Below are 50,339 nucleotides of genomic sequence, written 5' to 3'. Positions count from 1 at the left end.
TACCAAAAGAAAGGCTCACAAAGTGGGGACTAAAAGATTTGTCCACACTCTATGAGTTTGGATACTCAAGAGATTGAACCGCCGTATACGGAACCGTACGTACGGTGGTGTGAGAGGTCGACTAACCAAGTAATGGTTAGTCACCTACTCGATTTTTTTTGTTGAATGTTGTTGAAAAATATCGGTTCGCAGTCGTGAAATTTTGCCATATTTTGAGATGGATATGAATTGTTGTGGCTTTTAAAAAATTCATTGTATAATAGAGATAGTCGATTTTAATTGAAAAAGTAAATAAGCACAAGAAAAGGTGTTATGCATGCAAAGGGTCACAAACTGCATATTAATAAATAACGAACAGATATTACTGATAAAAAAGCCACGCCGAGGTTGGTACGCTATACCTGGAGGCAAAATGGAACAAAATGAAACAATTAAAGAAGCAGCAATTAGAGAATTTCGAGAAGAAACAGCCTTACACGTTAAGGAGCCAAAATTAGCTGGAGCATTTACATTTTCGATTTTTTCAGAGAAGAAAATAAAAGAGGAATGGATGATGTTCACCTTTATAAGTGAAAATTACCATGGTCAATTAACGGATTATTGTAAAGAAGGAGATTTAGAGTGGGTGCCGTTGAATCAAATTCATACATTGCCTATGGCGGAAGGTGACTTAAAAATATTTCAGCATATACTGACTTCAAAAGAAGTGTTATATGGGTCTTTTTCTTATACAGCGGACGATGAACTGCTTGATTACAGACTTGATTGGGATAAAGACATATAATGGAAAAGGAGGATGTGCATTGAGAAAAACTGCCGAACAGGAAACAAAGCTAGTTATTATTACTGGAATGTCTGGTGCGGGAAAAACGGTTGCAGTTCAAAGCTTCGAAGATTTAGGGTACTATTGTGTGGACAACTTACCTCCAGCATTACTTCCGAAATTTCTTGAATTGATGAAAGATGCTACGAATAATATTCGGAAAGTAGCGCTTGTAATGGATTTGCGAGGAAGGGAATTTTTTGATTCTTTGTTTGAAGCATTAGATGTTCTAGGGGATGAAGAGTGGCTGGATGAACATATTCTTTTTCTTGATGCGAAAGAGGAAACACTAGTAAGCCGGTATAAAGAAACGAGACGTTCGCATCCTTTATCTGTTGGAGGACTACCTCTTAATGGGATTCAGCAAGAAAGAGAGATATTAGATGAACTAAGAGGAAGAGCGCAGCGAATCATCGATACAACGGATTTAAAACCAAGAGATTTGCGTAAAAAAATTGTAAAGGCATATACAGAAGAAAAACAGGAAATATTTTCAGTCCATATGGTTTCCTTTGGTTTTAAATACGGAATTCCTATTGATGCGGATTTAGTATTTGATGTACGCTTTTTACCTAATCCCCATTATGTTCCGCAAATGAAACCATTAACCGGATTAAATCCAGAAGTAGCTGCATATGTTTTTAAATGGACAGATACTCAAAAATTTACTGAGAAAGTACTTGAATTATTGCAATTCATGTTGCCGCAATATAAAAAAGAAGGAAAATCACAGCTTGTAGTTGCCATTGGCTGTACTGGAGGACAGCATCGTTCTGTAGCCATTGCGGAGCACTTTGCTAAAAATTTATCAGCGAATTATATTACACATATTAGTCATCGAGATATCGATAAAAGAAAGGGACAATGAAGATGGGAGCAAAAAAGGAACCACGTGTTGTTGTTATAGGTGGGGGAACTGGTATGCCTGTACTGCTTCGTGGATTAAAGAATTACCCCATTGATTTGACAGCACTTGTTACCGTAGCCGATGACGGTGGGAGTACAGGAAGACTACGAAATGAAATGGCTATCCCTGCACCTGGAGATATACGCAATGTCATTGCAGCATTGTCTGAAGCAGAACCGATGCTATTAGATCTATTTCAGCACCGCTTTCGTTTTAATGTAGAAAATGGACTTTCCGGTCATTCCCTGGGAAACTTATTACTGGCAGCACTGACTTCGGTTACAGGAGATTTTTACACAGGAATTAAAGAAGTTTCTCGTGTATTAAATGTGAAAGGTAATATTTACCCCATTTCAAACGAGAGTATGTTATTACATGCGGAGATGGAAGATGGTACAATTGTTTCCGGAGAATCATATATTCCACTTGCACAAAAGCCAATCAAACGGGTCTTTTTAAGTCCCAAGTCAATCAAGCCATTACCAAACGCAGTTAAAGCAATTGAGGAGGCAGATATGATCGTTATTTCCCCGGGCAGTCTGTATACAAGTATTATGCCGAATTTGATCATACCACAGATTGATGATGCAGTACGAAATACAAAGGCAAAAGTCGTTTATGTTTGTAATGTAATGACACAATCAGGGGAAACGACGAACTATACCGCTTCAGATCATATACAGGCAATCAGAGATCATATAGGCGAAGATTGTATTGATTCGATTGTCGTACAAAATGAACCAATTAACAAAGCAATATGTGCTGTGTATGCCGAGGAAAACGCAGTACCTGTCGTGTATGATACAGAGCGCCTCCTTGAAATGCATCTGCAAATAATTGAAGGGGATATTATTGACAATAACCGCTCTACATTACGACATGATACAAATAAAATAGCAAAATTACTTTATTCCATCATCGATCAAAAAAGTGATGGTTAATCTGACAACTAAGTAAAGGGGAGGAATAAATTGTCCTTTGCTTCTGAAATAAAAAAAGAACTGACCGGGATTGAAACGGATGCTTGCTGCATGTCCGCTGAGCTTGCGGCTTTAGTACGGATGAACGGTGTGATCTCTGTCTCTAAACAAGAATTTACGCTGGACGTACAAACAGAAAATGCGGCAATTGCCCGGCGTATTTATACATTAATTAAATCTTTATATGCATTACCAGTAGAACTGCTCGTTCGCAAAAAAATGAAGTTAAAGAAAAATAATATATACATCGTTCGTATGAAAAAAAATGCAAATAAATTATTATCCGATTTAGATATCTTACATGATAATTACACTTTTATAAGAACTATATCAAAAAAATATAGCAATAAAACTTGTTGCAGAAGAGCTTATCTGCGCGGAGCATTTCTTGCAGGGGGGTCGATCAACAATCCAGAAACGTCTTCTTATCATTTAGAAATATTTAATACCCACCAAGAACATAATGCTGGACTTCATGAATTACTTAATGATTTTGATTTACGTGCAAGAGAGTTAGAACGTAAAAACGGGTATATCGTTTATATGAAAGAAGCAGAGAAAATTACTGAGTTCCTAAGTATTATCGGGGCACACAATGCCTTGTTCAAATTTGAGGATGTCCGCATTGTTCGGGATATGAGGAACTCTGTAAATCGGCTGGTTAATTGTGAAACAGCTAACTTAAACAAAACGATCGGTGCAGCATTTAGACAAATTGAAAGTATTCAATTAATAGATAAGGAAATTGGTCTTCATGCACTGCCGGACAAACTTCGAGAAATAGCTATTTTACGCGTTCGCCATCAAGATGTTTCTTTAAAGGAATTGGGAGAATTGGTCCCAAGCGGAAAGATTTCTAAATCAGGTGTAAATCATCGTTTGAAAAAAATTGATCAATTTGCTGATAAGATTAGGCAAGGTGAATCAATATAAGATGGTTCCAAAATGATGGTTTAATAGGAACTGAATTAATTTTCTACTAAAAATTACGTTTCCATGATATAATAACAATTATTTACAGTGAAAAATGATTTGAATAAAATAAAAAAACGATACCTTTTGCTACCAAAGCAAAAGAATCGTTACCGTTTATTTGACAGCGCTTACTACAGGGAGAGGATGATACATTTGGTTGAGAGGTCTGTTAAAGTAGAACTAGAAACAGGATTACAAGCAAGACCTGCTGCATTATTTGTGCAGGAGGCAAATAAATATGGTGCTCATATTTTCTTAGAGAAAGACGGGAAAAGAATAAATGCAAAAAGTATTATGGGGCTAATGAGTTTAGCGATAACGTCTGGAGAGACAATTAAGCTTGTTGCAGACGGCACGGATGCAGATACGGCGATCGATCAGCTAGCTTCCTTTGTGACTCAAGCGTAACAAAGAGGACAGCTGAAAAAAAGACAAGGAACACAAATAATGTACTCCTTGTCTTTTTTATGTATTTTTTATAACGCGCCCGAGAGGATTCGAACCCCCGACACATGGTACCGGAAACCAATCATACCGATTTCAAGTGACTTTAAAGTATATTAAACAGTATTTGTAGTGCATTTTTAATCCTGTGCCGAATTAACTTATTATTGATTATGATAGATGTTCCGTTAGAAGAATTGAAAGAAATTCTATCCCATATTAAATAGATTATCTTCTTTAATTTCTCTTTTAGGATGCATTGATTTTCCGATACTTGTTGCAGCCACTTCCTGAATACCAGGGATGATATGCGAATAAGTATCTAGTGTTGTTTGAATAGATCGGTGTCCTAATCTTTCTTGCACAATCTTAGGATGAACACCATCCATTAGTAACAAAGTTGCATGTGTATGCCTTAATCCATGAAAACTAATCTTTTTGACACCACTCTTTTTACAAGTACGTTTAAAGACAGTTTGTAAATAGGATGGTTTTATAAATCCTCCTATTGAAGTGGCGCAAACTAAATCTCTTTTTTTGTAATCGGGACCAACTTTCATTTGGTCTTTTTCTTGTTGTTTTTTATGTTGTTTAAGCAATTCCATTGTATCGCTATCAACCTTGACCGTTCTATAACTTGTTTTTGTTTTTAATTGAGGAGAGAGGATCCACTCTTTTTCCTCTTGTTTTAATTGATTTGTAACAGATATTGTATTATTTTCAAAATCAACTGTAGACCAGCGGAGCCCTAATACTTCTCCTTTTCTCATTCCGGTTGCTAATGCAATAACAAAAGGTATTGCATGATTTTTGCTGTTTAAGTGTTGTAAGAAAGCCTGCATCTCTTCAAGTGTCCAGTATTCGATTTCTTTCCTTTCCACCCTAGGAGCTTCAATGTCTTCCATAATATGTTCTTTAAAACCGTAACGTTTACCTTTCAATAACGCACTTGATAATATTCTGAATATGTGTTTCTTAGTCCGTTGTGAAATATCCTTAGCATTAATTTCATCAACAAAGGATTCTACATGATGGCCTTCCAATTTACTTATTTTCCATTGTCCTAGTCCTGGAATAATGTGGTTCCTCATATATGATTCATAATGCAGATATGTGCCATGTGCAACACTATTCTTTTTTCTTTCTAGCCAATCATTAAGATATTCTTCAACAGTTGTGTCTGCCGGATCCGTATAACCTTTTTCCAGTTTTGTTATTATTTTAGGTAAATCCTTTTCAGCATCTTTCTTCCTTTTGTATCCACTAAACCACTTTTGAATACGTTTATTTCTGTGATCTCTACCTATATCAACAACAACATAATAACGATCACCCTTCTTAGCTATGTGTCCACGCATAAGAATACTCCTTTTCATAAAGTTTATTTTTGTACATTTCCATCCTACGTGAAGCAAATTCGTATTCTACCTTAAATAAATTCATAATATCATAGACTGTCATTTGCTCATGCAGCATAAATGTAGGAACACAGAAATGATAACTAAAATAGTTAGCTTGATTTTCTTGAAGCTCACGAAACAAGTAATACATTTTTAATTGACACCCGCAATGCCTTAAATAATGGCCTACTTCATGGCCGAACATTTGCCATTCTTTTTCTTTTGTGGATTTCATTAAAATAATGTTTCTCCCAAACCGAAATGGGATGCTTGCATAGTAAACATTTAAATCAAGACCATCCGCAATTTTTTTAATACTTAATTGATCTGTTTTATTAATGGATAATGATTTATATAGGTTGAAAATATATTCTTCTATATATGTATACATTAAAAACCTCCTTAATGGGAATGTATGTTCTGTTTAATGTTGTAAAAGAGGGTGTACAGATGTACACCTATAATTTAAGCAACATTTTCTGTTTTATTTTTATCCTTTCTAATAACCCCCATTAATCCTGCTATAGCAATGAGTACGGCTGGAACTAAGTAAAACATTGAAATACTTATAATTCCACCGACCGCAGAAATAAGTAGTAAAATACCTCCTACTTTCGCTTTTGATCTTACTACTACCGATCCAACTATTGCTAAAATAGAGAAAATGAATGCAGCCCATCCTAAGCCAGTAACTTCACTTGTTCCATCACTAAACGCAGCGTCTACTCCCCCAACAAATAAAGCCATAATTGCACCTATAAATCCGAAAATTCCCCCAATTAGTCCTAGAACAAATTCAGTAGTTCTTTTCATTGTTTCATTCCCCTTTATGTAAGTTTTGATACTTTAATCTACTCTATTGTAGTTCTTGGCTAGAAATATTCCAGATAGCTTTTCCTGATTTAAATGGATCGGAAAAATGCAATTCATAATTCTCTGATTCGGAAACATCAAAAGGTATTTCTCCTCTCATATCTCCTCCAGGCTCAATCGACCCATCTAGTTGTCCTTTTATTCCCTCTGTTAAAATTGTTGTAGTGTATCCGTAACCATCATCATCTTTTAATTCGATATTCATAATTGAAGATACAGTTTGTTCTTCTTCAGTTTTGTTTTTAATTGTTAAGTTTGCTACGACGAATTGATCTTCTTCTGGTTCGTCAAACTCTCCGCCTTCTTCAATTCTTGCTTCGTTTAGAGTTATTTCCATGTCATCAAAGCTCACCGTATCACCAACAGCAAGTTTTTCTTCTTTCTCTTTTTCTGCTGCTTCTGCGTCATCACTTTGTTCTTTGTCTACTTCTTCTACACTAGCTTCGTCACAAGCTACTAGGAGTCCTGATGTGAAAATAATCGTAAACACCAATAATAAAAACTTCCTCATTTTTTTAATTCCTCCTTAAAAAGTATTAAAATGTTTGTGTATCTTTGGTGCAATTGTATATTAAAACACCACGAAAAACATTTCGTGATGTAGTGCATGCTGTTGTATCTCTGTGTTACTTCTTCCTTCTCGCCTTAAAAGCAATGAACTCATAAACTTCTTCTAATTGCTCCGCATCCATACTCGCTAAATCACCAAACATGAGATCAGCGTCTGGGAATTCTTTTGCGATTTTGTCGATAATGGCATTTTTGTCAGATTCGCTTGACCCATTAGGTTTGTTTGTTCTGCCTAATAAGTAATCTGTATTCACATTATGATAATCCGCTAACTTTCGTATCAAATCTATATCTGGTTCAACATGATTATTTTCGTAGTGAGAGTATCTCGCTCGTGAAATCCCTAAATCCTTAGCGACATCTTCTTGGTTTTTTTTCTTTTTATTTCGCAGTATTTTCAACCTTTTCCCAAACACTTCGTTTTTTTCATCCAACGCGATCACCTCTGTCCACCCCCTATTATAATCTATATGCGATAATTTTTTTATCTTTGATAAGATTTTTTTCAAAAAACTATTGACGATAAGAAATTTATCATGTATTCTATAGACAGTGATAAAAAACTTATCAAAAGGTGGTGAAAAAATGGAAAGAGAAATTCTTTTACACCTAAGAAAAAAACATAATTTAACACAACAAGAATTAGCACGATCTCTAGGAATTTCTACTGTTTATGTAAGGAAATTGGAAAAAGGCGTTGTTAATCCTGGGAGAGTGACATTAATTAAATATGAAAAATTCTTCGATAAAGATATGAAGAAAATGTTTCCTGATCTTTTTTTTAGTGCTAATGATAAAAAACTTATCAAAAATGCGTAGGAGGTGAACGAAATGCAATGTACTTTTGATCTTTTGACATCATTCGACCAAATCACGTTTGTAGGAGAACGAGAAGAGGCTGAAATGATGAAGTCCAGTGGTTGGATGCCTGTGTGGGAACCAAGCGCAAAAGCAGGAGAAGTAAAATTACCGAATTACTCCGACTATTTTATTTTGGTTCGGAATAGTCAGCAGGATAAATAATTTCTCCTTTTTCCTTAGGCCAACCAACGCTGATAAACGGAGCGGAGATGATGGGAGTCTCACCGATATATTCCCAACCCGCATCTATGAAAGATTTGATTTTCTTTTCACGATTATCTTTATCGCCATAAGCGTTAAAAGCATAAATTCGAGAAAATCAATCCATAATTTCTCACCCCCTTCCATAGTCCTATTTCGACAGGAAGCGAGATAAAACCTTTAAAGGAGGTAATCAAATGAATCATTTAAAAGAAAATGCCAAACGATTGCAAGAACTAATCGAATTTGCAGAGTCAAAAGAATGGAGTGAAGAAGAACTCGCCAAAGTTATTATGATTCTTCACTCCCATTTCGAACAAGAATTATCAATCTAATTTTTTAAGTTCAGCATGAAAGTCTTTAATAAGTTCCAATACATTATCAGCTTTGATTATTGGTTTTGACGCACCATTTGCTTGTTGTAAGTTAGCTGACGCTTCTATATAAGATTTTGCGATCTCTACAGCTAATTCTTTATCGCTTTTAGACATGAATGCACCCCCTTCCTGAATCAACATTCGACAGGAAGCGAGATAAAACCTTTAAGGAGGTAATCAAATGGATACTATTAAACAATTAGAAAATGAGATTGAAACACTCCAAAAAAGCATTTCATGCGGAGCAGATGGCTGGGAAACCATCGTACTGCTACACGATCAATTAATTCAATGCTTGGAGTTACACGCAAAACTTAAGGAACTACTTTAAAGTTACCTATTTGTTTGTCTCGATCAATCTTTACTTCTGTAACTTCGAATAAAGTGAACGAGCTTTCGAGTTCTTGTATGCCTTTGATTGTTTGCTCTATTTCATTTTTATCTTGAATTGATTCTCGGAAGTAAACAGATCCGAAATCAGTTTGTAAAAGGACATTAAACGTTTTTTGGGGATTAAAACCTGATGTGCGACCACCAGATACAAAACCACCAGTTTTAGTGTCTTGCACGGAGTAAACAACCATGCCTTTCGATCCTGCGATTTTTGCTTTACTAGCATAAGTTGCTAGATCGTCCAATTGATGTGTTTTTAACAGCATTTAATTACACCTCCTTCCATAGTCTTAATTCGACAGGAAGCGAGATAAAACCTTTAAGGAGGAAAAACAATGAATAAATTACAAATATTTGAAAATGAATTATTCAAAGTGTCTGCAAAAACAGAAGGTGAACAAATTTTATTCGACGTTGAGCAGGTTGCCAAAAGTCTTGGTTTCACTCAAACGAAAAACAATAAAGAATACATCAGATGGGAAACGGTCAATAAATACCTTGAAAAATTTGTTTCCCAACAAGTTGGGAAAGGTGATCTAATCCCCGAGCCACTTGTTTACAAGTTAGCTTTCAAGGCACAAAACGATGTTGCTGAAAAGTTCCAAGATTGGTTAGCGGTAGAAGTTATTCCTTCTATTAGAAAAACAGGTTCTTACAAACAAGAAATCGATACTACCCAATTAAGTCCTGAACTACAAATGATGAATCAAATGTTCCAAGCGGTTGCTAAAAATGAACTAGCAACAAAAGAAGCGAAAGAATTAGCGATACAAGCAACTAATACAGCTAATAACATTTCCAACATTGTAACCATGACCAGTGATGAATGGCGTGAAAAAGTAAAAGTAATATTAAGAAAAATAGCTCAGAAATGGTCTGGAATTGAACCTTATCGAAGCGTAATTAATTTAAGTTATGAACGACTTGAAAAAAGAGCTAATTGCAAGTTAGACATCCGTTTGAACAATCGTAAAGAAAGGGCTCTTGCTCAAGGTATGACGAAATCTTACATCAAAAAAATTAACAAACTCGATTGCATTGCGGAAGAAAAACGTCTTATTGAAATTTATATCCAGGTTGTAAAAGAAATGGCAATCCAACACAAGATAAACATTAACGATTTTAAGTTCCAGGAGGTAATTTAAATGTCCATGGAAGAATCCATTCGTCAAATTATCCGCGAAGAAAATAAAAAGCACCTGGAGGATATCAAGGAACTATTAAGCCAGCACGGATATCATGAAACGCCACGATTTTTGAAAGTTCCTGAAGCTGCAGAAATCCTAAGAATCGGATTAAACGCAACTTATGAATTATGTAAGCAATCTGAACATAATGGTTTCCCATGCATCAGGGAAGGTCAAAAAATACGCATTCCCTACACCGCCCTAATGCAATGGATAGAACAACAAACAAATCAAGCAATCTAGCAAAACAACCAACCTGAGGGAGTTGGTACTACAAGTATATGCCAACCACCCCTTTGAAATAAATTCCAATCTGGAATGAAGGGAGGTGAAAACGTGAAATACGGTGCGATTTTAAAGGCGTGCCGGACTCGATCAGGATTAAGTCAAGAAGAATTAGCACATAAGTTATTTATCAATCAATCTGACGTATCAAAGTACGAGAACGGCACAAAAGAGCCAAGCATATCAATGGTTCAAGCTTGGACAAGTAATACAAATACACAAGAGGTGCTAGTGGCTTTCATGTGTGGTGTAGATGGGATCTCTATCATGCAGAATATTTTAGATGCAGGAGTATCAATTATTAACACTATTTTACTAGGAGGGATTATATGACATTTCTAAACAAGGATTTAAAACGAGCAACAGACGAGGCTAATTGTTATACGTATTGCTTGAATGGCGCTCTGGTTCACATAAGCAATGAAGAGTATGGAAAGGCAGCATTATATCTCGACAATGCTTCACGATCTTTAAGGGAGTTGGAGCGCATGAGGAAAGAAAAGAAAGCTGATGAACAAGCGAGGGAACTTTTAGAACGCATCAGAGAACGACAAATGGAGGAAGAGGTTATTTGTAGATTGAGGTCATGGACATGAGTGAAGGATTTATAAATTGGTTTTATCGTACATTGTTTGTTCTAACATTACTGTTTATTTATTACGCACTAATCAATGCATAGGAGGTAAAAAAAGTGATACAACATCCTGAAATAACAAGAACATTAAGAACTGGCTATCCATATAGTCCAAAACGTGAAGAATACGGAATTGACGCTCTTGGCAATGAAGTTTTTACGGATGAAGAAATACTCGAATATGAAGATGAATTTTATTTAGTTGAAGAACTTAGTGCGGATGCAAGGGAGATACTTGAAAACCATGGAGCAATTTATAAAGTTGCAAAATAAAAAACGCCCTTAGGCAGAGGACGTTAAATCAAACACAAATCAAATATATTGTCCCTCTATTATACAACGATTGTGTGTAGAGGGCAAGGAGGTATTCTTTTGAAAATATTAAAGTTAATTAAACATAAATACGATCGTTATAGTGCCGTTTTTGATGAAATCCCCGCCTTAACTTATGAAAAGATCGGAAGCGATTATGTGGGGTCCGCCGTGAATTCAAATGGGGATATAGTTGCCAGCCATTGGTTAAAAAAAGAGAGGTACGGAGATGCGTTTGGTGGCAGGGAACTTGAACTGGAAATGAAAGACGGTAGCGTTGAAAAAATTAAAGATTATTGGTTTGACTATGGATCTTATCCAGAACACGGTGAATTTATGAGTATCGGGGCTGAGACATTAGAGGGGTTGCAAAGGTGCTATGTGTACTTTGGTTATTACATCAATGCAGTTACCTTTCAAAAAATGGTAGATGAATATCTAAAATTCGAAAAAGTTTACGGTTATTGGGAAGTGGAGGACTGGTGCAAGCTCCAGTATAAATGGCACGACGTTATTGTAAATGGTAAAAAGATACCGTACATGATGAACTACCGTGGTGAAATGGTTGAAAAGGAAAGCAAGAAGCCTGTATACGCAAGGGAAAATGTAATTAAAACAATGCACGGAAGTTTTAGGGAATACCACTTTTTTAAATTTGAATATAAACAAAATGGAAAAATGATAAAAATACACGCTAATTATCTGGAAACATTAAAATCTACGCTCCCTTATACAGAAGAAGAAATAAGAAAAAACTGCAACTTGCCGTCAATCAAAGACGATGAAGAGACGAAGCGTAAATTTAGGTTACTCAGAATGATTGGGGAGCTTAACAAAACAGAAAGAAGAATGATATTTCAACGATTAAAGAAAGAATTTGGTCAACTTGAAAGCGAGGTAATTTAATTGGCTAAAAACACAGCAGAAATGACACGTCAGGAATGGTTGTGGAACAGAAAACAGGGGATCGGCGGCTCTGACGCCAGCGCGATTCTAGGTTTCAATCCATGGAAGTCAGCGTTTGAATTATATATCGATAAAACAAGTGATCAGATTGAAGAAATTGATAATGAAGCAATCCATTTTGGGAACGTGCTAGAAGACGTTGTTGCGGAAGAATTTATGCGACGAACCGGAAAAAGAGTGCGTCGTCGGAATCAAACTTTTAAGCACCCTAAACACGAATTCATGCATGCGAATATAGATAGGGATGTCGTTGGAGAAAAGGCATTGCTTGAATGCAAAACAACGAACGCTTTCAATGCAGACGCTTGGGAAGGGGAACATATCCCACCTGCTTATATGTGTCAGTTGCAACATTATATATCTGTTTTAGATTACGAAAAAGCATATATTGCTGTGTTGATCGGCGGGCAGAAGTTCGTATGGAAAGAAGTAGACCGTGATGATGAGTTTATTGAATTAATGATTGAACAAGAAAAACATTTCTGGAATGAACATGTACTCAAAGAAACACCACCAGAAATAGATGGTTCCAAGTCAGCTAGTGAATTGCTTAATAAGATGTACCCGGAAGATAATGGCGAAACAGTAATGCTTGAGTCTGATACAGCAGAATCACTTATTGAAGCGATTGAAAGTATTAAAGCTGAAACGAAAGAAAAGAAATATTTGCAAAAAGAGTATGAAAACAAACTTAAATTAATGATCGGTGAAGCGACATTAGGAGTTACTCCACGGTATGAAGTAAGCAACAAAGCTATTACATCTAATCGGTTTGATAGTAAAACGTTTAGAAAAGAGCATCCAACGCTTGCAGAAGAGTTTACAAATCAATCCACGTATAGGCGTATGACGATTAAAGAAGTTGAGGTGGAGTAGATGCGTTACGAATTAGGTGATTACGTAAAAATAAACAAAAGATGGAAACGGGAAGAGTACCCTAGGGTCTTTGAAGGGAAGGATGATTTCTTCAATTATTGTGATAAAAACGGTTATGATGACGGATTGCCAATTATGATCATGAAGAAAGTCGTTCAAATCGAACAAGGTTTTATATGTGGAATAAGAAAAGAAATAAAGACGTTTCACAGGCTCGACTGGTCAGAAGGCGTTGATGTTGGAATGGGAATTGCTGGCGAAGGATTCTATATCCATGATCAACAATATGAAGATATGTACCTTGTGGCAACCAGGATGAATTGCATATACAGAGTGAGTAAAGAAGATATCGAACTATTAAAAGATGCGGAGGAAAATTAAATGACACAAACAGAGCAAATGAAAAACCAAATGGCGGCAAAGAAAAATAATGGTGGTGCTCCTGCAAAGGACAAGCCAAAAACAATTGAAGATTATCTAAAACAAATGGCACCTGCTATGCAAGAGGCACTTCCTAAACACATGGACAAGGATAGATTGCTAAGACTAGCAATGACAACGATACGAACAACACCAGGACTTAGAGAAGCGAATCCTGCTAGTTTACTGGGGGCTGTAATGGAAGCAGCACAATTAGGTTTGGAACCTGGTCCAATGGGTCATTGCTACATGCTCCCATTTAAAAATAATAAAGCACAAACAACTGATGTACAGTTCATTATCGGGTATAAAGGCATGATTGACCTAGCAAGACGTTCAGGACATATTCAATCAATCTATGCTCATGCAGTATATGAGAATGATGAATTTGAGTATGAATTAGGTCTAGATCCTAAATTGAAACACGTACCAACAATGGACACTAATAAAGGTGAATTTATCGGTTCTTATGCAGTAGCGAAATTTAAAGATGGTGGCTATCAAATGGAGTTTATGCCTAAAGCAGAAATAGAAAAGCGACGTACTTCTAGTCCAAGTGGACGTTCCAAATATAGCCCGTGGAACAATCATTATGAAGAGATGGCAAACAAGACAGTCATCCGTCACATGTGGAAGTACTTGCCAATAAGCGTAGAGATACAACAGCACGTTGCTCATGATGAAGGTGTAGCAAGAGAAATCAAGGATATAACGCCGAATGATGACATCTTTTTAGATGCACCAGAGCCAGATTTTATCAATATGGAAAATCCGGAAGAGGATGGACAAAACGATTTTCCGGTAGAAGACAATGCATAATCAATCAAATGTTAGGCTCCCAGACAAGTTCTGGGAGCAATCAAAAACGGAACAAGAACTAAAACAGCGCATCCTACATTATATGCGTAATTATCCAGGATATACGATTTTGAAGGTAAAAGGTCGGTTTGCAATCTGTGAGATAACTAGAAATTAAGGAGTAGTGATTCAAAAAATGAACGATGTGAAGTGGATAAAGCTAAGCACAAATATGTTTGAAGACGAAAAAATTAGATTGATTGAGCAGATGCCGGACGCTGACACCATCCTCATTATTTGGGTCAAGCTCCTGGCACAAGCAGGAAGAACGAATGCTAGTGGTTATATCTATTTAAGTGAAAATATCCCATATACAGATGAAATGCTTGCGACGATATTCAATAGACCAATCAGCACAGTTAGATTGGCCTTAGAAACGTTTAAGCAATTTGGAATGATTGATATAGATGAAAGTTCCTTTATTCGAATTTCCAACTGGGAAAAACATCAAAATATTGAAGGAATGGAGCGCATTCGCCTTCAAAATCGTGAGAGAAAAAGACGGCAAAGAGAGAGGGAAAATAAGCATTTAGAAAATAAAAATGTGACGTCACGTGACAGTCACGCAACAGAAGAAGAAAGAGAAGAAGAAAGAGAAGTAGATAAAGATAAAGACTATACGTCAAAAATCAAAGATTTATTGCCGGTATTTTCGCCTATAAAAAATTTTAACGAATTGAATAAAAAATATTGGGATGTCATTAGAGAAACCAGAAAGACTGGAAAAATATCTAAAAGTGTTATTTACAACACTATGAAAAAGTGGGAGAAATATGATCTTGCCGTTATTGAATATGCACTTAAATCACATATAGAAATGCATGCCGGCAAAAAAGAAGAATACACGATTGGAATTATGCGGAACACAAGTGCAGAGGAAGCAGCGGAACGGTTAAATGAAAAAGTTACAGTACCGCTAAAAGCGATTAATGGAGGTAAACAACATGGAACACGTCAGTCAAGCTATGAAGCAGACTATTCCAAATATGACTTTTCTAAGATGGGAAACGTGTCATGGTTGCAAGAAGGAAACTAAGGTTTACAACATGGAAATTCCTATCGGACCACGAAAAGGAGAGATTATTGAGACAAAAGTAGGTTGTAAGTGTGAAGATATCAGGCTTGTTAAAGAGTCATTAGAAACACGAAATAAATTAAAAGTAAAAAAGATGCAAAAGATTTTTGATAACCACTCATTGATAAATAAAGACTTACAACAAGCAACCTTTAAAAACTATCAGCCTAGCAATCAATCTCAAATAAAAGCACAACGCATTGCTGAAAGGTTCGTTGAGGTTTTCAACAAAGATAAATCTATCAATCTAGTGTTTTCTGGAACATACGGGGTAGGAAAATCTCACTTAGCTAAGGCCATTACTGACGGCGTGATTAATAAAGGTCATAGTGCAATATTTATCTCAGTCCCTAAGCTATTAACTAAGTTCAGGACAAGTTACAACAAGGACAGTGACATATCTGAGGGTGATCTAATCGATATATTAAACAGTGCGGATGTTTTAGTGCTGGATGATCTAGGGGCAGAGAAATCAAGTGAATGGTCATGGGAAAAACTCTTTGAAATTATTGACAGCAGACAGGGGTTGCACACGGTATATACTTCAAACTTTGCACCTGATGACTTACGAGAAAAGCTAGGAGAGCGAAATTTCAGCAGGGTTGTAAATCGAGAAACAACCGTTGTGGAGATAGACGGAAATAATTATAGATTAAGTAATTTTTAGTAAACGAGGAGCTTTGAGTTATGCAATGTACAAGATGCAATCGAAAACTAAAAGACAAGAAAAGTATTGAACTTGGTTTTGGCCCTGTTTGTTACAAAAAACATTTAAAAGCATTGGCAGACGAAGAATTTGAACGGAATCAGGTGACGATTGATGAAGTTATAGAGGGGGTTTCGGTGTGAAAGCAAATATAGCATTGGAAATTAATAAGGATGATCTAAATTATGAACTAGAAAAATTAGTATCAAGAGTCGCTTCAGAAGAAATTGAATTAATGGTGAGAGAACAAGCGCATCAGATGGTTAAGGAAGAAGTTAAGAAAATCATTTCGCCAGTCGTGGATAGTTACCTAAAAAATGCGGTTGTAGGAGAAGAGTATCAGTCATATCACAGCAACAAACCTCCAAGAAGCGAGGTCGACAAGTATATCAAAAGAGTTTTACAGGATTATTTAGACGAACCTTGTTATGAGTTTAGCAAAAGCTCTAGTAAATTATCCGAGAAGTATAGTCCATCGTCATCTGGTGGCACGAGAACAACTAGAGCAGAACATTGGATTACTGATAAAACGAGAAAATATGTCGATCAGGAACTATTCAAAAAAATGGAAATGAAGATTGAAGAAACAATTAAAGAAGTTACTCCAAACGAAGAAGAAATACAAGAAATAATAAAACGTGAAATACAAGAAAAATTTAACTAAAAAGGTGATGAAACCAATGTGTAAAACTTGCAATGGAACTGGTGGATTAAATATTGAACGTGAATGGGGAATTATGTTTGTTCCATGCCCCGATAGCCACTGTGATTTTGATCGTGAGGAAGCTTGGAAGAAAACACAGCAATCGATTAAAGACAAACTAAATAAGTTAGATGCACTGGAGAAGGTGAGCGCATGAATACAGCAACAAGTAGACGAATCCCAATTCTACCAAAAACAGGCGATTACGTTTATTGCCTAGAGGACTTAGAACTAGCCTTCCCGGTAGATCAATTAAAAGAGATCACAAACATGTGGAACGAAGGATCAGAAATAGAGTTTATCGCTAAAAAGTATCGTAGAGATATGGATGAGGTATTCCTTGCTTTGTTTCACCAGGCTAGAAGAAGAAAGACAAAAAGGCCGTTTGCTTTTCGGAAATAAAAAAGGAGGAAGCTAAAATGGAACAAATTATTGAAAAGTTAAAAGGAAAAGCTCGTAATTCATGGAGTGGAGAAATAGGGGAGCAAAGAGCAATTGAACTTGAAAAGTATCTAAGAGGTAAATTAGAGGAATACTCAAATGCTTTAGAAATATCACAAGAAGAAATTTTGAAGTCGTGGGAAGAAGATAGAACATATAGTGCCATTAATTATTATCAAGAAGCTAATCAACCTCCAATAAAGGGTGATAAAGTTAAGGTTTTTGAAACTGTTGAGGAAATGTTGCAAGTAGTGGGTGAAAGGAAATTCCGTTGTCCTTCTTGTAATCACATTTCAACTAACCCGTATGAGTGCAACAGTGGTGAAGAAATGTCAGAAGGTAAAATTTGTGATTGGAAAGTATATGGCCTTTTCGGTGATTTAGGTAAAGGGACTTTTATTTATGTCAAAGATAAATTAAAGGGAGAAACAATATTTACTCCAATTTCTTGGGAATAAGTTACTGCATAGTCCGATTAAAAACCAACATTTGGGAGGAGAAGTAAATGGCCAATAAAGAAAAGCGAAAGAGGCGGTTAGCAAAGACATTGAAACGGCGTAAAAAACGTGTAGAAAAAATGCGTATGGAAGAAGCTTGGCACAATGTTTGGATTAAAATTGGCGCGCTGAAACCAAATCAAAAATACAAGGATGTGAATCCATGAAGGCAGTTGACACACAGGAGCATCTCATGACTAATCACATCATAGAACAATTAAACGAATTGAATTATTACGATATAGCAGGAAAATCACAACGTGAATTAATAAGCATTTTAGCTAGATTGAGAGCATTAGAAGTTGATGTTCAGTCTGATGAAAATAAATGGTTTTAGAAGCATTGGAGGGCGAGGCAGATGTTTAGAAAAGGCGTAAATTACAGATCAAGAAAACAGTCAGATTTCGTAAAGCGAATGAACCAAAAAGATAGAGAGGATCACTTAAAGAGTTTCATAGCTTCCTGTGAATCGGATATGTTGATGCCGTATATTCAAATTAAAAAGCACGATAAGCATTTCAGGAAAATTGAATACGAAGTGGACATTCCGGATCAAGAAGAACTTATGGAATTAAAACGAACAGTGCAACGCTACAAACGGACTTTGGAGGAATTTGCGAATAGAGGAACTAAACACGACTTGAACCCAACTTTGGTTATGGACGGAAACGAGTGTTTCAAATTGCTAGATTATATTCAAAGTATGGATGATTATGTCAGACAAAAAGCACACCAAACATTGGAGGTAAATTGAATGTCTAAAAATCCGATCCTTCAAAAGAAGTACAAAGAGGGATATGAAAAAGGATTTAAAAAAGGTTTTGAATACGGGCGAAATAGATCATTGCGCTTTCTGGAGAAAAATATTTTAGGGGGATTGAATAATGGACTTACAAAAGTTATTAGAAATGCAAAAAGCATTAGATACTAGAATTAAAGAAGAAAAAAGCTTGCAAGGTAAGGATTTAGTTCCAAATACTTTCGTAGCTTTGCAAGTCGAACTAGCGGAATTCGCTAATGAAGCAAAGTGGTTTAAACATTGGAGTACTAGACAAACTCCGACTGTAGAACAAGAAAAATGTGATTATTGTGAGGAATTTGTTGATTACACTAGACCAAGCCCATTCATGGGGGATAATGCTTCAATGTGTAAACCTTGTTGGGATATGACAAAGGATGATTATGCAGGATCAACAGGGGAACATATTCTGAACTTTGAGGATTATCCTCACTTTAAGAGAAAAGAGCCTAAGAAACTACTAGAAGAATTCGTTGACTCGCTACACTTCTTCTTATCCATTGCAATTCAAAAGGGCTGGGAAGATGAACTTTATATATACGAAGAACAATTGGATCCAGACGAATTTGATGGGGATCTGACAGGTTGGTATTTGGAAATGACATATTTCCTCAACAAATCATATTTTGAGAATCCAAACGAAGAATTTAGCCAAAAATGGAAATCAGAATTCGGGTTCCCCGCTAAACAATATTGGTTCAGAACAGCATGGATTATGTTCTTGAATATCGGCATAAACGGTTTCGGATTTACTCTTGATCAGATTTATGAAGCTTACCTTGATAAAAACAAGGTGAATCATGAAAGGCAGGCGAATAACTATTGAAAATCCTGCGCGAAAATCTAAGGCAAACCGAAATCACGCAACGTAGGAACTTTTTAATCAGACAACTTCACAATCTCGAAATCTATAAAACTATCGATGGTAGAGAATTGGAGGATTGCTCTTTATATACGTTAGAGTGGGTTCACATTACGGAGAAAAATAAATTTGCGGAGGGGTTTAATGATTAGACCAACAAGCAGACTACGTCATAAGAATCTTAGAAAGTTGCTGACACTTTGCCAAGAAAAAGAAGCTCAAGGATGGGAATGCATTAGACCTATTAGAAGAACAGACAGTTATTTCAAGCATTTTAGCTTAGACAAAGATCGAAGGTATGAATATCAAGATACAGATACAAGCAGCTTTTATGAAGCGATTTATAGGAAGGTGAATTGATTGCGAAAAAAGCGCAATAAATACAACGCAAGAAAAATTATGTTCCAAGGCATCGAGTTCGATTCCAAAAGTGAGTATGAGTATTATCTTATTCTCAAAAATGACAAGTTAGTCAAAGACATAGAATTACAGCCAGAATACACAATTATAGCCCCGTACAAGGTCGAATGTGGCAGATGTGATGGAAAGGGTCAAGTATTCAACAAACGCACTGGAAACTTCAATAAATGCACTTTATGCAGGGGTGCAGGAAAGCGAACTAAACAAGGAGCGAAGTATACAGCAGATTTTAAAGTGACTTACATTGATGGGCATGAGGAAATCGTGGACGTTAAAGGCCATGCATCTAGGGATTTTACATTACGAAGGAAATTATTTGAGATCCAGTCCGGTAAAGAGCTGGTTATCGCTAAAAAGACAGGAAAGGGGTGGGAGGTTAAGTGAGCAATAACAAAACAATATATATCCTGTTTGGCGGTATAGGTAATGGAAAATAGAATTTTTGTATTTGCATTTAACAAAAACGACACAATAAACAATTGTAAAAGTCCATCAGTCTTATACAGAGGATATTTCGACGGAGAAAACTTTAATCCAAAACCGGGATTTTGTTCGTCTATTGACGATCTGTATGAATATGATTTTGTCCAGTTATTTGGGGATGACGGGGACAAGTGCCACATACCTAAAAGATACTACGGTGACTTATTAAAGAAAATGCACCAATCCTTTGTTGAAGTGTTCGGAGAGGAACAACAGCAAAAATTGTTTTAGGAGGGATTCCTTGAAAAAGACACGGTATATCACAAGCGGTTTAGTTGCTGCAGGAATTATTACTTTGCTGATTGTTATATCGATTCAGTATCAGAGTGCTACTCGAACAATTGAAGAACAGGAAAATAAAATCGATGCGTTACAGGAAGAAAATGCAATGTTGGTTGATGATGTGTTTATTATGAGCCAAAAGCTAGAGAAGGAGCATAAGGAGCATGCGGAATGAATAAAAGGCAGAGGAAAAAGCGCGCGAAAAAATTGATATTTAACATCGAATTAATCCAAAAAAGATTAAAAGAGTGGAAACAGGAGTTAGATAACGCACTCGACTCCGATCCTTATACCCTTAAAGCAAATATAGAAAATAAAGTTCCAACAAATAATCCATACGCTCTTTATTATTTGGCCAAATGCAGCAAGAAGATAGCAGAACTAGAATCTAAGGAGTGAATCTAGCAATGAAGCAAAACATAAAGGATTTAAGTATAAATGAGGGAGCAAATAAGCTAGAACTTGATATAATGGATATACCTTCCAGTTGTGTGGTAGTTATCTGCGACGGCAAAGCTAAATTGAGGGAGCTGCCACCGTTTGGGGAATATAAAATTGTTACACATCAAGGGAAGGTGAAACGGATGCGGAGGGAAGAAGGGGAAGAGTTTTGAATTGGTTTTTAAACTTTAAAAAAAGTATATACAAATCATATATTCTTTAATAGAATGGACTTATTGATATATTATTAGGGATGATATGGAGGGGTATTATACTTATGGGGGATTTTAAATTATCTACAGAATTAAATCAAAATATAGTCGATGGCTTAATGGAGGGATACCGGGAGTACCTTGAAATTCGAAGAGAAAAGTCAAGGAAAATGAAGGTAAGTGGTGCTTATGCTTGGGTTAAAGGCAATCATATTGATGATCACGTGGCTAGAGCTTGCGAACCTTCAGGGGTTGAAAGTAAGCTAGCTAAGGCTGGATTAACATGGCAATATTTACAATTTCAACATCATGATGAAAAAATACTATTTATTATTAAAAATGCGCGGTATTTTCATGAGGAACAAGTGGATCGTGGAAGAGACGTTAATGGCCGTATAAGGAATGGCAAAATATCTTATATGGAAGATTTGATAAGGATTAATTCAGATATAGATTTTTCCAATATAAAAACTCACACGTCGAATAACTCCGTCCAATTGGATCTTTTTGAAGATAATCTTCTCAGCGAAGAAGATAATTTGGAGATAGCCAAGATTGAATCAAATTATGATCTTTTTTATATAGTCACATATGAAATTGATGAGGGTCAGTTGATCTCCAAAATTTCTCTGTTCATGCCAAGTCCTTCTGATAATAAAGCCTATTTAATCGATGAACTAACACCATATATTAAACCTGAAAGCATTCACATTGATGATGAGTTAAAAGAAGTACTATCAAACGAGGCGGATGCTAATACTAATTATGATGCGTATAGATTTGATATTGGTATAAATAAGGAAACCAAGGAGCAAAATAAGGGAAGTTAAGAAATAAGGAGGTTATAGCCTGTGTTTAAAGGTAAAAGCTTGACCAATATTAGAATACTCAATAATTTGAGTAGAAAACAGTTGGCAGAGAAAATCAATGTTACTGAACAGGCTATATGGCAATACGAAAATGAGTTTGTTTCTCCAAAGTTAGAAGTAGTCAATAAACTAAAAGCAGTTTTTCATGTTAAATCATCATATTTTTTAAATAATGATATATTAGATGAAATTGGAATGCAAAATATACAAGTGGATAAAATAGCGTATCGGTCTGAGACGATTAATTCACTAAATAAATCTCAAAGTGAGTCAATGCATGTAAGGTTTCTTGATGCTTTCTTAAATAAAATAGAGGGTAAGATTAATTATCCTAGGAATATTCTTTTGGAACTGAGAAATGATGCAATAAAGTTTATGCAAAATAATTCAGACATGGATAGAAACACTCAAATTAAAAATATTGCTAAATTAGTTCGTCAAAATATAGGGTTAGATAATCATTCCAATAAGAATTTGCTCTTCTTATTAGAAAAATCAGGAGCATTTGTTTTCGAAAAAGAGATTGGTGAAACCATTGATGCGTATAGTTTGTGGAGCGAAGATGATAGGGCATTTATTATTTTAGGATCAATAAAAAAGTCAGCAGTTAGAAGGAATTTTGACTTAGCTCATGAACTAGGTCATCTTATGTTGCATTATAAAGTAGAGTTTACAATGCAGGATAAAAGAAATTATAGAACACTTGAAGATGAAGCTAATTTTTTTGCGTCGGAATTCCTTTTGCCGGAAAAGCAATTTTTGGAAGACTGTAGGAATATATCGAAAAAATCTAACCCTGACTCCTATATTGATATTAAACAAAAATGGCTAGTTTCACTACAGGCTATTGCTATTAGAGCCTTTAAATTGGGGATTATAGATTATCAAAAGTACAGGTATTTCTATATTGTAATCAATAAAAAGGGGTATAAAGTTAGCGAGCCATTAGATAATCAAATCCCCATTGAACGGCCTACAAAGATAAAAAGTATCTTGCAATTACTCTTTGACGAAGGTTTGTATTCAGTCTCGGAGCTGATAAATGAATTAAAAGTAGATCAGAGCTTTCTAACCATTTTGACGGGCATAGAAGAAGAATTTTTTATTACTAACCGTCAAAAAGAAAATAAGGTATTTACAGTTAATGAACTGCAATTGAATAAAGTAAATTAACATTGATCTTAGTTCTACCAGCCAACTGGAGGACACTGAATGACGCAATAAGCGTTGTTTGGTGTCCTTTTTATTTTGAGGGAGGGAAACACATGGTAATAGCATTTCAAATAATATTATTAATCATTATGATAGTTAGCTTCATGGCGTTATTTTCGGATGAGGATATAGATTTAAAAATAAATTTTTCATCTGTATGTATGGCAAGTATTTTAGCGTTTTTGGTGACTGTTTTATGGCTCTAAAGATTATATGGAAAATAAGCAGGTATAGAAAAGATAAGCGCACAGGGGCGATCAGTCCTATTAAACCAAGCAAATATTTTGAGTATCTAGCAAATGAGGGGGCTGGATGGAATGAACGAAAAGCAGATAGAAAACGCACTGAGAGACTATAACTGGATGTTGAATGAGATTAAAAGGCAGCGCAGTCTGATGGGTTATGATGGCGGGAACCTTGTTGCTCAGGGTGGTATAGAATCTGTTATGCCAAAAGCACAGGGAGAGCCTGGGGATCCGGTGGCCCAAGAAGTTATTCGTAGGGATAAGGCCAGCAAATGGGTTATCAAGCTAGAAAATAAGGTGCTGTATATCCAAGAACGCATGAATATCATTCAGGATGAACGGGAAAAAGCAGTCTTGGAATGTATGCTTGATGGGATGAGTATGATCGCTATTAGTAAGCATATGGGATTGTCGAGAAGGCACATATACAACATTAAGGAAGCGGTAGTGTACAAGATTGCACACTTTGCACACTTTTCCCAAGAAATGACAGGGTGAAAATGCATAGTGTAGAATGGAAGGCAGGTCGGCTAGGCAAAGTTCCCTGGCTGATGCACCCTTTCTGGTTTATATGATATTATTGAAATATCAATATCTGGAGGGGGTTCTATGAAAAGGGATATGGAGTTAGTCCGAAAGATGCTCTTTGATTTTTCTGAAGGTAAAGGAGATGTAAAAGCATCACTTCATGATGAAAGAGACAAAGAATATATTTACCACTTAAGAATTATGAGACAAGCTGGTCTTATTGAGTATAAGGAAAGTAAATATAAGGGTGGTATGCTTTTATATAGAAGCCCCACACTTACGTGGCAAGGGAATGATTACTTGGATGCCATTTCAAATGAGAGTGTGTGGAATAAAACCAAAGAAGGGGTAAAGGCTAAAGGTCTTGAATTAGGTAATGTTCCGTTCAGTGTAGTGAAAGAGTGTGCCATTATGCAATTAAAGCAACTGATAGGTTTACAATGAATTAATGTTTCGATGGGCATCTCTAAAGAGGTGCTTTTTTACTTTCCAACATGCTGTTAGCACAGGGAGTGAGATCATGATCACTTGGCAGGCAATTGCTGATATAGATGATTGCATGGTAGTAGCTTTCTTTAAGGACAACGAATTGTTCAACGTGGTTAGTAGTAGTGCATTTCATATGACGGAACAGTTAAAGTTTGCGAACGCAAAATGAAGGAAGTTACAGGAAAATGGCCCGCCTTTGTTGTATGATGTAGACAAAGGAGGTGAATGATTTTGAACGATGCAAAAGCGGCTGTTGAGACCGTATTGAATTTCTTAAATGACCCAACCAAACGAACGTTGTTGGTAAAAGGCTATGACAATGATGCTAAGGTGAAAGTAGTTCTATCTTGCTTAAATAAAGTGTTTGGTAAGGGTATTATAAGAACAAGTTCCATGTCGGACATTGCAGATCATATTAATCGTTCTTTTAAAAATCAGCAGTTGCCCCGTAATATTAAATCAACAACTAACTATGCACTGGGGAAAATGACGATTAATATTAATAGTTATGCAACACATACGGCTAACAACCCTGGAGGTAATGAGAATACTTTCACGTTATTCCACCCTGTTCAAATGGCGCTCGATGATCCTAAAAGGTATAAGGCGCTCTTACATGATCTAAACAAAAGTGGATCAAGCAAAATAATATTAATAACTACAAATGAATGGGGAATAAAGAATTGGGATATCGAAAATCATGTAGATGAAGTTTATTTTTACAGCGTTGAGAACGATAATCCTCAAATCATGACAAACTTAAGAAATAACGGAGCTATATAGTTTTTAAAAACGTTTATCCGACAGGGGTAGGCGTTTTTAATACCTAAAATACATAGAGAGGTGGTGGTATACCATGAGTAAGAAAAGGAAAACAAAACGTGGGAAATTTCATGAATGGTTAACAGATGAAGGATTAATAAAAATTGAAGGTTGGGCAAGAGATGGGTTAACAGATGAGCAAATAGCAAAAAACATGGGTATCGCTGCCTCCACCTTATATGATTGGAAAAACAAGTACCCGGAGATAACAGAGGCCTTAAAAAGGGGGAAAGAGGTAGTTGATCGTGAGGTTGAAAATGCGCTGCTTAAACGTGCGCTGGGTTATAAATACAAAGAAGCGACAGAAGAATTCGGAGAAGTCACTAAGGTCGTCACAAAAGAGGTTCAGCCGGACACTACAGCGCAGATATTCTGGCTGAAGAATAGAAAGCCTTGTATTTGGAGAGATAAGCAAGATATTGAACATAGTGGCAACATGGAAGTAAACAACCCATTCGCTGACCTAACAACAGAAGAACTAAGAAAGTTGGCCAATAAAGATGGTTAGTATCTCTGTAGGTGCAAAAATGGAATTAGCAAGGCGTGAATTCTTTGATTACTGTAACCTAACAGCAGGAGACTTCTATAAAAGAGATAGGCAATTCCTTATTGATCTAGCGAATGATATGCAGGATTTTTCCTATTCAGATGATGATGTGCTGGTGATCAATATTCCACCAAGATTTGGTAAGTCACGTACAGCAGGAAAGTTTGTTGAATGGTTATTAGGAAGCAATCCAAAATTAAAGATTATGACAGGTTCTTACAACGAAACATTATCAACTATGTTTTCTAAAAACGTTCGTAACACAATCCAGGAACTTAAAGCACAAGAAGATAAAGTTGTTTATTCAGATATATTTCCGCATACCCGTATTAAACATGGTGATGGCGCTATGAATTTATGGTCACTTGAAGGTGGATATAATAATTATCTAGCGACAAGTCCAACAGGTACAGCCACAGGTTTTGGAGCAGACTATATTATTATTGATGACTTAATAAAGAACGCCGAGGAAGCATACAACGAAAGAATACTTGAATCCCATTGGGAATGGTTTGTTAACACAATGCTATCCCGATTGGAAACAGGCGGTAAGATTATCATCATAATGACTAGATGGAATAGCAATGACTTGGCAGGCAGGGCATTAAGCGAATTGCCCGATCTTGGATATAAAATGAAACACATAAACATGAAGGCTATGGAAAATGGCGAAATGTTATGTGAGGAAATACTAAGCAAGGAAGAATATGAACGTAAGACAAAGGCAATGGGGATAGAGATTGCAGAAGCTAACTATAACCAGAATCCTATTGATATCAAAGGAAAATTATACACCTCATTTAAAACCTACACAGAATTACCAAAGAAAAATTTTAGAAGAATATTGAATTACACTGACACTGCTGATACCGGGAGTGACTACTTATGTTCTATTGTCGCAGGAGAAACATTTGATAGTGAGTTATACGCATTAGATGTCCTCTACACAAAAGATAGCATGGAAGTTACGGAGCCACAAACCGCAGAACTACTTGTTAAGAACGAGGTAAACGAAGCTTATATAGAATCTAACAATGGCGGGCGCGGATTTGCTAGGACAGTAGAAAAGATCATGTGGGATAAATATAAAACACGTAAAACAATGGTTAAATGGTTTCACCAAAGCAAGAACAAACAAGCTAGAATCCTGTCAAATTCTTCTTTTGTGATGAATCATTTTTATTTACCCGATAACTGGAAAGACAAATGGCCAGAATACTACAAGGCAATGAACAGTTACCAAAAAGAAGGAAAGAACAAACACGATGATGCAGCCGACGCTACGACGGGGATTTGCGAATTGATTACAGAAAACAGGAAAGCAACCATAAGCAGTATAAACGTATGGTAGAAAGAGGGTGAACTAATGCCAACATGGGAAAAGTTCGATAAGTCAGTAATCGAAGCAATACATGATAAGATATTCTTTTATCGTGATCTTTATGAAGGGGAGCACTCTAACATATTTCCACGTGCCAGAAACCTAATTGAAAAAGGCGAAATCACAGACAACATTATGTATGGTTCACAGCACGCTCAAAATGTGCAAACGCCGTACATAGTAGCGAATATAAGTAAATTAATACCTGAGATACCGGCCATGCTTGTAAGTCGCTCTATTGGCAATATACAGTCGTCCTTATCGCAAGATGACTTTCAAGCAGAGGAGATAAATGCAAGTACAGATGAAATCGTGGATGAGCCAAGAGACGAGATAAGCAAGATCATCCATGTGCAGCAGGAACTTATTGATCAGATTCAGAAAAATAGCAATCTAGCATTTGAACACTGGGGCAATATCCTCCAGCACCAAGTGGACGGTGGGTTAGTTGGTGTGCCTTGGTTAGATGAAAGAGGACTAAGACTAGAATTTAAAGCACGTGATGTGTATTATCCTCATGAAGATGGATTAGGCGCTGACCTAGCATATGAAATTGAAATTGATGAGGAAGAATACTTGCATGTTTATCGAGAACAAGTGGTAAGTGGTGACCTTTATACCAGACATATTCTTTACAGATTAAATGATCAGCGCAAAACAGAAGAAATTGAAGATGATGAAGCCAAAGAGTTGCTAGGCATGAATCAATTAGAAAAGGTGTACCAAGGTAGAGGTAGACCTTTTATTATTTATTGGCCAAACAATAAAACGTTTATGCATCCACTAGGAACTTCATGCTTAAAGAACCAAGAAGGAAAACAAGATGAGATCAATTGGACCTTAACACGTAATGCTATAACTTTTGAACGTAATGGAAAGCCTAGGATCGCCGTATCAAAAGAGATCATGCAGGCATTGCAGGAAAAAGCGCACGAAAGATACGGAGATGAGGGTAAGATCGATCATAGGGATTTAGAAGTAACAACTTATGACGAAAATGGCAAGGCGATGGAAGTCATACAGATCGATATAACAAAGATTGGTGATATCCAATGGGTGAAGGATTTAGTCAAACTCATGCTAATGGAAACCCAAACATCCGAGAAGGTTGTAGACTTCTATATGGATAGTGGAGCAGGCGCGGCTCAAAGTGGAGTTGCTAAGTTTTATGATTTATTCACATCCCTTTTAAAAGCGGAACAGATACAAGGGGAATATATTCATTTTCTGAAACACTTAATCGAAAGCGCTCTATGGCTTGCAAATTATAATGATCCAATGGTTGTTATAGAAGAACCAGACGTGCAACTTAATTCAATGATTCCCATTAGTCGTAAAGAATTGATTGAGGAAAATAATAAAGGCTACACAGAAGGTACGCAATCGCTTGAAACGACAATCAGAAGGAATAACCCTAATGCTAGCGAAGAATGGGTTTACGAAGAACTTGAAAGAGTTGAGGCGGAGCAGAGTAGTGACGACTCATTTAGTCTGTTACGGGGAAGGCAGACATTGCAAAATTTTATGGGTAACAGGGATGATCAAGGGAATCCGATACAAAAGGAAAAAGACGATCAGGATGATAAAGAATGAAAAGCGAACAACTCATTGAAGTTATAAAAACCATGAGAATTGAAATATTAGACAAACTTCTTAATACCGATCTATTGAATGAAGAACAAGCAAATAGAGCACTTGCAACAATCAATGATATGTTCAAGAGGTTAGATTTAGATATTGATGATGTTATCCCTCAGGACATTTTATTTTCTTATTTTGGTGGGGTTGATGAAGGTTCAAAGGCATTAGTTGATGCAGGTATTGACCCTAAGTATGGTGTATCAGCGAGTATTTCATCTGGTGGAGAGGTTACGTCTGCGTTTGCAACTCATGTTCATATGCAGGCGGTAGCCGAATTAACAGATAATACCATGATGGATTTAAAAGCAGCTATCAGGACTGCTAGGAATAGTGCTAATAAAGCCATTGGAAATGTATTGGATTCTGTCAAAAGTGATATACAAAGTGGAATCATTAGCGGTAATCCTCGGAAGGAAATAACAAAAAGGGTTGCCGAATCGTTTGCTAAGCAGGGAATGCATGCTTTCACAACCATAAATGGCAAATCATTGCCATTAGATTTTTATAGTCAGGTTGTCACCAGAACAAATATGAAGATGGCTAATACACAAGGTGTTATAAATAGATATCAGGAAAATGATGTTGAATTAATCAAGATAACAGGGAACACGCCCACATGTGAGGAGTGCGCCCCATATCGTGATATTGTATTCAGTCTAACGGGAGAAACGGAAGGATTTACACAGTTAGGGGCAGACGAAACACCGCCTTTTCATCCGAACTGCCATTGTAGTGTAATTGCTTATGTGGATCAGTACAAGGATGGAATTGAGATTAACAAGGAAAAACAGAAATCAATGGACTTTGACCCGAATAAAGATACCAGAAGCGAAGAACACAAACAAGCCTATGCAGATAAGCAAAAAAACAACAGAAAACGTAATGAAGAAAAGAAACAATATGCACGTTATAAAGCGGTTCTGGGGGATGATGCCCCTAAAACGCTTGGTGGATTCAGGAGATCAAAGAGGTCGAATAGCGATAACTTCAAAAAGATGCAAAGCAAGTATCGTAGTGAGGTTCAGAAAATGAGTGGATAAGCATCCTATAAGGGTGCTTTTTATTTTGCCCAAACCATATTGAAGGCATAAAAAGCTATATGAGTAATGGTTCCTGCGCCTTAGCAGAGAAAGGATATAAAAATGTTAAAACAATTTATTACATGGTTAATATCATTATTTGAGCGTGACCTTTCCACGATAGAGAAAGAGGAAGTAAAGCCGTTGAAATTGGATTTGCAATTCTTTGCTGACGAAGGTGATAGCTCTGACGACGAAGATGATGCAGATGACAATGACGATACGGAAGATGATGAGGATGTTCCTGACTTAGATGAGTTGCTCAAAGATAAAGAGTTTAAAAAGCAATATCAAAAGAAGATGAAGGAACAGTTATCTAAGCGCATGAAAAAATATAAGGACGTGGATCCAGACGAGTATCGCCGACTCAAAGAACAGGCAGATAAAAAGAAAGAGAAACAGGACAAAGATGATGAGGACGAAGTTGAAACACTTAAAAGCCAACTGTCCGAGAAAGAAAAACGTATCGAACGCGCTGAACGTAAGGAAAAGCGTGCAATGGTCAAGGAATATGCCATTGATAACCAAGTGAATCCAAAGTTACTGGCACGTCTGATCAACGTGGATGATATTGAATTAGATGATGATGGCGAACCAGAAAACCTTGACGATTTGTTCGAGGAATTGGAAGAAGAATTTCCGGAATATCTTGGTGCAACTGAAGAAGATGATGATGACGATGACGAGGAAGAACCAGAAAAGAAAAAAAGAAAAATGACATACGTTCCTGGTTCACGTCGAAAAGGAAACAAGAAAAAGAAGATGGATCCAATGGAAGCCGGGAGACGAAAGGCACTAGAACGACATAAAAAGGAGGATAAATAATTATGAATTTACAACCGACTATTCAAAAGGTTGCTGGGAAAAAGGAATTCTTACGTAACACCGTAGGACTAGAACACAAAACAGCAGGGGCAACACTAGATGGCTCAAAGTTTACAGATGGTGAGTATGTAAAAGCAGGAACTGCAGTTTATAAAGATGCCGATACTGGACTTTATGTTCCATGGAAAGACCCATCAGATGGTGGAGAGAATGAAGAACCTGATACAAATAGAGAAGGTGCAGGATTAACAGCGCATGACATTAAAATCGTTAACGGCGGAAATGCCATTGTTGGATTAGTCATTGCAGGGCATCCGCTAGAAAACAAATGCACAGGCGTAACAAAAGGTTTTAAAGAAGAAGTAAAAGGCTACCTACGTTTTGACGTATAAGAAACAATTAAAGGATAAAAGGAGAGATATAGATGCCACTACATTTAGATGAATTTCAAAAAGAGCAACTAACAGGATATGTTCAAACAGTACCACTTCAAAGAAAATATTTATTGAGAGATATCATGCCACAAGAGCCAGTATTTGATATTAACTTTGCATATAACGTGATTGAAGGTCACTATGCACAAATGGCGAGTCTGACAGGATGGAATGCTAGTGCCCCTTTGCGTGACACTAAGGATTTTAAACAAGCTTTTGCGGAGGTTGCAAAAATACAACATCAAAGTCAATTAGACGAAAAACAACTTCTTGCATTTAACAGACCAAGAACAGATCAAGAGAAAGCAAAAGTAATTGATTATGTATACGATACAACAGATGACCTTGTGATGGGGGTTGATGATGCAGAAGAATTTTTAAGAGCACAGGTTGTGTATACTGGAAAGTTGAAATATGCAGATAAGGAAAACGATATGCATATAGACGCTGATTTTGGAATCCCTAAAGCAAATCGTATCAAAGCTGAAAAGGTTTGGAGTGATGCTGCATCTACACCATTAGAAGATATTCAAAAAGCAGTTGAACAGTATAAGAAGGAAAACCAACGCAGAAAGCCGGTTGTAATGCATATGACAAGTGCAACTGAAGCTAATTTATTGAAAAATGAACAAGTACGCACACAGGTTTATGGCGAAAACGCAGGAAAACGTCTTTTGACAAAAGATGATCTTCAAAATGTTTTTACCGCATTGAGCCTTCCACCTTACCAAGTTAATGATGATGTTGTAAATACAAATGACGGAGAGCAGCAGTTGTTAGCTGATGATACAGTTGCACTCATTGGTGCTGATTTAGGAAAAACTTTTGTAGGACCACTTGTTGAAACGAATTATGAACCTGGTAAGTTTGTTGAGCCACAAATTCTAACTAACCCACCACGTCAAATTATTACAGTAGGCGAAGCATGTTTTCCGGGACTTCAAAAACCACAATCTATTGTATTGTTGAGTGTCTAAATTATAGGCACTCTTTTTCTTTTAATTTTATAAGAGAAAAGATGTGATCAGTTATGATTGAAAAAGTGAAAAAGTATATAGATAAAATGTACGGTAACGAATCATTTATGGAATTAGATGATACAGAAAAGGATAAAATTATTTTCACTGCCCATGAATTACTAAAAGGATATTTTAAAGAAAATATGATTACCGATAGAATTATAGCTTTACAAATCCTTTATATGCTTGATGGGGAGGATGAAGGCTTTGACAAGTTGAGAAAACAAGGCATAGCTTCGTATAGCGTAAAAGGGGTATCTGTTTCCTTTCAAAAAAACAACAGTAATAGTAGTAGCAATGGTGGAAGTAGTTTAATTGCTCCTGCCGTTTTAGATATTTTAAGACCTAATAGTACAGGGAAAACAGGAAGTTTAATATGAGACCGCCTATGAAAAGCGAAATAACCGCACATGTGCCTGTGTTGGATGATAATGGGGAACCTATAACTGATGATTATGGTAGACCTGTTACAAAAGAGGTTAAGTCAAAAGCGAGAGTTCAATTGAGGTCAAATGTAATTATTGACAAAGATGGAAAAGAGCGTCAAGTTAATGTGGAGATTGATTTACCTGCAAACGTTGAACTCAAAGATGGTACAGAAGTTACTTATACTACTGTGAGTGGCAAAGAAGGAAACGGAATAGTCGAATCGACAGAAGAGATCATAAATCTATTAGGGGATAAAGTTCATTATCGGACGGTGTTTGCAAATGGCTAAAGAGGTTTTTAAGATTGAATGGGATGGGTTGGATGAATTCATTGAACAGTTACAAAAAATATCAGATCAAACAGATAATATCATCCTAGAAGAATACTCGAAGTTTGGTTTGCTTGCAGAAGAAGGTGCGAAGGCATTAGTACACCACGACGAAGGTACATTGGAGGATTCTATCAACTTTGATCAAGCGGTTAAAAATGGAGATGAAATCATTGTTAGAGGTGGAACTAATGTCGAATATGCGTTAAGAAGGCACGAAGAACCCGGAATTGGTGAAGGAACTGCAAATAAACCTTCGTGGAGAGGTTATGCCCCAGGACAGAAGTATCTGGAAAATGCAGTAAGAGCGATTGAAGAAGATTATGACATCATGAATATAAGGATATTAGAGCGAATACTAAGTGATAAATTATGATTCAGAAGCCTTTAATGAGAATCCTAGAAAAGGAAATACCTGACTTAAATTGGTCAATTAATTATAGAACTGCTGATGATCATACCGGTACGGTTTATTCAACAGGTGGTTCAAAGCCCGATAAATATGATACCAATTATAGATATCCTTCTTATCAGGTCTATATTAGATCTAGTGATTGGGATTACGCTGAAACACTTGCTCATAAGGTATTCGATATACTTCATAAAAAAGAAAATTTTAATGTCACTACAAGTTATAAAAGGGATGGTATAACGCTTTTAGATAAGCGTTATCATGTTTTCCTGATAACTGCCAGTAGTGACATTTTGCGTGTTGGTGTGAATAAAGGGGTTATGGAATATAGCGTCAATTTTGACGTTGATTTAATAGAATCAAAGGAGGAAACGACAAATGGAACAAGATAAAGAATATGTATTCGGAGCGGCGACTATAACGCTAGAAGATAATGAATCGGGAGATATAATCAGATTTGATGGAAAGGAATATCTTCAAGCAGAAGGTGGTTCTTTAAATCTGACACCTTCTTATACTGAATTTACTTTTATTGATTTTGGAGAAACGGTAGTTGAAAGACGATTATCGGGCTGGGAAGGTGAAATTACCATTTCCGCAGGTCAGGAGGATGCAAAGATTTTAGACGTTGCACTTGCATCAACCGTAGAAGTTGAAGGCGGTGGAGTTACAGATGCGCCTATTGGCTCTAAACCTAAAGGATATAAAGTGACAATTCATCCTAGATCACTTCCGGAAAGTGAGAAAAGTAGGGATTGGGTCATTTATAATGCATCATCAACAGAAGGATTTGAAAGAGAATTTTCTGGCGAACAAGGTAATGTTCCAATCACTCTTGCTATGGCACCACGTGAAGGATTTGATGCAGCAAAAGAAGGTAACTTTTTCTATCGTGGTGGAGTTGACCCTAATGCAGATGATGGCAATGATGGTGGAGATGGTGGCAATGACGGAGGCGAAGAAACCCCAAACCAATAAACGCTATTCAGTCACTTCAAATAGGATTAGCTAGCATAATCGGGGAATGATTGGATAGCGTTATCATAATTAAAATTAATATTATTTTCAAAGGAGGGTTTATAGAATGGCAGAAGTAGATAAAGACGTGCTGTATACGAAAATTCTTGGTTCTACAATGGGATTGCCACAATTTTATGATAAAGATGGAAACCCAGTAGAAATTTCAGTCGATAATCCTTTGCCAGTTGTAGGAATAGCAGGAGGTGGTTCAGGCATGGAATTTTTAGTTGCAGAAGGTGAACCAAGTGCAGATGCAGGTAAAAATGGAGATGTTTATTTAAACGCAACGAACGGAGATTTATATAAAAAATCTAATGATAAATGGAGTAAAGAATCTAATTTAAAAGGGGATAAAGGGGAAAAAGGAGACCCCGGAACTGATGGGAAAGATGGTGAAAAGGGAGACCCAGGGGCTGATGGAAAAGATGGTAAATCGGCATATCAAGTGGCAGTTGACAACGGTTTTGAAGGCACAGAAGAAGAATGGCTTGCATCTTTAAAAGGTCCTAAAGGCGACACTGGTGACACAGGTCCAGCAGGAAAAGACGGTGCAGATGGTAAAGATGCAGAACCACAATTCACCGAGGAAGAAGTTACTAAGCTAAAAGAATTAATCGCTGATGATGGAAGTGGAGGAACAGAGTAATAATCATAAAGAGTAGGGAAATCCCTGCTCTTTTTTCTTTTATCACAATTTCAGGAGGATTAATCAATGAAAGTAAATTTAAAAGTTAAAGAGGACAATACAGTAGAAACAATTCAACATGAGGTTGAAGAAGTAAGCCTATGGCAAATATCAAAAGCAATGGTGGTAGTGAACGATATTTTAAAGATTGCTGAACAAGACGAAAACCTAAGGAACTTGTTAGTTGAAATATTTGATAGTGCACAAGAAACAAGCGAAGAAGAACAAGGAGATAAAACAGAAGAACAGTTACAAGAAGAATCAGGAAATAGAATCATGCAATCCTTGTTAGGTGCGTTTGATGTTCTTCTAGTAAACATACCTAATAAAGCTTTTGAGTTGTTGGCTATCTTATCTGATGTTGAGTATGACACTTTAATGGCGCAAAAGTCAGTTGATGTATTTGATATTTATGATGCAGTGATTGAAGTAAATGACATTCAAAAGTTGGTGAACCGAGCAAAAAAGTCTTTAGCCACAACCAAAAAACTAACGAATGTATTCAAGATCAGACGGAATCAGGCACAACAAGCGGAAACAATGCAAGCCTAGAGGAAGCATTTATTTATAAATTATCTAAGCAATTAGGCGGTCGCAAAGAGGTTGTGAATAGTCCTGCGGTTGAATTATTAAAATATATGGATATGACACTTGAAAAAGAAAAGCAGGAAGATGAAAAGAAACAAATAGAGATGTGGATTAATTATTTATCAAATGTCTTTTCTCAACCTGCCTATGGTAAGCCAGATAAGAAATTTTTAAAGGCGAAGAAAGAATTTGAAGATATGTTAATGCCAAAACAACCTAAGAAACCAAAGCTAAAAAAAGTTTATAAGTGGGATTTTGAAGAATAAGACAAACAAAATAAATAACAGAAGGGAGGTAAGAGTTTGGCTAATGTAAGAGAGTTAATGGCTTCTTTTGTTGCTAATTCAAGTGGAGTAAAAGCTGTTGTAAATGACATGAAGAAAGACTTTAGTGGCTTGAAAAAAAGTTCAGAACAAGCAACGCAAGGAATGTCAAAAGGTTGGCTGAAAGCAGGAGACACATTCCAAAGACAAGGACAACGCATTTCCGATCTGGGTGGCAAGGTTCAGGGATTCGGGAAAAAATGGACAAAAATGTCTGCCATTGTAGGTGGGGCAGCTGTAGCCTTAGGTGGTTCACTGCTTGCTCTAACAAGCAAGATCACAGGTAATGCTGATCACATTCACAAGCATTCTCAACAAATGGGCGTATCAACTAAATTTTATCAAGAGATGGACTATTGGGCATCTCAAAATGGTCTAAGCCAAGAACAAATGGAAAAAGCAGTTGGTCGATTAAACCAACGAATGGGATTAGCGGTTCAGGGCAACGAAAAATATGCAAGTGCTCTTGAGGCACTAGGGATTAACCTAGAAGATGTCGAAAATGGAACATTAAGTACCGAAGATGCGTTTGCACAATCCATTCAGAGTTTATCGGAAATGGAAAATGGACAAGAAAGAGCAGGTTTAGCAACGGAATTATTTGGCACAAGAATGGCACGTCAATTATTGCCTGCTTTAGAAGATGGTGCGTTATCAATAGAAGAGGCTAAAACGAAAGCGCAAGAATTAGGTATTGTTATGTCTGAGGATCAGATTCAAGCATCAGTTAAATTTCAGGATTCCATGGATAGTGCGAAGCGTGCTTTAGGTGCAGTTGGTCGTGAAATTGGATTAGCGGTTTTACCATACCTTCAAAAGTTCCTTGATTGGGTACTTGCTAACATGCCACAAATTCAAAGCAAGATAGAAAATGCTTTTGAAGCAGTTGCATCAAAAGTAAGCGAATTGATTAAATGGTTTAGCGGACTAGACCCACCTGTCAAAAAGATGGTTGGATTATTTAGTGGTTTAGCAGTAGCAATAGGCCCTATAAGTATAGCGCTAGGAACACTAATGAAAGTATTCGGTCCATTTACCACAGTTATTGGGAAAGCGATAACCAAAGTTGGAAAAATGGGTGGCTTACTTCCAATTTTAAAGAAAGGATTTGTAGGATTAACAAATCCTATTGGAATTGTTATAACCGTATTGTCAGCTCTTACCTTAGGATTTGTAACAGCCTATAATAAATCGGAGACGTTTAGAAATGTTGTTAATCGGTTAAAGGATGCCTTTTTAAATGCGGTATCAGGTATCAAAGAGTTCTTGACAACTAACCCACAGATTCAAGCATTTCTTAACGGAATGAAAACAGGGTTTCAAACCATGAAAACCCATGTTTCTAATGCTATCGGAACAGTAGTCAGTTTTTTTAAAGAAAAGATAGCGCAAATGAAGGCCTTCTGGGATTCAAACGGAACCCAGATATTACAAGCATTTAGAAATGTGTTTAATTCCATTAAAACTGTTGTTAGTCCTGTGATGAATTTCCTTATGGCTATCTTCCGAAAAACCTTCCCTATCCTAAAAACGATACTAGGTGGGGCGTTTAAGGCAATGTTAGCCATTGCAAAAAGCGTCTGGGGTAACATAAAAGGTGTTGTCAATGGGGGTCTACAATTCATCCAAGGATTGATCAAGACCTTTTCAGGATTATTTACAGGCGACTTTTCCAAGATGTGGGAAGGCATCAAAGATATATTCAAGGGTGCTATTAAGTTTTTATGGAACTTTATTCAGTTATCTTTATTCGGTAAGTTGCTAAAAGGTGCAAAAGCCTTTGCCAGTCCATTTAAGAATATATTTTCTAGGGTCTGGAATGGAATAAAAAATATTTTTAATAAAGTTGTTACTTGGATAACGACCTTTGTCAAGAAAATGTTTAACGGTATGAAGAATACCGTTTCAAGTATAAATAATGGCATAAAAAACGTTATAAATAAAGTTTGGAATGCTATATCATCATTCTTTAATAAAATAGTTTCTAAAATAGTTAATTTTGTTAAGAAGCGTTTTAATATTATGAGGGAGTTTGTTTCCTCGATCACAACAAAGATCAAAAACGTTATAAGCAAAATATGGAATCAAATTTATTCATTTTTTAGTAAAATCGTTAGTAAAATCGTTAATTTTGTAAAAAAAAGATTTAATAACATGAAAAGCACCATTTCTAATATTACCAATAACATCAAGAACCTATTAAGTAAGATATGGAACTCCATAAAAAATACCATTTCTAATTTAGTTACAAGCATTTTTAATAAAGTTAAAAGCATCTGGAATAACCTTTTTAATACAACGAAGTCTATTTTTAATAAGGTTTTCAATACGGCTAAGAATATCTTTAGTAATATAAAAAGTAATGTTACGAACGCTGTTAAAAATACTTTTGATGGTGTTAAAAACGCTTGGAATAATATCAAAAAGAAAACGTCAGAGGTATTCAGCAAAGTATTTGACAATGTTAAAAGTACATTCACAGACATTGTGGATGCAGCTAAAAAATTACCGGGCAGAATCGGTGATGGAATTGGAAACATGGCATCCAAAGTCATGAGTGGGGTTAAGAAAGTAACGAATAAATTAGCTGAAACATTAGGAAAAGGGGTAAATGGTGTTATTGGTGGTGTGAATTGGGTATTAGGGAAAATTGGTGTTAAATCCAAAGTACCTGAATGGGATGTACCTAAGTTTGCTAAAGGAACTAAAGGTGCAGGTCATAAAGGCGGTTTAATGTGGGTTGGTGATGGTAAGGGAAGTAATAAAGGGAGCGAATTAATTTCTACACCTGATGGAAATCACTATTTAAGTCCTGATAAACCTACATTGACCTACGGAGAAAAAGGAACTCACGTTTTATCAGCTAAAAACACAAGAAACCTATTTGATTCTATACCTAAGTATGAAGATGGAACATATGATTATCAAATTGGTGGTGCAGTTTCTCAAGGTTCTAATGTAAATGAAATGAAGAAAGCAAAAGCACCTAACGTTTGGGATTACATCACAAAACCTAAGTTATTATTAAATAAAGCACTTGATTATCTAGGTTTTAAAATGCCAAGTGGTGTTGAGTTTATTGGAAAGATGGCAAAAGGTCTTGCCAAGAAAGTCAAAGATGGCGCTGTTAGCTTTATCAAAGGTGAAACAGAAAGTTTTGATTTTGGTTCTGGTGCTAATGCAACAGGAAATGTCAAACAGTGGATTGCTAAAGCAATAGCGGTAACAGGAGTACCTAAAGCATGGCAAAATGCATTAGAAACAATCGCAATGAAAGAATCAGGAGGAAGAACTGGACCGAGTACCGTTAATAAATGGGATATAAACTGGAAACGTGGTACACCATCTATGGGTCTTATGCAGACAATTCAACCTACATTTAATGCTCACAAAAAGTCAGGTATGGATGACATTATGAATCCTGTGCATAATGCTGTAGCCGCCATTAATTACATCAAGTCAAGATATGGAAACGTGTTTAATGTTCCGGGCATTCGTGCTCTTGCGCAAGGAAAATCTTATGTCGGCTATGCTGATGGTGCATTTGGCATTAACCGCAAACAGTTGGCTTGGATTGCAGAGGGTGGTTGGGCAGAATCAGTCATTAGTCATGACCCTGCCAAAAGAAAAAGCCAACAGGCGATCTGGGAAAGAACAGGAGATGCACTAGGATTTAAAGATGAAAAGCACAATAAAGAAGTATTGAGTGAATTGAAACGTATTGCTAGAGCAGTTGAACAAGAACATGATTATGCAGTAGTCATGAATGGTCATGTAGTAGGAAAGATGGTTGAACCTTATGTTACAAAACAACAGAAACGAAAGAGCTACAGAGGTGATGGATAATGTCGAGTAATTTCACCTTTAATAATATAAAAAAGCCTTATATTCGTATTTTGGAAATGGAGAGACCTTATTGGGCGCCAATCAAAAGAAATAAAACGAAAGTTCCTCATAAAATTGGTGAAAAAGTGTCGGGAAAAGAAATAGAGGGATTGGTCATACCTGTTAAACTACGAATAGAAGGGGATAGCAAAGATGACTTGCTAGATAAAACAGAAGAAATGGCAGATTGGCTCATCACAGATGAAGAAAAACCATTAGTTTTTGATGATAGACCTAACCGAACGTATTATGCCATAGTTGAAGGGGATGCAATTCCTGATCAGGAAATTGTGTCCTTCTCCACCTTGAAAATAAATTTCCTATGCCCTGACCCTCGAAAATATGGTGAACCTAAGAAAACCATAGCACTAAAGAAATTCACATGGGAAGAATACGAAGGAATGACGTGGGAGGGATTAGTTAATGGCAACAACAACCCCTAATTTAAAATTAGTTAAACCTGAAATGACAGATGAAATTGATACAACCTTAGCAAATTTCGGTCGAAATTCAGATAAAATAGATGATGAAATAAAGGCAATCAAGAGTAATATTAGTTCTATTAAGAGTGATGTATCAACTTTAAAACAGGATTCAAATAAAGCTAAAAGTGATATCAAAGGGTTACGTTCTGATGTTGATAGCAATGAATCAAAAATTAATTCTAACACTGAATCTATAAGTACGAATAAATCAAATATCAGCACGAACACAAGTGATATTGATAAAAATAGTGATAGCATTAGTACAAACAAAAGTAATATAACTAAAAACACTAATAGCATTAGTGATATTGAAACAGATATAACAAATATTGATGAATCTATAAAAAGTGTTCAAAATGACTTACAAGCCAATAAGGAAAGCATTTCAACTATGCAAACCTTATTAGATGATATAGATGAAAGGCTCAAGGCATTGGAAGAACCTGAACCAGACCCAGAGGGTGGGGCATAATGCGTTGGTTAGAAATATCACAAGCAACAGAAATAGAGGTTAAAGGAAATGCAGGTGCAGAACCTTTCGTTACAGTAGTTATGAAAGAAGATATGCCTTATCTACAATTGAGTAAAAAAGATGAAATATTGAGATTGCATTATGATTTTAAAAAGAATGATGTAATAAAAATTGATTTTGAAAAAAATAAAGTCTTTATTAATGATAAATTGCAAATGAAAACCATTGATCTGTTATATGCTGACTTTTTTAGTTTTGAATCAGGAATCAATTTAATCAGAACGATACCTTCTATGCAGATAGAAGTGGAATACACAGAAAGGTGGAAGTGATGATGAATCTTATTAAAGAATTTTATGAAGATGGAACTGTAAGATATAACACGACAGATAAAGTGCCTAAATATACGCAAAGGTTAATAGGATTTGAATTTATTGTCAGGGATGGCGATCGATCTTCTTCAATATCGTGCACAGAAGATGGAATAAAATCATCTGTAAGTTGTTAGGATGATAGCAAATGCGAGAGAAAATATTTATATTTGATAAGTTTGATAATATTTTAGCAGTGACAGATAAATATATAGAAGCACCTTTCAAGGAAACAGTTAAGAAGCCTGTTTCCTTTTCTATTGTTTTTCCTGCTGATGATCAAGATGCCGATTATTTAGTTGGTGGAAATCAGGTCGCATTTAGAGACTTAAAAGGTAATCTAAGATTGTTTACTATTCGTGAAACAGATGATCAGGATGGAGAATCAACGGAAAAAGAAATACAGTGCAAACCTGCTATGGATGAATTAACAGATGTAATGGTAGAGGAAAGGAAGCCCCAGGACAGATCGGCCGAGTTTGTTCTGGGGTTAATTTTAGAAAACTCAAGATGGAAAGTAGGGAATGTAGCTAATTTAGGGAAAAACTCAACTAGCTTTTATTTCAAAAGTGCCTATAAGTGTCTTGAAAAGCTAATCGAAACATGGGGCGGAGAAGTTATTGATCGCATTGAAATAAAAGACAATAAAATAGTTGGAAGATATATAGATATCCTAGATCGAAAAGGTGAAGATAAAGGAAAGCGATTTGAAATTGGTAAAGATATTCAAAACATTACTAGAACCATTCTTTATTATCCTAAAACGGCTTTATATGGAAAAGGTTCATCATTGGAAACGGAGGGTGGTGGCCATAGCCGAAAAATAACATTTCGTGATGTTGTTTGGTCTAAGGATAATGGAGACCCAGTTGATAAGCCGAAAGGGCAGGAATGGGTCGGAGATGAAGATGCAAGAAAGAAGCATGGCATCTATAACCCTGAAACAGGAGAAATGGAACACCGTTTTGCTCTTTATGAAGATAATGAAGAAAAAGAGCCAGAAAAACTTTTAAATAAAACATGGCAAGCGGTTCAGAATGAAAAAGAACCAAAGGCACAATATGAAATGTCTATTAAAACCTTTTATAAAATATCAGGTTATGAACACGAAGAAGTGTTCATTGGCGATACAGGCATTGCTAGGGATAAAGATATCAAACCAATGATACTCATTGAAAGTCGTGTTATGGAAATGACTTACGATATTGGAGACCCTAGCAGCGGTGATGTCAAACTTGGCAACATATTAGATTTAGACCCAGACAATACTGACATTGATTGGGTTGTAGATAAGGTAAAAGAAGATAGTGGAAATTGGGATGCAGGAGGTGGACCTGTAACAGATGAAAAATTCCCAGACATTAAGCCAGATGTACCTAAAAATGTTAAAGCAGAAGGGTTATTTAAAACGATCATGCTTTCATGGGACTATGAACCAACTCATATAATATCAAACTATGAGGTATATGCTTCAGAAATTAATGGATTCACTCCTGATAAGACAAATTTAGTTTACAGGGGGAAAGTAGGGGGTTATAACTTTGAAGCTGATACAGATGAAAAATGGTATTTTAGAGTACGTGCAGTAAACACGCATGGTACACCTAGTGATTATTCTGAACAAGTAAGTGCTTCAACTGTTCAATTAGAATTACCTGATCTGGAAGATATTGTTCCTGAATTTATTGAATATAGCATTTATGAAGGAGAAGAAGCACCTAGTCCTGATGATTATAAGTTTTGGCTAGACATTAGCAATAAACCTTATGTTTTAAAACGTTGGAATGGTACAGAATGGGTTCCTTTGTCACCTATAAGCGCAGATGATATTGGGGCAGTCGATATCGGTGAATATCAAGAAAAAGTCGGGGAAATCATCACAGATTTAGCAGATAAAGTTGATGCTGAATTTGTTAATGGCAAGCTAGTTGATAAAGCGAATAAAGATGATGTTTACACCATTGAACAGTTAGATGATATGTTTGACAATGTCGTATCAAAGACAGTTTATGAAACAGATAAAGAAGGCATCATAACGGATTTGAAAAGTCATGAGACCCGTATTAGTCAGTCAGAAAAGGATATTAAAACTAAGGTAAATGATACACAGTATCAACAGGATAAAGAAAGCCTTGAAACATCAATATCAGATAACCAATCTTCTATTGAACAAAACGCAAGGAAAATTGAATTAAAGGTATCTGATGAACAATATCAGACTGATAAAAAAGGAATCTTGAATAATATAGAATCAAATACCAGCAGTATCGAACAAAATGCTAAAAAGATCAGGTCAAAGGTAGACGAAACCTATGTACAAGGCGAATTAGGGAAAATTGACATTGGTGGAAGGAATTACTTTGTAAGAGAAAAAATTAATAATCTTGCATGGGTTGGAGGTGACATATTAGAGTCTAGATCAGATTGGCGAGGGTATTCTTTTCCTGTTGAAGAAGGAGAAGAGTGGGTATTATACAGATTGTCTGATACGAATAATCGTTGGGCTGTATATTGGTTTAACGAAGAACCGAAGGAAGGTTCTCCCGTAATCGACAAAGCTTTTAGGTTAGATGATCAACCTCCAAATACTGAAAACAAATTAAAAGTACCTCAAGGAATTACATGGGGTTTTATCTATTTGTCAAACGCATCAGATGATATACCTGACATTATGCTCGAAAAAGGCAACAAAGCCACCGACTGGTCACCTGCGCCGGAAGATATGGAAAATGAAATCGACAATTTACAAAAATACACAAGCGAGATCGAGCAAACCGCAAAGGGAATTGAAAGTGAAGTATCTGGATTAGAGACAGACTATAAGACATTTAAAGACGATACAAACTCAACATTTAAACAACATTCAGACAGAATCAATAGTAAGGTCAACGAATCCTATGTCATTGATAAAATCAACGATTTAGAGATTAGTGGAAGAAATATTTTAAGGAATACCGACTTTAATGAAGAAGAAAACGTAACAAATTTAATACCATTTGAAGAAACCGAAATTGATCAAACATCCCCATATTCAAGCTATGTAACATACACAGGAGATATAGCGAGAGTCAGAAAAAGACCTGCGGTCAAGGGAGATGAAGTCGGCTTTATATTTCCTGAAACATTTTATGTTGAAAAAGGAAAAAAATATGTTTTATCATTCGTTGAAAGAAGGACTGGAGGAAGTCCTAGAGTTGACTTCAGTTTAATTAAAATATTTGATAATGAAAATGAACAATCGTTAGATATAACAGAAACATCATCTAGGTACGATACAAATTTACAAATTTTAAAGTTTGAAGCTAACCAAACTATGAAAGAAGCACAATTAAAAATTGGTGGAGTATCATCAAGAGATACAAGCAACAGTTGGTTCAGAATATGGGAAGTGCAACTTCAAGAAGGAACAAGAGCATTGCCATGGCAACCTAATCCTCAAGATATTAAATATGACATTAAAAAATTAGGTTCTGAAATAGATCAACAATCAAAGGAAATAGCTTTAAGGGTTAAAGAAGAAAAATACGAAACTGACATGGATGATATGAATATCAGAGTAACTGAAGCAGAATCGAGCATTACACAAAACGCAGATAATATTAAATTAAAAGTAGAAAAAAATGGTGTCATTTCAACTATTAACCAATCCCCAGAGGAAATTGAAATTGATGCTGAACGTGTATCTATCGATGGTGATTTAGTAGTAGAAAATGGAAAAGTCTATATCAAAGATGGAATAATCACGAATGAAATGATTGCAGGAGATGCAAAAATAGATTTTGCTAAGATCGCCAATGTAGAAATAACAGATGCTGATATAAAAGGAAGATTAAGAGGTAATCAAGTTGCAGTTGGACCTGAAACCGTATTTGAAGAAGGTTACGACCCAACACAAATTGAATTAGGCTCTAGTAACATATTATCCTATACGGATTTTAGCAAAAAACATCATGTTGATGATTGGGTAAGTTGGATAAGCTATATAAAAGGATTAAGTACAAGAGAAGTAGACGGATATAATTTCTTACATGTAAATGTAGGAAGTGGTGTCGAAGAAGGTGATAACCCTAGAATAAGAACACCTTATCGTTATAAATTAAGAAACGGAGAAACCTACACTTTTTCTATGATAGGTTTTTCAAGTGATTGGTTAGATTCAGATTTTACTTCTTGCGGTATATATTATAGCGGTGCAATAAGAGAAAGTTTCAATTTTTCAAAAGAGAAAATAGACACGATTGAATATAACGGATTCAATAAGTCTTTATATAAATATACCTACACGTTCACATATTCTGGAGATAGTGCAGATGATATTGCAATATTCATTGGTTCCGAATCAACAAATGGGAAAGCTGCATATTTCCTTTTTGGGGAACCTAAGTTAGAAAAAGGGAAGAAAGCGACAGAGTGGAATCCTTACGAAGCATGGGTTTATGGAGATACTACTTATATTGATGGAGGAAATCTTTACAACGATACCGTATCTACAAATGCCTTGAAAGCAGGAATAGTTGATACTGGAAAAATAACTGTTGGTGTCCATGATGGTAAGCAGGAAATTAAGATTGATGATACAGGATTTGTTTCTGTTGATAGTAGTGGAAATGAAAGAATCCACATTGGCATTAGAAATCTTGGAGGTAAAGGGCAATCAGACCCTAGTACAATAAGGTTCTTCAGCGGTAATGGCAGTAAATCGGCAGGAGTTGGAATGAACGTCAATGATACGTTTGTAGTTGGTACTGAAGCATCAGATGTTTATGTAGAGTACAGAGCGAAAGAATATGCCACTCATTACGCAAAGCAACATAGGTTTGTAATGAGTAATGATTCTAACTATTGGATATTCAGCAGATCAAACTATGAAGGAGATGGTGCATGGAATCAAACGATTAAACCTAATGTTAGTGGTTGGGGTTATATAGGTAATCCTAATGCTAGGCTATGGAGAATATACACGAACCACATCCACCGAAATGAGGAGCACAAATTATCTAAAAGAGAATCAAAAGAAAATATAAATGACTTAAAGACTGAAAAAGCACAAGGAATTTTTGACAACATAAAATTGAAATCATTCCATTACAAGACGGATGGTCAAAAGAATGCAAGATCAACACGAAGAAAAGAAAGCTATGGAATGATTTTAGATGAAGCACCCTATGAATTAATTAGTGCAGATGGCGAATATGTTATACAAGATAATTTTGTAGGTGTTATTGCAGGTTCTTTAAAGCATCAAACAAACAGAGTGGATGATCTATACAATGAAAACAAACAATTAAAGAATAAATTGGAATCACAAAATGAAAGGATAGAAACGTTAGAGAAAGCAATAATTGATCATTTAGGAGGTACTTATTGATGGAACAACAAAAAGTCAATCTACAATATGCTTATAATTCGTTGATGCAAAGCTATATGGATTTAGTGAAGGAGAATAGTTATAAAGATGCGATCATAACTAGTCAGCGAGAAAAAATTGACGAATTAAAAGGAGATAATAAGGATGACAACACCGATTAAAAATCAGGTGTTATTTTTATGCTATTTTAAAGGTGGCGATGATATTCGTTATCTTTAAACGATATAGGATGTATTAATATATATAGATTCACAGGGGGTTGAGCATGAGTGAACAATGGTATAGCAACAAAGAATTATTTGAACAGTTAAACGCAATGCAAGGCGATTTTCGAGATCTACGAGCGGAAATGAAAGAAACGAGAAATATTATTAAAAAATATAACGGATTGAGAGAAGAACTAGGGGCAGTCAAAGAACAAGTAAATGAAATGAAAGCTATGACACAAGGCAAACAATCAGTAGGTGAATCCATTCGCAATTGGGGCGGATGGATTTTTGCTTTGATTACACTAATTATTTTACTAATGAATCAGTCCATTTAAAGGAGGTGATAAACATGCAATTTAATAAGAATATGATCGTTCGTATTGTTGTGCTGGTAATAGTTTTAATCAACCAATTCTTAATAGGATTTGGATTTGACCCTTTGCCATTTACTGATGAACAAATTTATGAGGCTGTATCAACAGTAGCAACAGTTGTGATGGCTCTGATTGCCACGTATTTTGATACAGATATTACTAAGCAAGCTCGACAAAATAAAAAATATTTAAAAGATCATGGCATGAAATAAGACGCTCGAATTGGGTGTCTTTTTTTAATGCAAAAAATATTAAAGGAGAGTGGTAAAAATGGTTATCAAAGAAAACCATGATAAGCCTGATCTTTCTAGACAATCCAAAACAAAGGGGCGAACCATGGACGGTGACGGTTATGTCATAGTAAGAAAACCGAATCATCCTAACGCAAACAATAATTATGTTCGAGAGCACAGATTAGTTATGGAGAAACATCTAAGAAGAATGCTACGGCCCGATGAGATTATCCACCATAAGAATAAAGTCAAGACGGATAATAGGATTGAGAATCTGGAGTTGTTAACAGCACAACACCATAGAAGATTGCACAACACACTTGATAAAAAAGGTGTAAGAAAGTACAACGTTAAGGAAATAGAAAAGCTTTATTCGCAAGGATTTTCTGGTAGATATATAGCGAAACAATTAGGTATTGGCAAGTCAACAGTAGCTTCCTATGTAAAAGAATTAGGTATATCGCGCCCGAATATGAGCGCAAGAAACGAAAATGGACAATTCATAAAAAGAGAGGTTGTTTGATAATATGGTACGTATTTTTATTGATGCAGGACATGGTGGCAGTGACCCAGGTGCACAAGCTAATGGTATTAAAGAAAAGGACATCACATTAAAGATTGCAAAGAAAGTGCAGCAGTACTTTGGAGAATATAAAGGCGTGTCAGTTAAAATGTCACGAACAGGAGACAGCTACCCTACATTGACACAAAGAACTAACGAAGCTAATGCATGGGGTGCAGACCTTTTCTTATCTATTCATATTAATGCAGGTGGTGGAACAGGTTATGAGGATTATATCTATACCACCGTTTCAAGTTCTTCAAAAACAGGAAAAATCCAAAGTGATATCCATAATGAAGTGATGAAAAAGATTAATATGAGAGATCGAGGAAAAAAGAAAGCTAACCTCCATGTATTACGGGAATCGGCTATGCCAGCCGTACTCACTGAAAATGGATTTATTGACCATAGCTCTGATGCAAGCAAGATGAAATCACAGTCTTGGATTAATGATGTTGCACGTGGCCATGTTAATGGTATTGCTAAAGCATTTGGTCTTGAAAAAGGGAGTGGTGGATCTACACCTAGCGATGGCACCTACACCGTTAAAAAAGGCGATACTCTATGGGAAATCGCTAAAGATCATGGTATGACTGTAAAAGAATTAAAATCCTTAAATAACCTTAAAGGTGATACTATCCATCCTGGACAAGTATTGAAAGTAAGTGGATCCGGAAGTTCAGGAGGTTCCACATCCTTTGCTGTAGGGGATAAAGTAACCGTCAAGAAAACAGCGACTCATTTTGCTACTGGAGAGTCCATTGCAAGCTACGTTAAAGGCAGTACCTACAAAATCATTCAAGTTAAATCTGATCGGGTGCTGCTGGATGGGATCATGTCTTGGGTGTATAAAAAAGACGTGAAATAATAATGAAGACCGCTCTTTTTAGGGCGGTCTAAAAATTACTTACCTTCTATACCTTGATTATTAATCTTGATCAACAGGTACTGGTATTGTTAAATTGATGTTTAGTTGTTGCATTCGCCATCTTTTCCTTTCTTTTTTCTCCGTTTTTCTTCCTCTATGATTCTAGGTATGCTAGTCCTAAAAAAGAATCTATCCATTTCTTTTTTTGTTTCCGGCGGAATGTCTTTCATGTCTAATTTGTATTTCACTTTTTCACCTCCTAACTAAATTTGTGCTATCTCGTTGATTGTTTTATTCATCTTACCATAATTTAAAAAATATGTTGTACTGTAAGAGAGGTAAACCTTCCTTCTCCCTGGTCCTTAATCATTGTGCTTAGTTACCTTGTCCATAGAGTCCCCTATATCGGTAGTAGCTGGTGCGGTGATTAGGACTGTAATATGCTTTTCCTAAAGATGAATGATTTCATATAAAAAAAGAGCTACCCTATTTCGGGTAGCTTATGTAGTTTGAAGGGAAGTTTTATTAGTTTGGCCAAACAGGTTTGTTATTATGCACTATACATTCCATATTCGTTCTTTCCTTTCAAATTCCTTCACTTTAAATAAATATTCATGCATAACCTCACTAGTCATCAATTTCATTTCCTCTGGAGTATATTCTATAACTTTTCCATTCACATTATACGTGCACTGATCGATAACTTTTACATCTAAATGGTATTTACTAATTAAAGTTTGTTTCAGTGAATAAAAATCTTTCTCCATTCTGTCTATAACCGCATCCAACTTATCTAAATAAAGATTCCTCATCTTAAATGATTTAAATTGATTCTGATCTTGCTTAAACACTGTAACTGCTAAAGGCATTGCTATAAATTTATCAATTAAATTTTTGTTCATGACAAGTTACTCCTTTGGGAACATTTGTTCTAATAATATAGAAACTATAGGGAAAAGTCAATCTTAAAAAGGATAAATAAAATAGGTTTTCTTTTTTAGTAACAGCAATTTAAAAAAGGCCCACCGCAGCAAGTAGGCCTATGTAATTTGAAGAGAAATTTTATTAGGTGTGATTTTTGTTTTTTGCTACGGAGCACTATTAACAGTTATTTGATCGAAAAAAATTAATAGGTTAGAAGTTTGTTAGAAATATAGCTATAGAAAACAAAATTAGCAAGGTTCCGAAAGTTGCTCGGAGCCTTGCTACTATTAACTTTCAACATAACGCGCCCGAGAGGATTCGAACCCCCGACACATGGTACCGGAAACCATTGCTCTATCCTGCTGAGCTACGGGCACATATTAGACACATTAGATATTATAACGTTTTCTATCCATATACACAAGAGTTTTATTATATGTAATGTAATT

Annotated in this window: 78 protein-coding genes and 1 tRNA gene; 69 read left to right on the top strand and 10 right to left on the bottom strand. The window is 36.0% G+C overall.

Features of this window, described 5'->3' with window-relative positions:
- The first annotated feature begins 316 nt into the window (after positions 1 to 316).
- The 5 genes from GZ63_RS0100435 (at position 317) to GZ63_RS0100415 (ending at position 4,093) form a co-directional block, all read left to right on the top strand.
- Positions 317 to 784 carry an NUDIX hydrolase gene (locus tag GZ63_RS0100435; protein ID WP_029265791.1) on the top strand — a complete coding sequence of 156 codons (468 nt, stop codon included), beginning with the start codon at positions 317 to 319 and terminating at the stop codon, positions 782 to 784.
- Positions 785 to 803: 19 nt separating this feature from the next.
- Complete coding sequence (gene rapZ, locus GZ63_RS0100430; RefSeq protein WP_029265789.1) at positions 804 to 1,691, top strand: RNase adapter RapZ; 888 nt, start codon at positions 804 to 806, stop codon at positions 1,689 to 1,691.
- Between the two features lie 2 nt (positions 1,692 to 1,693).
- The gene (locus GZ63_RS0100425) at positions 1,694 to 2,671 is read left to right on the top strand and encodes a gluconeogenesis factor YvcK family protein (protein ID WP_029265787.1); all 978 of its coding nucleotides are present in this window, start codon (positions 1,694 to 1,696) and stop codon (positions 2,669 to 2,671) included.
- Positions 2,672 to 2,701: 30 nt separating this feature from the next.
- Positions 2,702 to 3,643: a DNA-binding protein WhiA gene (whiA, locus tag GZ63_RS0100420; RefSeq protein ID WP_029265785.1), complete on the top strand. Its 942-nt coding sequence runs from the start codon at positions 2,702 to 2,704 to the stop codon at positions 3,641 to 3,643.
- 195 nt (positions 3,644 to 3,838) lie between these two features.
- Positions 3,839 to 4,093, top strand: coding sequence for an HPr family phosphocarrier protein (locus tag GZ63_RS0100415; RefSeq protein WP_029265783.1), 255 nt, complete (start codon positions 3,839 to 3,841; stop codon positions 4,091 to 4,093).
- Between the two features lie 245 nt (positions 4,094 to 4,338).
- Here GZ63_RS0100415 and GZ63_RS0100410 read toward each other — a convergent pair whose 3' ends face one another.
- From GZ63_RS0100410 to GZ63_RS0100390, 5 genes are all read right to left on the bottom strand, one after another.
- The gene (locus tag GZ63_RS0100410) at positions 4,339 to 5,487 is read right to left on the bottom strand and encodes a tyrosine-type recombinase/integrase (protein ID WP_051681328.1); all 1,149 of its coding nucleotides are present in this window, start codon (positions 5,485 to 5,487) and stop codon (positions 4,339 to 4,341) included.
- The gene (locus tag GZ63_RS0100405; RefSeq protein WP_038220770.1) at positions 5,468 to 5,920 is read right to left on the bottom strand and encodes an ImmA/IrrE family metallo-endopeptidase; all 453 of its coding nucleotides are present in this window, start codon (positions 5,918 to 5,920) and stop codon (positions 5,468 to 5,470) included. Before GZ63_RS0100405 ends, GZ63_RS0100410 begins: the two co-directional genes overlap by 20 nt.
- A 74-nt stretch (positions 5,921 to 5,994) precedes the next feature.
- The gene (locus GZ63_RS0100400) at positions 5,995 to 6,342 is read right to left on the bottom strand and encodes a DUF4064 domain-containing protein (RefSeq protein ID WP_029265777.1); all 348 of its coding nucleotides are present in this window, start codon (positions 6,340 to 6,342) and stop codon (positions 5,995 to 5,997) included.
- 43 nt (positions 6,343 to 6,385) lie between these two features.
- Positions 6,386 to 6,913 carry a DUF4352 domain-containing protein gene (locus GZ63_RS0100395; RefSeq protein ID WP_029265775.1) on the bottom strand — a complete coding sequence of 176 codons (528 nt, stop codon included), beginning with the start codon at positions 6,911 to 6,913 and terminating at the stop codon, positions 6,386 to 6,388.
- A gap of 115 nt (positions 6,914 to 7,028) precedes the next feature.
- Positions 7,029 to 7,406 carry a helix-turn-helix domain-containing protein gene (locus GZ63_RS0100390; protein ID WP_404814827.1) on the bottom strand — a complete coding sequence of 126 codons (378 nt, stop codon included), beginning with the start codon at positions 7,404 to 7,406 and terminating at the stop codon, positions 7,029 to 7,031.
- Between the two features lie 151 nt (positions 7,407 to 7,557).
- Here GZ63_RS0100390 and GZ63_RS0100385 point away from each other — a divergent pair, with 151 nt between their 5' ends.
- From GZ63_RS0100385 to GZ63_RS17735, 3 genes are all read left to right on the top strand, one after another.
- Positions 7,558 to 7,791 carry a helix-turn-helix domain-containing protein gene (locus GZ63_RS0100385; protein ID WP_029265771.1) on the top strand — a complete coding sequence of 78 codons (234 nt, stop codon included), beginning with the start codon at positions 7,558 to 7,560 and terminating at the stop codon, positions 7,789 to 7,791.
- 12 nt (positions 7,792 to 7,803) lie between these two features.
- Complete coding sequence (locus GZ63_RS0100380) at positions 7,804 to 7,995, top strand: hypothetical protein (RefSeq protein ID WP_029265769.1); 192 nt, start codon at positions 7,804 to 7,806, stop codon at positions 7,993 to 7,995.
- 236 nt (positions 7,996 to 8,231) lie between these two features.
- A complete protein-coding gene (locus GZ63_RS17735; protein ID WP_156947644.1) occupies positions 8,232 to 8,369 on the top strand; it encodes a hypothetical protein in 138 nt (45 codons plus the stop codon).
- Here GZ63_RS17735 and GZ63_RS17730 read toward each other — a convergent pair.
- Positions 8,361 to 8,525 carry a hypothetical protein gene (locus GZ63_RS17730; RefSeq protein WP_156947643.1) on the bottom strand — a complete coding sequence of 55 codons (165 nt, stop codon included), beginning with the start codon at positions 8,523 to 8,525 and terminating at the stop codon, positions 8,361 to 8,363. The genes GZ63_RS17735 and GZ63_RS17730 overlap by 9 nt on opposite strands.
- A gap of 67 nt (positions 8,526 to 8,592) precedes the next feature.
- Between GZ63_RS17730 and GZ63_RS17725 the strand changes: the two genes are divergently transcribed.
- On the top strand, positions 8,593 to 8,742 hold the full coding sequence (locus tag GZ63_RS17725) for a hypothetical protein (protein WP_156947642.1): 150 nt from the start codon (positions 8,593 to 8,595) through the stop codon (positions 8,740 to 8,742).
- Here GZ63_RS17725 and GZ63_RS0100360 read toward each other — a convergent pair.
- The gene (locus GZ63_RS0100360) at positions 8,726 to 9,070 is read right to left on the bottom strand and encodes a hypothetical protein (protein ID WP_029265767.1); all 345 of its coding nucleotides are present in this window, start codon (positions 9,068 to 9,070) and stop codon (positions 8,726 to 8,728) included. The genes GZ63_RS17725 and GZ63_RS0100360 overlap by 17 nt on opposite strands.
- 69 nt (positions 9,071 to 9,139) lie before the next feature.
- On the opposite strand from GZ63_RS0100360, the gene GZ63_RS18245 reads away from it, so the two are divergent.
- From GZ63_RS18245 to GZ63_RS0100040, 60 genes are all read left to right on the top strand, one after another.
- Positions 9,140 to 9,949: a BRO-N domain-containing protein gene (locus tag GZ63_RS18245; protein WP_226374281.1), complete on the top strand. Its 810-nt coding sequence runs from the start codon at positions 9,140 to 9,142 to the stop codon at positions 9,947 to 9,949.
- Positions 9,950 to 10,234 carry a helix-turn-helix domain-containing protein gene (locus GZ63_RS0100345; protein ID WP_051681327.1) on the top strand — a complete coding sequence of 95 codons (285 nt, stop codon included), beginning with the start codon at positions 9,950 to 9,952 and terminating at the stop codon, positions 10,232 to 10,234.
- A 93-nt stretch (positions 10,235 to 10,327) separates the two neighbouring features.
- Positions 10,328 to 10,609 carry a helix-turn-helix domain-containing protein gene (locus tag GZ63_RS0100340; protein ID WP_226374280.1) on the top strand — a complete coding sequence of 94 codons (282 nt, stop codon included), beginning with the start codon at positions 10,328 to 10,330 and terminating at the stop codon, positions 10,607 to 10,609.
- Positions 10,606 to 10,872, top strand: coding sequence for a hypothetical protein (locus tag GZ63_RS0100335; RefSeq protein ID WP_029265761.1), 267 nt, complete (start codon positions 10,606 to 10,608; stop codon positions 10,870 to 10,872). The genes GZ63_RS0100340 and GZ63_RS0100335 overlap by 4 nt, the downstream gene beginning before the upstream one ends.
- 95 nt (positions 10,873 to 10,967) lie before the next feature.
- On the top strand, positions 10,968 to 11,183 hold the full coding sequence (locus tag GZ63_RS0100330) for a hypothetical protein (RefSeq protein WP_029265760.1): 216 nt from the start codon (positions 10,968 to 10,970) through the stop codon (positions 11,181 to 11,183).
- Between the two features lie 99 nt (positions 11,184 to 11,282).
- Complete coding sequence (locus tag GZ63_RS0100325; RefSeq protein ID WP_051681325.1) at positions 11,283 to 12,128, top strand: hypothetical protein; 846 nt, start codon at positions 11,283 to 11,285, stop codon at positions 12,126 to 12,128.
- Positions 12,129 to 13,064, top strand: a complete 936-nt coding sequence (locus GZ63_RS0100320) for a YqaJ viral recombinase family nuclease (protein WP_156947641.1) — start codon at positions 12,129 to 12,131, stop codon at positions 13,062 to 13,064.
- A complete protein-coding gene (locus GZ63_RS0100315) occupies positions 13,065 to 13,445 on the top strand; it encodes a hypothetical protein (RefSeq protein ID WP_029265754.1) in 381 nt (126 codons plus the stop codon).
- Positions 13,446 to 14,303: a recombination protein RecT gene (recT, locus tag GZ63_RS0100310; protein WP_029265752.1), complete on the top strand. Its 858-nt coding sequence runs from the start codon at positions 13,446 to 13,448 to the stop codon at positions 14,301 to 14,303.
- Between the two features lie 175 nt (positions 14,304 to 14,478).
- The gene (locus GZ63_RS17005) at positions 14,479 to 15,378 is read left to right on the top strand and encodes a phage replisome organizer N-terminal domain-containing protein (protein WP_051681324.1); all 900 of its coding nucleotides are present in this window, start codon (positions 14,479 to 14,481) and stop codon (positions 15,376 to 15,378) included.
- The gene (locus GZ63_RS0100300) at positions 15,287 to 16,084 is read left to right on the top strand and encodes an ATP-binding protein (protein WP_029265748.1); all 798 of its coding nucleotides are present in this window, start codon (positions 15,287 to 15,289) and stop codon (positions 16,082 to 16,084) included. Before GZ63_RS17005 ends, GZ63_RS0100300 begins: the two co-directional genes overlap by 92 nt.
- Positions 16,085 to 16,104: 20 nt before the next feature.
- A complete protein-coding gene (locus GZ63_RS18010; protein WP_198020890.1) occupies positions 16,105 to 16,266 on the top strand; it encodes a DUF6011 domain-containing protein in 162 nt (53 codons plus the stop codon).
- Entirely contained in the window at positions 16,263 to 16,787 is a 525-nt protein-coding gene (locus GZ63_RS0100290; RefSeq protein ID WP_029265746.1) for a hypothetical protein, read from the top strand. The genes GZ63_RS18010 and GZ63_RS0100290 overlap by 4 nt, the downstream gene beginning before the upstream one ends.
- A 16-nt stretch (positions 16,788 to 16,803) precedes the next feature.
- On the top strand, positions 16,804 to 16,983 hold the full coding sequence (locus GZ63_RS0100285) for a hypothetical protein (protein ID WP_029265744.1): 180 nt from the start codon (positions 16,804 to 16,806) through the stop codon (positions 16,981 to 16,983).
- On the top strand, positions 16,980 to 17,228 hold the full coding sequence (locus GZ63_RS0100280; RefSeq protein ID WP_051681322.1) for a hypothetical protein: 249 nt from the start codon (positions 16,980 to 16,982) through the stop codon (positions 17,226 to 17,228). The genes GZ63_RS0100285 and GZ63_RS0100280 overlap by 4 nt, the downstream gene beginning before the upstream one ends.
- Positions 17,229 to 17,245: 17 nt before the next feature.
- Entirely contained in the window at positions 17,246 to 17,725 is a 480-nt protein-coding gene (locus tag GZ63_RS0100275; RefSeq protein WP_029265740.1) for a hypothetical protein, read from the top strand.
- Positions 17,726 to 17,772: 47 nt separating this feature from the next.
- Positions 17,773 to 17,931 (top strand): hypothetical protein, encoded by a 159-nt coding sequence (locus GZ63_RS17720; protein WP_156947640.1) that lies wholly within the window; start codon positions 17,773 to 17,775, stop codon positions 17,929 to 17,931.
- Positions 17,928 to 18,101, top strand: a complete 174-nt coding sequence (locus GZ63_RS17715; protein ID WP_156947639.1) for a hypothetical protein — start codon at positions 17,928 to 17,930, stop codon at positions 18,099 to 18,101. Before GZ63_RS17720 ends, GZ63_RS17715 begins: the two co-directional genes overlap by 4 nt.
- A gap of 21 nt (positions 18,102 to 18,122) precedes the next feature.
- Positions 18,123 to 18,518, top strand: a complete 396-nt coding sequence (locus GZ63_RS0100260) for a hypothetical protein (RefSeq protein ID WP_029265738.1) — start codon at positions 18,123 to 18,125, stop codon at positions 18,516 to 18,518.
- Positions 18,519 to 18,695 carry a hypothetical protein gene (locus GZ63_RS18005; RefSeq protein WP_198020889.1) on the top strand — a complete coding sequence of 59 codons (177 nt, stop codon included), beginning with the start codon at positions 18,519 to 18,521 and terminating at the stop codon, positions 18,693 to 18,695.
- Entirely contained in the window at positions 18,649 to 19,389 is a 741-nt protein-coding gene (locus tag GZ63_RS0100250) for a dUTP diphosphatase (RefSeq protein ID WP_029265736.1), read from the top strand. Before GZ63_RS18005 ends, GZ63_RS0100250 begins: the two co-directional genes overlap by 47 nt.
- On the top strand, positions 19,386 to 19,577 hold the full coding sequence (gene fbpA / locus GZ63_RS18775) for a Fur-regulated basic protein FbpA (protein WP_051681321.1): 192 nt from the start codon (positions 19,386 to 19,388) through the stop codon (positions 19,575 to 19,577). The genes GZ63_RS0100250 and fbpA overlap by 4 nt, the downstream gene beginning before the upstream one ends.
- Positions 19,570 to 19,785 (top strand): hypothetical protein, encoded by a 216-nt coding sequence (locus tag GZ63_RS0100240; RefSeq protein ID WP_029265731.1) that lies wholly within the window; start codon positions 19,570 to 19,572, stop codon positions 19,783 to 19,785. Before fbpA ends, GZ63_RS0100240 begins: the two co-directional genes overlap by 8 nt.
- Positions 19,786 to 20,229 (top strand): DUF1064 domain-containing protein, encoded by a 444-nt coding sequence (locus tag GZ63_RS16205; RefSeq protein WP_038220766.1) that lies wholly within the window; start codon positions 19,786 to 19,788, stop codon positions 20,227 to 20,229.
- 42 nt (positions 20,230 to 20,271) lie between these two features.
- The gene (locus GZ63_RS0100230; RefSeq protein WP_029265727.1) at positions 20,272 to 20,559 is read left to right on the top strand and encodes a hypothetical protein; all 288 of its coding nucleotides are present in this window, start codon (positions 20,272 to 20,274) and stop codon (positions 20,557 to 20,559) included.
- 10 nt (positions 20,560 to 20,569) lie between these two features.
- Positions 20,570 to 20,785 carry a hypothetical protein gene (locus tag GZ63_RS0100225; protein WP_029265724.1) on the top strand — a complete coding sequence of 72 codons (216 nt, stop codon included), beginning with the start codon at positions 20,570 to 20,572 and terminating at the stop codon, positions 20,783 to 20,785.
- Positions 20,782 to 21,009: a hypothetical protein gene (locus GZ63_RS0100220; protein WP_029265722.1), complete on the top strand. Its 228-nt coding sequence runs from the start codon at positions 20,782 to 20,784 to the stop codon at positions 21,007 to 21,009. Before GZ63_RS0100225 ends, GZ63_RS0100220 begins: the two co-directional genes overlap by 4 nt.
- Positions 21,010 to 21,017: 8 nt before the next feature.
- Positions 21,018 to 21,224, top strand: coding sequence for an XtrA/YqaO family protein (locus tag GZ63_RS0100215; RefSeq protein ID WP_029265720.1), 207 nt, complete (start codon positions 21,018 to 21,020; stop codon positions 21,222 to 21,224).
- Positions 21,225 to 21,328: 104 nt separating this feature from the next.
- Entirely contained in the window at positions 21,329 to 22,093 is a 765-nt protein-coding gene (locus tag GZ63_RS0100210) for a spr1630 family ClpXP-sensitive toxin (protein ID WP_029265718.1), read from the top strand.
- 21 nt (positions 22,094 to 22,114) lie between these two features.
- Positions 22,115 to 23,305, top strand: coding sequence for a spr1629 family repressor/antitoxin (locus tag GZ63_RS0100205; protein ID WP_029265716.1), 1,191 nt, complete (start codon positions 22,115 to 22,117; stop codon positions 23,303 to 23,305).
- A 92-nt stretch (positions 23,306 to 23,397) separates the two neighbouring features.
- Entirely contained in the window at positions 23,398 to 23,550 is a 153-nt protein-coding gene (locus GZ63_RS17710) for a hypothetical protein (protein WP_156947638.1), read from the top strand.
- A gap of 111 nt (positions 23,551 to 23,661) precedes the next feature.
- Complete coding sequence (locus tag GZ63_RS0100195) at positions 23,662 to 24,087, top strand: helix-turn-helix domain-containing protein (protein ID WP_029265714.1); 426 nt, start codon at positions 23,662 to 23,664, stop codon at positions 24,085 to 24,087.
- A gap of 111 nt (positions 24,088 to 24,198) precedes the next feature.
- Entirely contained in the window at positions 24,199 to 24,561 is a 363-nt protein-coding gene (locus GZ63_RS0100190; protein WP_029265712.1) for a DUF2513 domain-containing protein, read from the top strand.
- A gap of 76 nt (positions 24,562 to 24,637) precedes the next feature.
- On the top strand, positions 24,638 to 24,775 hold the full coding sequence (locus tag GZ63_RS17705; protein ID WP_156947637.1) for a hypothetical protein: 138 nt from the start codon (positions 24,638 to 24,640) through the stop codon (positions 24,773 to 24,775).
- A gap of 56 nt (positions 24,776 to 24,831) precedes the next feature.
- Positions 24,832 to 25,389, top strand: coding sequence for a hypothetical protein (locus tag GZ63_RS0100180; RefSeq protein ID WP_029265710.1), 558 nt, complete (start codon positions 24,832 to 24,834; stop codon positions 25,387 to 25,389).
- 73 nt (positions 25,390 to 25,462) lie between these two features.
- Positions 25,463 to 25,936: a transposase gene (locus tag GZ63_RS0100175; RefSeq protein ID WP_029265708.1), complete on the top strand. Its 474-nt coding sequence runs from the start codon at positions 25,463 to 25,465 to the stop codon at positions 25,934 to 25,936.
- Positions 25,937 to 25,955: 19 nt separating this feature from the next.
- Positions 25,956 to 27,326, top strand: coding sequence for a phage terminase large subunit (gene terL / locus GZ63_RS0100170; RefSeq protein WP_226374279.1), 1,371 nt, complete (start codon positions 25,956 to 25,958; stop codon positions 27,324 to 27,326).
- A gap of 15 nt (positions 27,327 to 27,341) precedes the next feature.
- On the top strand, positions 27,342 to 28,949 hold the full coding sequence (locus tag GZ63_RS0100165; protein ID WP_029265705.1) for a phage portal protein: 1,608 nt from the start codon (positions 27,342 to 27,344) through the stop codon (positions 28,947 to 28,949).
- A complete protein-coding gene (locus GZ63_RS0100160) occupies positions 28,946 to 30,037 on the top strand; it encodes a phage minor capsid protein (RefSeq protein ID WP_029265703.1) in 1,092 nt (363 codons plus the stop codon). The genes GZ63_RS0100165 and GZ63_RS0100160 overlap by 4 nt, the downstream gene beginning before the upstream one ends.
- A gap of 102 nt (positions 30,038 to 30,139) precedes the next feature.
- Complete coding sequence (locus tag GZ63_RS0100155; RefSeq protein WP_029265701.1) at positions 30,140 to 30,901, top strand: hypothetical protein; 762 nt, start codon at positions 30,140 to 30,142, stop codon at positions 30,899 to 30,901.
- Between the two features lie 2 nt (positions 30,902 to 30,903).
- Entirely contained in the window at positions 30,904 to 31,293 is a 390-nt protein-coding gene (locus tag GZ63_RS0100150; RefSeq protein ID WP_029265698.1) for a hypothetical protein, read from the top strand.
- Positions 31,294 to 31,325: 32 nt separating this feature from the next.
- Complete coding sequence (locus GZ63_RS0100145; RefSeq protein WP_029265696.1) at positions 31,326 to 32,312, top strand: major capsid protein; 987 nt, start codon at positions 31,326 to 31,328, stop codon at positions 32,310 to 32,312.
- A 53-nt stretch (positions 32,313 to 32,365) separates the two neighbouring features.
- The gene (locus GZ63_RS0100140; protein ID WP_051681319.1) at positions 32,366 to 32,734 is read left to right on the top strand and encodes a hypothetical protein; all 369 of its coding nucleotides are present in this window, start codon (positions 32,366 to 32,368) and stop codon (positions 32,732 to 32,734) included.
- Entirely contained in the window at positions 32,731 to 33,072 is a 342-nt protein-coding gene (locus GZ63_RS0100135) for a hypothetical protein (RefSeq protein ID WP_029265692.1), read from the top strand. Before GZ63_RS0100140 ends, GZ63_RS0100135 begins: the two co-directional genes overlap by 4 nt.
- The gene (locus GZ63_RS0100130) at positions 33,065 to 33,487 is read left to right on the top strand and encodes an HK97 gp10 family phage protein (protein ID WP_029265690.1); all 423 of its coding nucleotides are present in this window, start codon (positions 33,065 to 33,067) and stop codon (positions 33,485 to 33,487) included. Before GZ63_RS0100135 ends, GZ63_RS0100130 begins: the two co-directional genes overlap by 8 nt.
- Positions 33,484 to 33,915 (top strand): phage tail terminator protein, encoded by a 432-nt coding sequence (locus GZ63_RS0100125; RefSeq protein ID WP_029265689.1) that lies wholly within the window; start codon positions 33,484 to 33,486, stop codon positions 33,913 to 33,915. The genes GZ63_RS0100130 and GZ63_RS0100125 overlap by 4 nt, the downstream gene beginning before the upstream one ends.
- The gene (locus GZ63_RS0100120) at positions 33,902 to 34,501 is read left to right on the top strand and encodes a hypothetical protein (RefSeq protein WP_051681318.1); all 600 of its coding nucleotides are present in this window, start codon (positions 33,902 to 33,904) and stop codon (positions 34,499 to 34,501) included. Before GZ63_RS0100125 ends, GZ63_RS0100120 begins: the two co-directional genes overlap by 14 nt.
- A gap of 106 nt (positions 34,502 to 34,607) precedes the next feature.
- Positions 34,608 to 35,189, top strand: coding sequence for a collagen-like protein (locus tag GZ63_RS18240; protein ID WP_051681317.1), 582 nt, complete (start codon positions 34,608 to 34,610; stop codon positions 35,187 to 35,189).
- Between the two features lie 66 nt (positions 35,190 to 35,255).
- Positions 35,256 to 35,780 carry a hypothetical protein gene (locus GZ63_RS0100100; RefSeq protein WP_029265684.1) on the top strand — a complete coding sequence of 175 codons (525 nt, stop codon included), beginning with the start codon at positions 35,256 to 35,258 and terminating at the stop codon, positions 35,778 to 35,780.
- Positions 35,781 to 35,833: 53 nt separating this feature from the next.
- The gene (locus GZ63_RS0100095) at positions 35,834 to 36,082 is read left to right on the top strand and encodes a hypothetical protein (protein ID WP_029265682.1); all 249 of its coding nucleotides are present in this window, start codon (positions 35,834 to 35,836) and stop codon (positions 36,080 to 36,082) included.
- Positions 36,083 to 36,118: 36 nt separating this feature from the next.
- On the top strand, positions 36,119 to 39,985 hold the full coding sequence (locus GZ63_RS16995; RefSeq protein WP_051681316.1) for a transglycosylase SLT domain-containing protein: 3,867 nt from the start codon (positions 36,119 to 36,121) through the stop codon (positions 39,983 to 39,985).
- On the top strand, positions 39,985 to 40,467 hold the full coding sequence (locus tag GZ63_RS0100085) for a distal tail protein Dit (RefSeq protein WP_051681315.1): 483 nt from the start codon (positions 39,985 to 39,987) through the stop codon (positions 40,465 to 40,467). Before GZ63_RS16995 ends, GZ63_RS0100085 begins: the two co-directional genes overlap by 1 nt.
- Complete coding sequence (locus GZ63_RS0100080) at positions 40,448 to 40,981, top strand: hypothetical protein (protein WP_029265677.1); 534 nt, start codon at positions 40,448 to 40,450, stop codon at positions 40,979 to 40,981. Before GZ63_RS0100085 ends, GZ63_RS0100080 begins: the two co-directional genes overlap by 20 nt.
- Entirely contained in the window at positions 40,981 to 41,313 is a 333-nt protein-coding gene (locus tag GZ63_RS0100075; protein WP_029265675.1) for a phage distal tail protein, read from the top strand. The genes GZ63_RS0100080 and GZ63_RS0100075 overlap by 1 nt, the downstream gene beginning before the upstream one ends.
- Before the next feature lie 187 nt (positions 41,314 to 41,500).
- Positions 41,501 to 46,720 carry a phage tail spike protein gene (locus tag GZ63_RS16990; RefSeq protein WP_051681314.1) on the top strand — a complete coding sequence of 1,740 codons (5,220 nt, stop codon included), beginning with the start codon at positions 41,501 to 41,503 and terminating at the stop codon, positions 46,718 to 46,720.
- Positions 46,720 to 46,881 carry a hypothetical protein gene (locus GZ63_RS17690; protein ID WP_156947634.1) on the top strand — a complete coding sequence of 54 codons (162 nt, stop codon included), beginning with the start codon at positions 46,720 to 46,722 and terminating at the stop codon, positions 46,879 to 46,881. Before GZ63_RS16990 ends, GZ63_RS17690 begins: the two co-directional genes overlap by 1 nt.
- A gap of 104 nt (positions 46,882 to 46,985) precedes the next feature.
- Positions 46,986 to 47,264 carry a hypothetical protein gene (locus GZ63_RS0100055; RefSeq protein ID WP_029265671.1) on the top strand — a complete coding sequence of 93 codons (279 nt, stop codon included), beginning with the start codon at positions 46,986 to 46,988 and terminating at the stop codon, positions 47,262 to 47,264.
- A gap of 14 nt (positions 47,265 to 47,278) precedes the next feature.
- Entirely contained in the window at positions 47,279 to 47,515 is a 237-nt protein-coding gene (locus GZ63_RS0100050; RefSeq protein ID WP_029265669.1) for a phage holin, read from the top strand.
- Between the two features lie 58 nt (positions 47,516 to 47,573).
- Positions 47,574 to 48,059: an HNH endonuclease gene (locus tag GZ63_RS16985; RefSeq protein ID WP_051681313.1), complete on the top strand. Its 486-nt coding sequence runs from the start codon at positions 47,574 to 47,576 to the stop codon at positions 48,057 to 48,059.
- A 4-nt stretch (positions 48,060 to 48,063) separates the two neighbouring features.
- Complete coding sequence (locus GZ63_RS0100040; protein WP_084178863.1) at positions 48,064 to 48,966, top strand: N-acetylmuramoyl-L-alanine amidase family protein; 903 nt, start codon at positions 48,064 to 48,066, stop codon at positions 48,964 to 48,966.
- Between the two features lie 101 nt (positions 48,967 to 49,067).
- Here GZ63_RS0100040 and GZ63_RS17685 read toward each other — a convergent pair whose 3' ends face one another.
- The 3 genes from GZ63_RS17685 to GZ63_RS0100025 all read right to left on the bottom strand — a co-directional run bounded on the left by GZ63_RS17685 (position 49,068) and on the right by GZ63_RS0100025 (position 50,267).
- On the bottom strand, positions 49,068 to 49,214 hold the full coding sequence (locus GZ63_RS17685; RefSeq protein WP_156947633.1) for a hypothetical protein: 147 nt from the start codon (positions 49,212 to 49,214) through the stop codon (positions 49,068 to 49,070).
- 309 nt (positions 49,215 to 49,523) lie between these two features.
- Positions 49,524 to 49,868 carry a hypothetical protein gene (locus GZ63_RS0100030; protein WP_029265663.1) on the bottom strand — a complete coding sequence of 115 codons (345 nt, stop codon included), beginning with the start codon at positions 49,866 to 49,868 and terminating at the stop codon, positions 49,524 to 49,526.
- A gap of 325 nt (positions 49,869 to 50,193) precedes the next feature.
- Positions 50,194 to 50,267, bottom strand: a tRNA-Arg gene (locus GZ63_RS0100025).
- Positions 50,268 to 50,339: the final 72 nt, after the last annotated feature.

Source organism: Virgibacillus alimentarius, from assembly GCF_000709085.1.
GTDB lineage: Bacteria > Bacillota > Bacilli > Bacillales > Amphibacillaceae > Virgibacillus_B > Virgibacillus_B alimentarius.
This window is presented reverse-complemented; position numbering and strand designations above follow the sequence as displayed.

Bases quoted from the DNA above. Each gene is read 5' to 3' on its own strand.
- GZ63_RS0100275 (WP_029265740.1), top strand. From the start codon at position 17,246: ATGGAACAAATTATTGAAAAGTTAAAAGGAAAAGCTCGTAATTCATGG.
- GZ63_RS0100130 (WP_029265690.1), top strand. From the start codon at position 33,065: ATGGCTAAAGAGGTTTTTAAGATTGAATGGGATGGGTTGGATGAATTC.
- GZ63_RS0100190 (WP_029265712.1), top strand. From the start codon at position 24,199: ATGAAAAGGGATATGGAGTTAGTCCGAAAGATGCTCTTTGATTTTTCT.
- GZ63_RS0100385 (WP_029265771.1), top strand. From the start codon at position 7,558: ATGGAAAGAGAAATTCTTTTACACCTAAGAAAAAAACATAATTTAACA.
- GZ63_RS0100280 (WP_051681322.1), top strand. From the start codon at position 16,980: ATGAATACAGCAACAAGTAGACGAATCCCAATTCTACCAAAAACAGGC.
- GZ63_RS0100250 (WP_029265736.1), top strand. From the start codon at position 18,649: ATGGACTTACAAAAGTTATTAGAAATGCAAAAAGCATTAGATACTAGA.
- GZ63_RS17710 (WP_156947638.1), top strand. From the start codon at position 23,398: ATGGTAATAGCATTTCAAATAATATTATTAATCATTATGATAGTTAGC.
- GZ63_RS0100155 (WP_029265701.1), top strand. From the start codon at position 30,140: ATGTTAAAACAATTTATTACATGGTTAATATCATTATTTGAGCGTGAC.
- GZ63_RS0100120 (WP_051681318.1), top strand. From the start codon at position 33,902: ATGGAACAAGATAAAGAATATGTATTCGGAGCGGCGACTATAACGCTA.
- GZ63_RS0100220 (WP_029265722.1), top strand. From the start codon at position 20,782: ATGAATAAAAGGCAGAGGAAAAAGCGCGCGAAAAAATTGATATTTAAC.
- GZ63_RS18240 (WP_051681317.1), top strand. From the start codon at position 34,608: ATGGCAGAAGTAGATAAAGACGTGCTGTATACGAAAATTCTTGGTTCT.
- GZ63_RS0100080 (WP_029265677.1), top strand. From the start codon at position 40,448: ATGGCAACAACAACCCCTAATTTAAAATTAGTTAAACCTGAAATGACA.
- GZ63_RS0100435 (WP_029265791.1), top strand. From the start codon at position 317: ATGCAAAGGGTCACAAACTGCATATTAATAAATAACGAACAGATATTA.
- GZ63_RS0100360 (WP_029265767.1), bottom strand. From the start codon at position 9,070: ATGCTGTTAAAAACACATCAATTGGACGATCTAGCAACTTATGCTAGT.
- GZ63_RS0100210 (WP_029265718.1), top strand. From the start codon at position 21,329: ATGGGGGATTTTAAATTATCTACAGAATTAAATCAAAATATAGTCGAT.
- GZ63_RS0100100 (WP_029265684.1), top strand. From the start codon at position 35,256: ATGAAAGTAAATTTAAAAGTTAAAGAGGACAATACAGTAGAAACAATT.
- GZ63_RS0100150 (WP_029265698.1), top strand. From the start codon at position 30,904: ATGAATTTACAACCGACTATTCAAAAGGTTGCTGGGAAAAAGGAATTC.
- GZ63_RS16990 (WP_051681314.1), top strand. From the start codon at position 41,501: ATGCGAGAGAAAATATTTATATTTGATAAGTTTGATAATATTTTAGCA.
- GZ63_RS0100425 (WP_029265787.1), top strand. From the start codon at position 1,694: ATGGGAGCAAAAAAGGAACCACGTGTTGTTGTTATAGGTGGGGGAACT.
- GZ63_RS0100125 (WP_029265689.1), top strand. From the start codon at position 33,484: ATGATTCAGAAGCCTTTAATGAGAATCCTAGAAAAGGAAATACCTGAC.
- GZ63_RS0100140 (WP_051681319.1), top strand. From the start codon at position 32,366: ATGATTGAAAAAGTGAAAAAGTATATAGATAAAATGTACGGTAACGAA.
- GZ63_RS0100160 (WP_029265703.1), top strand. From the start codon at position 28,946: ATGAAAAGCGAACAACTCATTGAAGTTATAAAAACCATGAGAATTGAA.
- GZ63_RS0100345 (WP_051681327.1), top strand. From the start codon at position 9,950: ATGTCCATGGAAGAATCCATTCGTCAAATTATCCGCGAAGAAAATAAA.
- GZ63_RS18245 (WP_226374281.1), top strand. From the start codon at position 9,140: ATGAATAAATTACAAATATTTGAAAATGAATTATTCAAAGTGTCTGCA.
- GZ63_RS0100030 (WP_029265663.1), bottom strand. From the start codon at position 49,868: ATGAACAAAAATTTAATTGATAAATTTATAGCAATGCCTTTAGCAGTT.
- GZ63_RS0100055 (WP_029265671.1), top strand. From the start codon at position 46,986: ATGAGTGAACAATGGTATAGCAACAAAGAATTATTTGAACAGTTAAAC.
- terL (WP_226374279.1), top strand. From the start codon at position 25,956: ATGGAATTAGCAAGGCGTGAATTCTTTGATTACTGTAACCTAACAGCA.
- GZ63_RS0100335 (WP_029265761.1), top strand. From the start codon at position 10,606: ATGACATTTCTAAACAAGGATTTAAAACGAGCAACAGACGAGGCTAAT.
- GZ63_RS17720 (WP_156947640.1), top strand. From the start codon at position 17,773: ATGGCCAATAAAGAAAAGCGAAAGAGGCGGTTAGCAAAGACATTGAAA.
- GZ63_RS0100165 (WP_029265705.1), top strand. From the start codon at position 27,342: ATGCCAACATGGGAAAAGTTCGATAAGTCAGTAATCGAAGCAATACAT.
- GZ63_RS0100400 (WP_029265777.1), bottom strand. From the start codon at position 6,342: ATGAAAAGAACTACTGAATTTGTTCTAGGACTAATTGGGGGAATTTTC.
- GZ63_RS17735 (WP_156947644.1), top strand. From the start codon at position 8,232: ATGAATCATTTAAAAGAAAATGCCAAACGATTGCAAGAACTAATCGAA.
- GZ63_RS0100240 (WP_029265731.1), top strand. From the start codon at position 19,570: ATGATTAGACCAACAAGCAGACTACGTCATAAGAATCTTAGAAAGTTG.
- GZ63_RS18010 (WP_198020890.1), top strand. From the start codon at position 16,105: ATGCAATGTACAAGATGCAATCGAAAACTAAAAGACAAGAAAAGTATT.
- GZ63_RS0100300 (WP_029265748.1), top strand. From the start codon at position 15,287: ATGGAACACGTCAGTCAAGCTATGAAGCAGACTATTCCAAATATGACT.
- recT (WP_029265752.1), top strand. From the start codon at position 13,446: ATGACACAAACAGAGCAAATGAAAAACCAAATGGCGGCAAAGAAAAAT.
- GZ63_RS0100180 (WP_029265710.1), top strand. From the start codon at position 24,832: ATGATTTTGAACGATGCAAAAGCGGCTGTTGAGACCGTATTGAATTTC.
- GZ63_RS0100405 (WP_038220770.1), bottom strand. From the start codon at position 5,920: ATGTATACATATATAGAAGAATATATTTTCAACCTATATAAATCATTA.
- GZ63_RS0100145 (WP_029265696.1), top strand. From the start codon at position 31,326: ATGCCACTACATTTAGATGAATTTCAAAAAGAGCAACTAACAGGATAT.
- GZ63_RS17705 (WP_156947637.1), top strand. From the start codon at position 24,638: ATGATCACTTGGCAGGCAATTGCTGATATAGATGATTGCATGGTAGTA.
- GZ63_RS0100085 (WP_051681315.1), top strand. From the start codon at position 39,985: ATGTCGAGTAATTTCACCTTTAATAATATAAAAAAGCCTTATATTCGT.
- GZ63_RS0100410 (WP_051681328.1), bottom strand. From the start codon at position 5,487: ATGCGTGGACACATAGCTAAGAAGGGTGATCGTTATTATGTTGTTGTT.
- GZ63_RS17730 (WP_156947643.1), bottom strand. From the start codon at position 8,525: ATGTCTAAAAGCGATAAAGAATTAGCTGTAGAGATCGCAAAATCTTAT.
- GZ63_RS0100260 (WP_029265738.1), top strand. From the start codon at position 18,123: ATGTTTAGAAAAGGCGTAAATTACAGATCAAGAAAACAGTCAGATTTC.
- GZ63_RS0100230 (WP_029265727.1), top strand. From the start codon at position 20,272: ATGGAAAATAGAATTTTTGTATTTGCATTTAACAAAAACGACACAATA.
- GZ63_RS16985 (WP_051681313.1), top strand. From the start codon at position 47,574: ATGGTTATCAAAGAAAACCATGATAAGCCTGATCTTTCTAGACAATCC.
- GZ63_RS0100050 (WP_029265669.1), top strand. From the start codon at position 47,279: ATGCAATTTAATAAGAATATGATCGTTCGTATTGTTGTGCTGGTAATA.
- GZ63_RS0100395 (WP_029265775.1), bottom strand. From the start codon at position 6,913: ATGAGGAAGTTTTTATTATTGGTGTTTACGATTATTTTCACATCAGGA.
- GZ63_RS0100285 (WP_029265744.1), top strand. From the start codon at position 16,804: ATGTGTAAAACTTGCAATGGAACTGGTGGATTAAATATTGAACGTGAA.
- GZ63_RS0100215 (WP_029265720.1), top strand. From the start codon at position 21,018: ATGAAGCAAAACATAAAGGATTTAAGTATAAATGAGGGAGCAAATAAG.
- GZ63_RS0100380 (WP_029265769.1), top strand. From the start codon at position 7,804: ATGCAATGTACTTTTGATCTTTTGACATCATTCGACCAAATCACGTTT.
- GZ63_RS17005 (WP_051681324.1), top strand. From the start codon at position 14,479: ATGAACGATGTGAAGTGGATAAAGCTAAGCACAAATATGTTTGAAGAC.
- GZ63_RS17715 (WP_156947639.1), top strand. From the start codon at position 17,928: ATGAAGGCAGTTGACACACAGGAGCATCTCATGACTAATCACATCATA.
- GZ63_RS17725 (WP_156947642.1), top strand. From the start codon at position 8,593: ATGGATACTATTAAACAATTAGAAAATGAGATTGAAACACTCCAAAAA.
- GZ63_RS17690 (WP_156947634.1), top strand. From the start codon at position 46,720: ATGGAACAACAAAAAGTCAATCTACAATATGCTTATAATTCGTTGATG.
- GZ63_RS0100135 (WP_029265692.1), top strand. From the start codon at position 32,731: ATGAGACCGCCTATGAAAAGCGAAATAACCGCACATGTGCCTGTGTTG.
- GZ63_RS0100075 (WP_029265675.1), top strand. From the start codon at position 40,981: ATGCGTTGGTTAGAAATATCACAAGCAACAGAAATAGAGGTTAAAGGA.
- GZ63_RS18005 (WP_198020889.1), top strand. From the start codon at position 18,519: ATGTCTAAAAATCCGATCCTTCAAAAGAAGTACAAAGAGGGATATGAA.
- GZ63_RS0100040 (WP_084178863.1), top strand. From the start codon at position 48,064: ATGGTACGTATTTTTATTGATGCAGGACATGGTGGCAGTGACCCAGGT.
- GZ63_RS0100195 (WP_029265714.1), top strand. From the start codon at position 23,662: ATGAACGAAAAGCAGATAGAAAACGCACTGAGAGACTATAACTGGATG.
- GZ63_RS0100175 (WP_029265708.1), top strand. From the start codon at position 25,463: ATGAGTAAGAAAAGGAAAACAAAACGTGGGAAATTTCATGAATGGTTA.
- GZ63_RS0100315 (WP_029265754.1), top strand. From the start codon at position 13,065: ATGCGTTACGAATTAGGTGATTACGTAAAAATAAACAAAAGATGGAAA.